The sequence below is a fragment of the Hymenobacter defluvii genome (assembly GCF_017589435.1).
GTDB classification, from domain to species: domain Bacteria; phylum Bacteroidota; class Bacteroidia; order Cytophagales; family Hymenobacteraceae; genus Hymenobacter; species Hymenobacter profundi.
Genome location: NZ_JAGETX010000013.1, coordinates 1 through 57,671 on the forward strand (window position 1 = coordinate 1; position 57,671 = coordinate 57,671).

The 57,671-nt window shown below is 55.1% G+C and carries 46 protein-coding genes and 2 tRNA genes (1 of these 48 running past the window's edge); 30 read left to right on the forward strand and 18 right to left on the reverse strand.

The genetic code is table 11. The annotated features are described in order from the left end of the window. Positions 1-99 precede the first annotated feature (99 nt). The 8 genes from J4D97_RS17640 to J4D97_RS17675 all read left to right on the forward strand — a co-directional run bounded on the left by J4D97_RS17640 (position 100) and on the right by J4D97_RS17675 (position 9,184). Positions 100-1,287 (forward strand): glycosyltransferase family 4 protein, encoded by a 1,188-nt coding sequence (locus tag J4D97_RS17640; RefSeq protein WP_208308729.1) that lies wholly within the window; start codon positions 100-102, stop codon positions 1,285-1,287. A gap of 9 nt (positions 1,288-1,296) precedes the next feature. Next, entirely contained in the window at positions 1,297-2,580 is a 1,284-nt protein-coding gene (locus tag J4D97_RS17645; protein WP_208308730.1) for a glycosyltransferase family 4 protein, read from the forward strand. A 40-nt stretch (positions 2,581-2,620) separates the two neighbouring features. Next, positions 2,621-3,523, forward strand: a complete 903-nt coding sequence (locus J4D97_RS17650) for a glycosyltransferase family 2 protein (RefSeq protein ID WP_208308731.1) — start codon at positions 2,621-2,623, stop codon at positions 3,521-3,523. Positions 3,524-3,598: 75 nt separating this feature from the next. Then, entirely contained in the window at positions 3,599-4,498 is a 900-nt protein-coding gene (locus tag J4D97_RS17655; RefSeq protein ID WP_208308732.1) for a glycosyltransferase family 2 protein, read from the forward strand. Positions 4,499-4,591: 93 nt separating this feature from the next. Further along, positions 4,592-5,626: an acyltransferase family protein gene (locus J4D97_RS17660; protein ID WP_208308733.1), complete on the forward strand. Its 1,035-nt coding sequence runs from the start codon at positions 4,592-4,594 to the stop codon at positions 5,624-5,626. Positions 5,627-5,688: 62 nt separating this feature from the next. Continuing rightward, entirely contained in the window at positions 5,689-6,927 is a 1,239-nt protein-coding gene (locus tag J4D97_RS17665; protein WP_208308734.1) for a glycosyltransferase, read from the forward strand. A gap of 41 nt (positions 6,928-6,968) precedes the next feature. After that, entirely contained in the window at positions 6,969-8,120 is a 1,152-nt protein-coding gene (locus J4D97_RS17670) for a glycosyltransferase family 4 protein (RefSeq protein ID WP_208308735.1), read from the forward strand. Further along, positions 8,117-9,184: a glycosyltransferase family 4 protein gene (locus tag J4D97_RS17675; RefSeq protein ID WP_208308736.1), complete on the forward strand. Its 1,068-nt coding sequence runs from the start codon at positions 8,117-8,119 to the stop codon at positions 9,182-9,184. Before J4D97_RS17670 ends, J4D97_RS17675 begins: the two co-directional genes overlap by 4 nt. Here J4D97_RS17675 and J4D97_RS17680 read toward each other — a convergent pair. Next, positions 9,136-10,506, reverse strand: coding sequence for a hypothetical protein (locus J4D97_RS17680; protein ID WP_208308737.1), 1,371 nt, complete (start codon positions 10,504-10,506; stop codon positions 9,136-9,138). The genes J4D97_RS17675 and J4D97_RS17680 overlap by 49 nt on opposite strands. A 10-nt stretch (positions 10,507-10,516) precedes the next feature. Beyond that, complete coding sequence (locus tag J4D97_RS17685; RefSeq protein WP_347879364.1) at positions 10,517-11,779, reverse strand: tol-pal system protein YbgF; 1,263 nt, start codon at positions 11,777-11,779, stop codon at positions 10,517-10,519. A gap of 93 nt (positions 11,780-11,872) precedes the next feature. On the opposite strand from J4D97_RS17685, the gene J4D97_RS17690 reads away from it, so the two are divergent. The 5 genes from J4D97_RS17690 to obgE all read left to right on the forward strand — a co-directional run bounded on the left by J4D97_RS17690 (position 11,873) and on the right by obgE (position 17,812). Continuing rightward, positions 11,873-12,787: a M20/M25/M40 family metallo-hydrolase gene (locus tag J4D97_RS17690; RefSeq protein WP_208308738.1), complete on the forward strand. Its 915-nt coding sequence runs from the start codon at positions 11,873-11,875 to the stop codon at positions 12,785-12,787. A gap of 118 nt (positions 12,788-12,905) precedes the next feature. Then, complete coding sequence (locus tag J4D97_RS17695; protein WP_243900387.1) at positions 12,906-15,143, forward strand: sodium-translocating pyrophosphatase; 2,238 nt, start codon at positions 12,906-12,908, stop codon at positions 15,141-15,143. A gap of 207 nt (positions 15,144-15,350) precedes the next feature. After that, positions 15,351-15,890: a hypoxanthine phosphoribosyltransferase gene (gene hpt, locus J4D97_RS17700; protein WP_208308739.1), complete on the forward strand. Its 540-nt coding sequence runs from the start codon at positions 15,351-15,353 to the stop codon at positions 15,888-15,890. A gap of 87 nt (positions 15,891-15,977) precedes the next feature. Further along, positions 15,978-16,598 carry an adenylate kinase gene (locus J4D97_RS17705; RefSeq protein WP_208308740.1) on the forward strand — a complete coding sequence of 207 codons (621 nt, stop codon included), beginning with the start codon at positions 15,978-15,980 and terminating at the stop codon, positions 16,596-16,598. A gap of 215 nt (positions 16,599-16,813) precedes the next feature. Further along, on the forward strand, positions 16,814-17,812 hold the full coding sequence (obgE, locus tag J4D97_RS17710) for a GTPase ObgE (protein ID WP_208308741.1): 999 nt from the start codon (positions 16,814-16,816) through the stop codon (positions 17,810-17,812). Between the two features lie 23 nt (positions 17,813-17,835). Here obgE and J4D97_RS17715 read toward each other — a convergent pair whose 3' ends face one another. Beyond that, positions 17,836-18,156 carry a hypothetical protein gene (locus tag J4D97_RS17715; RefSeq protein WP_208308742.1) on the reverse strand — a complete coding sequence of 107 codons (321 nt, stop codon included), beginning with the start codon at positions 18,154-18,156 and terminating at the stop codon, positions 17,836-17,838. A gap of 179 nt (positions 18,157-18,335) precedes the next feature. Here J4D97_RS17715 and J4D97_RS17720 point away from each other — a divergent pair, with 179 nt between their 5' ends. The 8 genes from J4D97_RS17720 to J4D97_RS17755 all read left to right on the forward strand — a co-directional run bounded on the left by J4D97_RS17720 (position 18,336) and on the right by J4D97_RS17755 (position 26,223). Then, a complete protein-coding gene (locus J4D97_RS17720; protein ID WP_208308743.1) occupies positions 18,336-18,875 on the forward strand; it encodes a nucleotide exchange factor GrpE in 540 nt (179 codons plus the stop codon). A gap of 109 nt (positions 18,876-18,984) precedes the next feature. After that, positions 18,985-20,124: a molecular chaperone DnaJ gene (gene dnaJ, locus J4D97_RS17725; protein WP_185282736.1), complete on the forward strand. Its 1,140-nt coding sequence runs from the start codon at positions 18,985-18,987 to the stop codon at positions 20,122-20,124. A gap of 158 nt (positions 20,125-20,282) precedes the next feature. Next, a complete protein-coding gene (locus J4D97_RS17730) occupies positions 20,283-20,789 on the forward strand; it encodes an RNA polymerase sigma factor (RefSeq protein ID WP_208308744.1) in 507 nt (168 codons plus the stop codon). 89 nt (positions 20,790-20,878) lie between these two features. Next, positions 20,879-21,415, forward strand: coding sequence for a hypothetical protein (locus J4D97_RS17735; RefSeq protein ID WP_208308745.1), 537 nt, complete (start codon positions 20,879-20,881; stop codon positions 21,413-21,415). A 43-nt stretch (positions 21,416-21,458) separates the two neighbouring features. Beyond that, positions 21,459-22,406, forward strand: coding sequence for an ABC transporter ATP-binding protein (locus tag J4D97_RS17740; RefSeq protein ID WP_208308746.1), 948 nt, complete (start codon positions 21,459-21,461; stop codon positions 22,404-22,406). 15 nt (positions 22,407-22,421) lie between these two features. After that, positions 22,422-23,804: an ABC transporter permease gene (locus J4D97_RS17745; protein ID WP_208308747.1), complete on the forward strand. Its 1,383-nt coding sequence runs from the start codon at positions 22,422-22,424 to the stop codon at positions 23,802-23,804. A 124-nt stretch (positions 23,805-23,928) separates the two neighbouring features. Further along, the gene (locus tag J4D97_RS17750; RefSeq protein WP_208308748.1) at positions 23,929-24,798 is read left to right on the forward strand and encodes a ChaN family lipoprotein; all 870 of its coding nucleotides are present in this window, start codon (positions 23,929-23,931) and stop codon (positions 24,796-24,798) included. 72 nt (positions 24,799-24,870) lie between these two features. After that, the gene (locus J4D97_RS17755; RefSeq protein ID WP_208308749.1) at positions 24,871-26,223 is read left to right on the forward strand and encodes a DUF2254 domain-containing protein; all 1,353 of its coding nucleotides are present in this window, start codon (positions 24,871-24,873) and stop codon (positions 26,221-26,223) included. 67 nt (positions 26,224-26,290) lie between these two features. On the opposite strand, the gene J4D97_RS17760 is transcribed toward J4D97_RS17755, so the two are convergent. Further along, the gene (locus J4D97_RS17760; RefSeq protein ID WP_185282743.1) at positions 26,291-26,644 is read right to left on the reverse strand and encodes a HesB/IscA family protein; all 354 of its coding nucleotides are present in this window, start codon (positions 26,642-26,644) and stop codon (positions 26,291-26,293) included. 204 nt (positions 26,645-26,848) lie between these two features. On the opposite strand from J4D97_RS17760, the gene J4D97_RS17765 reads away from it, so the two are divergent. Continuing rightward, positions 26,849-27,385, forward strand: a complete 537-nt coding sequence (locus tag J4D97_RS17765; protein ID WP_185282744.1) for a hypothetical protein — start codon at positions 26,849-26,851, stop codon at positions 27,383-27,385. A 129-nt stretch (positions 27,386-27,514) separates the two neighbouring features. On the opposite strand, the gene J4D97_RS17770 is transcribed toward J4D97_RS17765, so the two are convergent. The 5 genes from J4D97_RS17770 to J4D97_RS17790 all read right to left on the reverse strand — a co-directional run bounded on the left by J4D97_RS17770 (position 27,515) and on the right by J4D97_RS17790 (position 34,882). After that, the gene (locus J4D97_RS17770) at positions 27,515-28,324 is read right to left on the reverse strand and encodes a helical backbone metal receptor (protein ID WP_208308750.1); all 810 of its coding nucleotides are present in this window, start codon (positions 28,322-28,324) and stop codon (positions 27,515-27,517) included. A 69-nt stretch (positions 28,325-28,393) separates the two neighbouring features. Next, positions 28,394-29,464: a M42 family metallopeptidase gene (locus tag J4D97_RS17775; protein WP_208308751.1), complete on the reverse strand. Its 1,071-nt coding sequence runs from the start codon at positions 29,462-29,464 to the stop codon at positions 28,394-28,396. A 116-nt stretch (positions 29,465-29,580) separates the two neighbouring features. Then, the gene (locus tag J4D97_RS17780) at positions 29,581-31,146 is read right to left on the reverse strand and encodes an acyl-CoA carboxylase subunit beta (protein ID WP_208308752.1); all 1,566 of its coding nucleotides are present in this window, start codon (positions 31,144-31,146) and stop codon (positions 29,581-29,583) included. Between the two features lie 180 nt (positions 31,147-31,326). Then, on the reverse strand, positions 31,327-33,933 hold the full coding sequence (locus J4D97_RS17785; RefSeq protein WP_208308753.1) for an ATP-dependent Clp protease ATP-binding subunit: 2,607 nt from the start codon (positions 33,931-33,933) through the stop codon (positions 31,327-31,329). 124 nt (positions 33,934-34,057) lie between these two features. After that, entirely contained in the window at positions 34,058-34,882 is an 825-nt protein-coding gene (locus J4D97_RS17790) for a WbqC family protein (RefSeq protein ID WP_208308754.1), read from the reverse strand. On the opposite strand from J4D97_RS17790, the gene J4D97_RS17795 reads away from it, so the two are divergent. Together J4D97_RS17795 and J4D97_RS17800 are read left to right on the forward strand one after the other, a co-directional pair. Next, positions 34,829-35,656, forward strand: coding sequence for a hypothetical protein (locus J4D97_RS17795; RefSeq protein ID WP_208308755.1), 828 nt, complete (start codon positions 34,829-34,831; stop codon positions 35,654-35,656). The two genes, J4D97_RS17790 and J4D97_RS17795, sit on opposite strands and share 54 nt — an antisense overlap. A gap of 3 nt (positions 35,657-35,659) precedes the next feature. After that, on the forward strand, positions 35,660-36,565 hold the full coding sequence (locus J4D97_RS17800; RefSeq protein ID WP_243900388.1) for a lysophospholipid acyltransferase family protein: 906 nt from the start codon (positions 35,660-35,662) through the stop codon (positions 36,563-36,565). A gap of 49 nt (positions 36,566-36,614) precedes the next feature. Here J4D97_RS17800 and J4D97_RS17805 read toward each other — a convergent pair whose 3' ends face one another. Then, positions 36,615-37,244 (reverse strand): L-threonylcarbamoyladenylate synthase, encoded by a 630-nt coding sequence (locus tag J4D97_RS17805; RefSeq protein ID WP_185282750.1) that lies wholly within the window; start codon positions 37,242-37,244, stop codon positions 36,615-36,617. 300 nt (positions 37,245-37,544) lie between these two features. Here J4D97_RS17805 and mltG point away from each other — a divergent pair, with 300 nt between their 5' ends. From mltG to J4D97_RS17830, 5 genes are all read left to right on the forward strand, one after another. Then, positions 37,545-38,636: an endolytic transglycosylase MltG gene (gene mltG, locus J4D97_RS17810; protein ID WP_208308756.1), complete on the forward strand. Its 1,092-nt coding sequence runs from the start codon at positions 37,545-37,547 to the stop codon at positions 38,634-38,636. A 63-nt stretch (positions 38,637-38,699) separates the two neighbouring features. Further along, on the forward strand, positions 38,700-39,194 hold the full coding sequence (locus tag J4D97_RS17815) for an acyl-CoA thioesterase (protein ID WP_208308757.1): 495 nt from the start codon (positions 38,700-38,702) through the stop codon (positions 39,192-39,194). 83 nt (positions 39,195-39,277) lie between these two features. Continuing rightward, on the forward strand, positions 39,278-40,288 hold the full coding sequence (locus tag J4D97_RS17820) for a YihY/virulence factor BrkB family protein (protein WP_208308758.1): 1,011 nt from the start codon (positions 39,278-39,280) through the stop codon (positions 40,286-40,288). 135 nt (positions 40,289-40,423) lie between these two features. Continuing rightward, positions 40,424-40,510 (forward strand) — tRNA-Ser (locus J4D97_RS17825). A gap of 52 nt (positions 40,511-40,562) precedes the next feature. After that, positions 40,563-40,647 (forward strand) — tRNA-Ser (locus tag J4D97_RS17830). Positions 40,648-40,716: 69 nt separating this feature from the next. On the opposite strand, the gene J4D97_RS17835 is transcribed toward J4D97_RS17830, so the two are convergent. The 5 genes from J4D97_RS17835 to J4D97_RS17855 all read right to left on the reverse strand — a co-directional run bounded on the left by J4D97_RS17835 (position 40,717) and on the right by J4D97_RS17855 (position 50,629). After that, positions 40,717-41,154 (reverse strand): hypothetical protein, encoded by a 438-nt coding sequence (locus J4D97_RS17835; RefSeq protein ID WP_208308759.1) that lies wholly within the window; start codon positions 41,152-41,154, stop codon positions 40,717-40,719. Between the two features lie 175 nt (positions 41,155-41,329). Then, positions 41,330-43,963, reverse strand: coding sequence for an MGH1-like glycoside hydrolase domain-containing protein (locus J4D97_RS17840; RefSeq protein ID WP_208308760.1), 2,634 nt, complete (start codon positions 43,961-43,963; stop codon positions 41,330-41,332). A gap of 108 nt (positions 43,964-44,071) precedes the next feature. Then, entirely contained in the window at positions 44,072-45,283 is a 1,212-nt protein-coding gene (locus J4D97_RS17845) for an efflux RND transporter periplasmic adaptor subunit (RefSeq protein ID WP_208308761.1), read from the reverse strand. 174 nt (positions 45,284-45,457) lie between these two features. Next, positions 45,458-49,939, reverse strand: a complete 4,482-nt coding sequence (locus J4D97_RS17850) for a CusA/CzcA family heavy metal efflux RND transporter (RefSeq protein ID WP_208308762.1) — start codon at positions 49,937-49,939, stop codon at positions 45,458-45,460. 282 nt (positions 49,940-50,221) lie between these two features. After that, positions 50,222-50,629: a hypothetical protein gene (locus tag J4D97_RS17855; protein ID WP_208308763.1), complete on the reverse strand. Its 408-nt coding sequence runs from the start codon at positions 50,627-50,629 to the stop codon at positions 50,222-50,224. A 190-nt stretch (positions 50,630-50,819) separates the two neighbouring features. On the opposite strand from J4D97_RS17855, the gene J4D97_RS17860 reads away from it, so the two are divergent. Then, entirely contained in the window at positions 50,820-52,088 is a 1,269-nt protein-coding gene (locus J4D97_RS17860; protein ID WP_208308764.1) for a zinc dependent phospholipase C family protein, read from the forward strand. Between the two features lie 285 nt (positions 52,089-52,373). Here the strand turns inward: J4D97_RS17860 and J4D97_RS17865 are convergent, their stop codons facing one another. The 3 genes from J4D97_RS17865 to J4D97_RS17875 all read right to left on the reverse strand — a co-directional run. Further along, positions 52,374-53,783: a TolC family protein gene (locus J4D97_RS17865; protein ID WP_208308765.1), complete on the reverse strand. Its 1,410-nt coding sequence runs from the start codon at positions 53,781-53,783 to the stop codon at positions 52,374-52,376. 122 nt (positions 53,784-53,905) lie between these two features. Further along, positions 53,906-57,031, reverse strand: coding sequence for an efflux RND transporter permease subunit (locus J4D97_RS17870; RefSeq protein ID WP_208308766.1), 3,126 nt, complete (start codon positions 57,029-57,031; stop codon positions 53,906-53,908). A 243-nt stretch (positions 57,032-57,274) separates the two neighbouring features. Continuing rightward, a protein-coding gene (locus tag J4D97_RS17875) for an efflux RND transporter periplasmic adaptor subunit (protein WP_185282762.1) crosses the window boundary here: on the reverse strand, positions 57,275-57,671 show its end. Its footprint extends 731 nt past the window's final position; only the last 397 of its 1,128 coding nucleotides appear in the window; its start codon lies beyond the right edge, outside the window; its stop codon occupies positions 57,275-57,277.

Sequence of the window (57,671 nt, forward strand, 5' to 3'; positions counted from 1 at the left end):
TGGTGGCACTGTGGCGTAAAATGAAGGCGCTTATTAGAAGATCTTAAATCAGGACGCAAGATATAGTACTTTTGAGGACGCTATAGCTTTTGCGACACAATGAATATTCTGATTTCTACCTGGTCGTTGCAAGTTGGAGGCGGAGAAATATTTGCTATGAACTTGGCCGCTGAGTTGGCAGCGAGGGGGCATTCTGTTTTTCTCTTCAACCAGCGCGCTCACCTGATTGATAGGGATTTGGTACAGAGGCTAGTACCAACCTCCGTGCGGGTTCTATCAATGGCAGATAACCCACTGCGCAACTTCTTTGCTCACAAAATCAACGCTCTGCAACAGCGTCTCACCGGCAAGGCTAACTATTTCGATCGACAACAGCAGCAGTATTTAAAGCGGTGCCTGCGCCAGCACGGTATTGAGGTAGTGAGCAGCCATGCCACCTACTCCGATGGCATGTGTGCCCCTGTGATGCAGCAAGTACCCGTTCCATTCATTATAACGGAACACGGTGAGTATACTATTTTTCTGCTGGAAGGACACTACGGTTTCGAAAGCATTCTGCAGCAGGCGACTTCCCTCATTACCGTCTCGAACTACTGTCAGGAAAAGCTACGGAATGTCTTCACGGACTTACCACCCCTGCGCACGATTTATAATGGCGTAGTCACTAATCAGACATACCAAAAAGCGGAAATGCGCAAAGCGCTGGGTATTGGCGAATTAGATTTCGTGTTTGGTATGGCCGCGCGCGGTGTGGCGCTAAAAGGTTGGGAGCAGGCCATTGAGGCATTCTTGCAAACGCGAGCCGCTATGGAACGCCCCAGCCACTTCGTGCTGGTGGGTGGCAGTCCGTACATGGACGAGTTGCGGGGCCGCTTTGGAAAGGAAGCCGGGTTGCACTTCACGGGGCGTGTGCCCAACCCAGATTTTTACATGGCCGGCTCAGACGTAGGGCTGCTGCCATCATACTTTCCGTCGGAGGCGCTGCCTCTGTCGGTTATTGAATATATGACGTATGGCTTACCGACCATTGCTACCGGCATTGGCGGCATTCCAGAACTGATTGCCCGTCCCCAACAAGAAGCGGGCCTGCTAGTGACGATAGATACGCAGACTGGTATGCCAAGTGTGGGTGAACTGGCTACCGCCATGCAGCGCTATATTCAGGATCAACCGCTTTACATAAGCCACGCCGTGCAAGCCCGGCAACTCAGCGCCTCTTTTACCATGAAAGCCTGCGCCGACCAGTATGAAGAGGTCTTCCAGGTAGCTCTTGCGCAAAGTCGGTAGCTTTGTGCCATGAACATACTGGTTACTACCTTCTGCCTGGAGAAAGCCGGCTCGCACGTTCTAGCGTTGGCGTTAGCCTCAGAATTGGCGAAGAAGCATAACGTCTATTTTTTCAACCAAAACGAGCAGTTGGTGGACAAGGACATGGTAGTACAGTACCTAAGCCCTGCCGTACAACTGGTATCGATAGACCAATACCCGGTATTTAATGCAATAGCTTGGAAGCTTAATGCATTGTGTCAGAAGCTAGGCTTTCGGTTCCAAGCGCATGAGTATGCCAAGACCCTATTGGGGCGCTACCTAATCCGTCGTCACCGCATCGCTGTGCTACACAGCCACGAGCCCATGGTAGCTAAGTCCCGCGTGACAAAGCTTTGCCAACTGACTGGTGTGCCAACCGTCGTGACCGACCATCAAGGCTATTCTATGCTGATTAAGGTAGGCGAATTTTCCTTTGTGCCCTATGCCAATCTGGCCAAAGCCGTGGTAGGCGTGTCGCAATACACAGCTGATTTATTTACTGGTGAGCTCCAGGAAAAACCTTCAGAAGAAGAGCGGCAGGCTGGGGAGAGAATACTGGCTACTGATTACCAAAATGAGTACGAAAACGCGAAGCAGCAAGCGCCGCAGCCTCGCATTCCCATTACAACGCGCGTAGAAGTTATTTACAACGGAGTGCCACGGTACACGCCGGTAGGGAAGGAGCCTACCCCCTTACCTATTCCGGCCGGCAGCTTTGTGTTTGGGTTGGTAGGGCGCGGCACCCAACAGAAAGGCTGGGGCGATGCGCTGGCTGCATACGTTCGTATCAAGGAGTTGTACCCCAACCGTAGATTTGCCTTCATTGCTATGGGCGACGGCGCCTACCTGCGCAGCTTGCGGGCCGATTACGAAGCAGCACACCCGGATATTTACTTCCTGGGCAATGTGCAGACACCGCATCCCTACATGCGGCAGTGTCACGTAGGGCTGTTTCCGTCATGGTTTTCGGAAGCTCAGCCAATTTCCATTATTGAGTTCTTCGAAAATGGTGTGCCCGTAGTGGCCAGCCCGCTGGGCGGAATTCCGGAGATGGTGCAACCCGCCGATAGCCCCGCCGCGGGGCGGCTGTTGCGCATGAACCCAGATGCCACCCCCCAACTGAATGATCTGATAGCTGCTATGAGCACCTACGTGACCGATGCGGCACTCTTAGCCAGCCATGCACAGGCAGCTCTTCAACTGCGTAATACGTATGACGTAGCCCACTGCGCCGCTCAATATGAGTCCCTTTTCAGGGAAATTGTAGCGTAGGTCTGACTTTTGCGCTACTGATTCCCATTCAAACGTATTTATGATTCAGGTTTCCGTTATCATCATCAACTACAATACGTTTCGACTGACGAGCGAGGCTATTACGTCTATTCAGCAGCATACTAAAGGTGTCTCGTACGAAATTATCGTGGTAGACAATGCTTCAACCGAGTGCGACCCTGGTCTGTTTGAGGAGCGGTTTCCCTCCATCATGCTAGTGCGTAATCCCGACAACTCCGGCTTTGCCAAGGGCAACAACTTGGGTATCAGTCACGCCACTGGCGAAACCATCCTGTTGTTTAACAGCGACGCGGCCTGCCTCAATGATGCTCTGCTGCTAACTTATCAGGAGCTAATGGCCGACACAAAGCTTGGCCTAACCACTGCCCGCCTGGAGTATCCTGATGGCCGGGTACAGCACTCTTGTGGCCGTTTTCCCTCTATTAGTTTGCAATTAGTAGAGCTATTACGGCTTCAAAAATTTATGTCAGCTGAGCAGCGCGGCACTATTTTGCAGGGCGCCTTCTTTACGTATGACAAGCCCCTATACCCGGATTGGGTGTGGGGGACTTACTACCACCTAAAGCGGGAAGTAGTGGAGAAAATGCCCGGCGGCCAACTGGCCGATGACTTTTTTATGTATGCGGAGGACTTGCAGTGGAGTTATACTGTGCGGAAGTTGGGATATACTATTAAGTACGTGCCGGATGCGCGGGTAATGCACCACTTTTCGCAGAGCACGAAAAAGGAAAAGAAGCTAAATCAGGGCAACATGATTCTGCAGAACGAAGACATCTTCCTGCAGCGCGAGTACGGGTGGGTTACTACCAAAGCGTACTACTTGGCCAAAATGGCCAATTTTGTGCTCATGCGCGGCAATGCCGAACAACGCCAGCACATGCTGCGCCAATACGGTAAGCTGCTTCGTGGCAAGTCACTCTAACTATCTTTGCTGAGCTGTTCACGTAGCTTAACCTGCGCAACTACTAGCTCTGGTCATCTTACTTGCCGTCTTTCTGTGACTATTTCCGAGTCCTCGTCGCCTTTTTTTACCATTGTTGTGCCCTGCTATAACCGGGCGGATATTGTGCTAAGTACGGTGCGTTCCATCCTGAAGCAGGAATATCAAGACTTTGAACTGATTCTAGTGGACGACGGTAGCCGCGATAATACGCGTGAGGTAGTGGCTGCCATCACCGATCCTCGCGTTCGATACTTCTACAAGGAAAACGGCGAACGGGGCGCTGCCCGCAATTATGGCGCACAGCAAGCTCGCGGACGGTACATCAACTTTTTTGACTCCGATGATGAGATGTACCCAAATCACTTGCGGGTGGTGAAGGAGTTTCTAGATCAGTACGGGCTGGTAGAAGTCGTACATACGGGCTATGAGCGACTGGATGAGCAAGACCGCGTGATTAGTGAAGTATATGAGTTCGCTAGCAGCACCAATGAGGCCCTGCTACATGATAACCCGCTGGCTTGCAACACAGTATTCGTGCGCTGTGATATTGCGCAGGATAATCCTTTTGAAGAAGACCGCCGCCTTTCTTCGGCTGAGGACTGGGAGCTGTGGCTCCGTTTAGCCAGTAAGTATACCTTTCACCCCATTCGCCAGAAAACCTTTTGTTTGCGTGAGCATAGTGGCCGTAGTCTCAATACCATTGCGCCAGAGACCGTGCGGGTACGGGATGAGCTATTTGCGCGGTTGGTAAGCCGAAACCCGGATTTTATCCGTCGGTTTCCCAATCGGTTGGCCCGCTTTGTGGCCGACAGATACACATTTATCACGCTTACGATGGCTTTAAGCAAACAGCATCGGCTGAAAACGATACGGTATTTATGGAAGGCGGTGCAACAAGACCCGACCGTGCTATGGCGGCGACGATTTTTAGCTTCCGTCAAGCATTTGGTGTAGGAATGTTGTATCAGCTACATTTTAAAAAAATAACTTGGCTAATATACTAGTTATAAAAAAGACTCTGCTCTTTATAATTATAACATACTAGAGATGAATAAAGTAACCATTAACACTACTGGTAAGAGCGAGAAAAAATATATTCAAGGTCTTGATTTCTTACGAGCTATAGCGGCTCTTAGTGTATGCCTGTTCCACTTCTCAGGGGCAGCGCTACCTAAAGTTATCAATGTATATATGAAGCCTACCTTTTCTTATGGTTGGTTAGGAGTTGATATATTCTTCGTTATTTCTGGATTTATAATTCCTTATAGTTTGCTGGGAAAACAATATTCTGTTAGAGACTTCGGGTCTTATATTATAAAAAGGATTATTAGAATTAATCCTCCTGCTTATATAGCTATGTTTTTAGTTTTATTGCAATGGCTTTTAATAGATTGCTTTATTAATCATAATAGAGTATATACTGGGGAGATAACTTTGATGCAGATTTTTCATAATCTACTTTTTACCGTACCGTTCACTGAGTATAAATGGATTGTAGGTATCTTCTGGACTTTAGCCATAGAGTTTCAGTTTTATATTTTTATCGGTTTACTGTTCGGATTCTTATTCGAAAGTAAACGTCTTTGGAAATTTGTAATTGGCTATTTAGTAGTAAGCTTATTTCAATTCTTACCATTTACCGACTTTCGTAACTTCTTTCATTTCAGCTCTTTGTTTGCAATGGGTGGAATAACTCTACTTCACCACCAAAGGCACGTAAGTAAGAAGGAATATGGTTTAATAATGCTGCTCTTTACTGGAGTGTCTTATTGGCAACTAGATGTGGCAATCACTCTGACAGGTGTGCTGACTTCTTTGTCTATTATTTTTGTTTCTATGGAGAATAGATTGTTTTCATTTATAGGTAAAATGTCTTATTCATTTTACTTGATTCACGTGCTGGTAGGTACTACGCTTGAATTTATTTTTATTAAAATTATATCTCCTGATACAGAGGTAAGAAAGGCTGCTATTACGTTACTATGCATCATGGGGGCTTTGCTAGGTTCGTATATATTTTATATATTTATAGAAAAGCCATTTATTGAATTAGCCAAGCGATACGGTAAATCTAAGATTTGAGGTTAATTTTAATGAAGAGAAAATTTTTCGCCTGAGCAGCTAGCTCATTCAGTAAATTCAAAATGCGTAAGAAACTTCTCATGGTCATTCCCAACCTAGGACTAGGCGGAGCACAGCGAGTCTTCCACGACCATAGTGTGGAACTGAGCAAGTATTACGGCATTACGGAAGCGGTTTTCAACCTTGATCTTGAAAACCTGTATCCATCCGGAAATCCATTGGAAAGTTTGGCCGTAGTAGGCGGGGGCGGGCCGGTGCGTAAAGTAGCCAATTTTTTCAAGCGAGTCAGCCAGCTCAAGCAGCTTAAGAAGCGACTGAAAACCGATATTTGCATCAGCCACTTGGAAGGAGCTGATTACGTGAATCTGCTTAGTAAAGGCCAAGAGAAGATAATTCTGCTGATTCATGGCTCCAAATCACACGATCGGAATATAAGTGGGCCCACTGGCTGGCTGCGCAAAAGCGTGCTAATGCCGCTTCTCTACAAGCGCGCCGACCGAATTGTGTGCGTTAGCCGAGACATTATTCCAGAAATGGTAGAGGACTATGGCGTGGAGCGAAGCAAGCTGAGCGCCATAAACAATTCATTTGAGGTAGAAAGCGTGTGGGAAAAGGCTCAAGAACCTCTACCGCCGTCCATGCAGTCAGTCTATGACGCTGCTCCTGTGCTAGTGACATCCGGCCGGCTGGCTACCCAGAAAAATCAGCAGCCGCTCCTCGATATATTCGCGGGCCTACTGCATAAGCAGATTGCCAAGCTAGTATTTATCGGCGACGGAGAGTTACGTAATCAGTTAGTAGCGCATGCCCGTCATCTAGGCTTACGGGTATATGAAGCATGGGCCGATGAGCCGCTGACGACAGAGTCTGACGTGTATTTTGTGGGGTTGCAGCACAATCCTTTTCAATTCATTCGGCCAGCTACTGCGTTTGTGTTTCCCTCAGCGTGGGAGGGGTTTCCGCTGGCACTAGGTGAGGCTATGACTTGTGGTGTGCCTGTGGTGAGTACTGATTGCCCTACCGGACCTAGGGAAATGCTGGCACCACAATCCGAAATCCCCACTCATCCTATCAAGACGGCAGAATGGGCTGCATATGGTGTTTTAATGCCTATGCTGACAGATGCTGCTACAGCTGCTACCGACCAACAAACTTGGATACAAACGTTGCAGGCATTGCTGCAAGATGAGAGTCGACGCAAGCAGTTAGGAGAGGCTGCACGTCGGCGTTCTGACGATTTTACACATGCGGTTACTTTTCAGCGCTGGAGAAAGTTGATTGATGAAGTACTAGCCGAATAGTATTGAAATACACATATCATGACTTGCAAACGACGCGTACTGTGAAAAAAACTCTGGTTCTCGTTGTAGATAACTCCCATGCCATTACTGGTGCACTGAACGCCATACGACACGCCACGGGGCCGCTGCGGGAGCAGTTCATTTTCGCATATGTTGTACCTGTTGCTAGCACTGGCCGACAAGTATTGGAGCAAGATGGGTATAAGGTATACGAACTTCCTTTTGTAGAAATTAGTAGACGCGCAGGTGATTTACTCCGGTATGTACCTATGCTATTTGTGAATGGCTGGCGGCTCTACCGATTAGCAAAGCGCGAGCAGGCAACCATTATTCATCTCAATGATTTCTATAATTTGACGGGATATATAGCGAAGGCACTAAGCTTTGGTGATATACAACTAGTCACGCATGTGCGGTTTTTGCCTCAGAGTCTTCCTCAAATGCTTGCTCGCCTATGGCGCTGGTTGGCAGAGCGTTTTGCCGATCGTGTGGTGTGTGTGTCACAGGCAGTACAAGCCTATTTTGGTGCGATAGAAAAGGTGCAGGTTGTCTTCGACCCGATACCTAAAACAGAGAAGCATCCAATAGCGGTAGTGCCAATTTTGCGTCAGTCAGCTACCGTTGAGTTGCTATATTTAAGCAATTACATTCCGGGCAAAGGGCAGAATTTTGCGTTGGCTGCTTTCCAGCAAGCCTATGCGCAGCACCCACAGCTTCGACTCACCTTTGCGGGTGGCGACATGGGAATGTCAAAGAACCGAGAGTTTCGGGAGCAGTTGGAAACACAGGTGCGAAAGGCTGGCTTGGGGAAAGTAGTAACGTTTGGCGGTTTCGTGACGGATGTGGAAACTGCCATCAAGCAGGCCGATATTGTACTTAATTTTTCTGAGTCGGAGTCGTTCTCCCTAACTTGCCTAGACGCGCTGTACTACGGCACCCCGCTCATTGCTTCCGACTGCGGCGGCCCCGCCGAACTATTTGAAGACGAGCGCTCTGGCCTGCTGGTGCCTAACCGCAATGTGGGCGCTATGGCCGCCGCCATCGCCACGCTGGCCGTCGATGCGGAAAAAAGACGGCAGTTTTCGGCGGCCGGCCGGGTATTCGTCCGGCAGAAATTCAATCCGCAGTCCACTTACCTGCGCTTGGGTAATCTATATAAAGAATTGGTGGCCAGCCGTAGCTCACGCACATGAAGATTTTGTTTATTGCTCCTTACCCGTTGGGACAGGCCCCCTCACAACGCTTTCGCTTCGAGCAGTATCTGGACACGCTGACGCAGTACGGGCACCAGTGGCATCTGGCCCCCTTCTTGTCGATGGCTACCTGGCAAATCTTGTACAAGCCTGGGCACACGACAGCTAAGGCTATGGGCATCGTAGCTGGTTTTCTGCGGAGGGCAGGGTTGATGCTCACGATACCGCGCTACGACTATGTGTTTATTCATAGAGAGGCGTCGCCTATTGGCCCGCCAGTATTTGAATGGCTGATAACGAAGGTATTTAGGAAAGGAATTATCTACGATTTCGATGATTCTATCTGGCTGCCCAATACTTCAGAGGCCAATAAACTGGTAGCGGGCATCAAGTGGCATCATAAAGTAGGTAGTATTTGCCGATGGGCCTATAAAGTGAGTTGCGGCAACACTTACCTGCGCACTTACGCCCAACAGTTTAACGAGCAAGCCATCGTTAACCCAACCACCATCGACACCGAGCACTTGCACAACCAAGTACGCGACCAACAGGCCCCTGGCAAGCTCGTTATTGGCTGGACGGGCACGCACTCTACCCTAAAATACCTGCATCAGGTAGTGCCCGTGCTGGCTCGGTTAGAGCAGGAATTCGACTTTGAGTTTCGGGTGATTTCCAATCAGCCGCCCGCTCTACCCTTGCAGTCTTTAGTATATCAACCTTGGCGAAAAGAAACCGAAATAACCGATTTGCTGGCCTTTCATGTCGGGCTGATGCCATTAGAGGACGACCCTTGGGCGCAGGGTAAATGCGCTTTTAAAGCCCTGCAATATATGGCCTTAGGCGAGCCAGCATTGGTTTCGCCCGTGGGCATGAACACGGAGGTGGTAGCCGACGGTGTGAACGGCAATATATGTTCTAGCCCAGCTGAATGGGAGTCAGCGTTGCGCCAACTGCTGCTTAACGCCAATTTGCGTGCCCGTATGGGTAAGGCTGCTCGGCGTACAATAGAGGAACGTTACTCTGTGACAGCCAATTGCCGCAACTTTCTGGAATTGTTTAGTTGAGGTGTGTTGAAGCGTACTCTACGCTTTGTACTCGCCATAAATTGCATGATGTAAAGTGCCGCCAAGTAGAAAGGCATTAGCGGAATTTTGTAGCGCACCAAAGTGCCGAAGTTGCCGCTGTTAGTGCCTACTCCAATAGCTAATACCACCGAAAAGATAAAGCAGAACGTAAGAATGGGCTGCGATGCAATAAGCCGAAAGCTTTTCAGCACACCCGTCTTATAGAAAAGGCTGATCGTAAGGTAGAGAAATAGTGCTGCTTCCATGGCAGACAATAGCATAACTGGGTTCCGGGCTTCAAATAAAAAAGGTCGAAACAAGCTAACGATAATAGCCTGCGGCGCCACCTTCACCATAGAACCCAACGAGCCATCAAACGAGCCGATATTATAAGCGGAGCCGTTGGCTACCTGTGAGGTAAGGTACTCTGAGTTGATCTTAGTGCGTTCTCCAATCTTATCAACGTCATATTTGTCATCACCGGCTGTAAGGCGAGTGGCACCTAGATAGCCAGCTCCCAGCCCCATGAGCAGGAAAAAGGGCTTGAGCAGCATCCGGGCCGCTGCCGATTTAATGCGTCTGTTATTTTCGTTGAATACCCAAAGAAGAGCTGGGGGCAAAAAGGAAAGCAGGATGTAAACTTTCACTGAAACCAACAGATACGCACCAATTAACCCTATAATAGTCGAAAATAAAACGTTGCGTTTGAGAATAGTAGCATGGTAGAAACCGTAAAAAGTCCACCCAAGCGCCCCAATACATACGGAATCTTTCATCAGGCCAGAACCCCAGAAAAATACAGAGGGTAGGAAGAATACGGCAATAGCTAACTTTTTATATGCTAACGGATAAATGTGGATAAACGTCAGATACATAGCCCACATACCACTGAAGCTCAGCGCAGCGAAAAGCAGACCGATAATTGTATAGGTATTAAAACAGAAGAGACTGAAGAAAGAAGCAATTCTCACCACAAAATACTCTGTATCAGCATGGTACCAATACAAGCGGCCCACATACTGCGCTACTTCTGGGTTATAACCTTCCGTGGAACCAAAAATAAGCTGTAGCCCCGCCGATGGCGAGTTCATAAAGGCTTCGTATACTACTTTGGTGTGGCCGTAGTAGTTAAACGTATCACCCCCACCATAATAGAACTGGTAAATTAACCCCAGCGCAATAGCTCCTAAAAACTTCAACGACAGTGCCGGAATGAAATACTTTTTCGTGAGCGCATTGGTATACTTCTTACGCACCGAAAAAGCAATACCGTAGAAAATAGCTAAGTAAATAGGCGTTAGCAACAGGTCCTTTAGCTCCATACCAGCGGGATTATTTGTGCTTTTTTAAATATGCCTTCGCTTCGCGGTACTGATCCGATTTATGACCGGCTTTGTCCTCCACTACCGCGTAGTATTTTTTGGCGGCTACAACGTCCTTGGCCTTATCGGCCATACGAGCCAGGTTGATGTGGGAGTAGATGTAGAAGCCGCCCGAAGTTTCGCCGGTGCCTTCGGCGAATACAATGCAGCGCTGGTAGTAATCCTTGGCCTTGGCTAGGTCGTTGTACTTATTCTGCATCAGCCAGCCCAGAAAATAGGTTGCGTAGCGGCCGCTGATAAACTCGTAGCCAGGAAGGCCCCGATTGATTTTATCCAGAATCTCACGGCTCACCCGCTCGCTCTCCGTAAACTCGCCCTGATGGAAGCAGTTGAGGGCATAGAAGCGTTGAAAATAGCCGTTGTCGGGGTAGTTGGTGGCTAGGTAGCGAGAGAGGGGTAGGGCTTCTTTGGGGCTGTTTTCCTCATTGTAGAGAATCTTCATGAGAAAAAACTTGGCCTCTGTGCCGGTATAAAAACCGTTGTCGGCCACGCTGCGCAACTGTTTGAGTCCTAAGGCTCGGTCACCTTTTGGGAAGAAGAGTAGAACAGGGCGCAGAAGCTTGTATTCTTCCGAAATCCAGACGGCGTAGTAGTTAAATAAGGCCTGCCCGAACAAAAACTCTGGGCTGAGGCCGTTGGCTTCTTTGCTGATTTGCAGGTAGTCCAGCGCGTGCTTGCTGCTGAAAGTAGCCTTGCGCCAGTCCTTCCGCTCAGCGTGCAGGCGGGCATTGAAGCCATAGGCGGCAGAAAGGAAAAAGCAGGCTTCGTAGTTCTTATTATCCGCCTCATACATTTTCTCGCCTACCGTAATGGCCGAGTCCATGTAAGCAAAGAACAACTTATCATACTGCGTGCTCTGTACGTTGGTCGGCACAATTTTCCACCAAGTACTCAGGCCCATCAGGAAGTAGGGCATGGGGTGATTGGGGTAACGCCGCCGCAAGGACCGAAACTGCTTTTCAGCCTTGTCGTACTTGAAGTTGTACATATTCTGTATAGCACCCTCCAACTCCAACTGAATGTCGCGGTCCAGCAACAGCCAGCCTTTCGTATCGACCGCGCCGGGTAGCACGTCCACGTTTTCCACCTGAATATTGCGGATGGGAGCCGGTACGCGAGCAGTGTCGGGGCGTTGCGCTAAGGCCAGGGAGGGCAACAGGAGCAACAACAGAAGAAAATAACGTGGGTGGGTCATGGGCACGGATACGAACACAGACAATGGGTACGGTAAACCAGTCAGTCAGTATTCAACGAATAAGCTAAAGTATATCTTTTGCCCTAGTTTCGAATTAACAACCTACACTTCATGCAACTTCTACGAACTCTGTGCCACATACAGGCACCTTCCGGCCACGAAACACGGCTCACCGAATTTTTGCTCCAGTATATTGCCACAGAACAGAAAAACTGGCAAACCACTCCGCAGGTGTTGGCCGGTGAGCAATTTCAGGATTGCATCATCCTCGTGTTCGGGCAGCCTCGTACAGCTGTTTTCGCCCACTTAGACAGCATCGGCTTCACAGTGCGCTACGGCCGGCAACTGGTGCGCATTGGCGGCCCCGATGCCGAAGCCGGCTACCGCCTAGTAGGGGAAGACACGCAAGGACCTATCGACTGCACACTGACAGTTGATGAGGAAACCGGCGCACTAGGCTATGAGTTCACCCGCGACATTGAACGGGGTACGGAACTCACATTCTTCTGCGACTTCCGCGAAACCGATATCACCGTGCAAAGCTGCTACCTCGACAACCGCCTAGGCGTGTGGAACGCTTTGTGCCTTTGCGAAACGCTGGAGCACGGCATTGTAGTGTTCAGTTGCTGGGAGGAGCACGGAGGCGGCTCGGTGGCCTACCTCGCCAAATACATCTACGAAACCTACGGGGTACGCCAGGCCCTAATTTCGGATATTACGTGGGTGACGGAAGGTGTGCGGCCGGGCGAGGGAGTAGCTATTTCCCTACGCGACTCTCTGATTCCGCGCCGTGCCTATGTAGACCGCATCCGGCAGATTGCGGCGGCCTCGGGCATACCGCATCAGTTGGAGGTAGAAGGCGCCGGAGGCTCCGATGCCAAGGAGCTGCAACACGCCGACGCGCCCTGGGACTGGTGTTTTGTGGGTGCCCCCGAAGACAACGTACACTCGCCCGACGAGATAGTGGACAAACGCGATATTGAGAGCATGCTGGCGCTATACCAAACGCTGATGCGTGAGTTGTAGGGTAGGGGTAGGGAATAGCTGAGGGCTTGATTATTAATGGATAAAGGGTATTTTAACAACCCGTTTGGCTTCGGCCGGCGGGTTGTTCTTTTCTTCCCACCCTCTCACTCCACCCACTATGCTGTTCCTTTACCTGGTGCCCGGCCTCGGGCTGTTGGCGTTATTGTACACTTGGCTGCGTTCGGGCTGGGTTAGCCGGCAGGATGCTGGCGACGAGCGGATGCGCACCATTGCCGGCTACATCGCCGACGGCGCCATTGCCTTCCTGAAGGCTGAGTACCGCGTCCTGACGTTGTTCGGCCTGATTGCCTCCGCTTTTCTATTTTATCTGGGTAGCACCGGCGAGAAATCCAGCCCGGTGATTGTGCTGGCCTTTATCATTGGGGCTGTTTTCTCGGCGTTGGCGGGCTTCATTGGGATGAAGATTGCCACCAAGGCCAATGTGCGTACGGCCCAGGCGGCGCGCACTAGCTTGAGCAAGGCGTTGAACGTGTCGTTTTCGGGCGGCTCGGTGATGGGTATGGGCGTGGCTGGGCTGGCTGTGCTGGGGCTGGGGTCGTTGTTTATCGTGTTCTACCAGTTGTTTGTGGTGAACAAGGGCGGCGGCGCCAATGGCATCGAGATGGAAACCGCCTTGGAAGTTCTCACCGGCTTTTCGTTGGGGGCCGAGAGCATTGCGCTGTTTGCTAGGGTAGGGGGCGGTATCTACACTAAAGCTGCCGACGTAGGTGCCGACCTTGTGGGAAAGGTAGAAGCTGGCATTCCCGAAGACGACCCCCGCAACCCCGCTACCATTGCCGATAACGTAGGCGACAACGTAGGCGACGTAGCCGGCATGGGCGCCGACCTATTTGGTTCCTATGTAGCCACCATCCTGGCTACCATGGTATTGGGCCGTGAGGTAATAGCCACCAACGACCAGTTCGACGGCCTCTCACCCATTCTGCTACCCATGGTCATTGCCGGGATGGGCATTGTGGCGTCGCTGGTGGGTATTCTGCTGGTGCGGGTGAAAGAAGGCGGCAACGTGCAGGCGGCGCTCAATTTTGGCAACTACGCCTCGGTTATCGTGTCGGGCATCGCCTCATTCTTTATCATCCGGTGGATGCTGCCCGTGGGCACGCTTGTGATTGGCCGGCCGGGTGCGGCTCCCTTCACGTCGCTGGATGTCTTTTATGCCGTGTTGGTAGGGCTAGTGGTGGGCACACTCATGAGCATCATCACCGAGTACTACACCGCCATGGGCAAGCGGCCCGTCAACAGTATCGTGCAGCAGAGCAGCACCGGGCACGCTACCACCGTCATTGGCGGGCTGGCTGTGGGTATGGAGTCTACAGTGCTACCCATTATTGTGCTGGCCGCCGGTATTATCTTCTCCTATGAGTTTGCCGGACTCTACGGGGTAGCCATTGCCGCCGCGGGTATGATGGCCACCACCGCCATGCAGCTGGCAATTGACGCTTTCGGGCCGATTGCCGACAACGCCGGCGGCATTGTTGAAATGAGCGAGCTACCTAAGGAAGTGCGCGAATGCACCGACATTTTAGATGCTGTGGGCAACACCACTGCCGCCACCGGCAAAGGCTTCGCTATTGCCTCGGCTGCACTTACCTCGCTGGCGCTGTTTGCGGCGTTTATGGGCACAGCCAATATTTCGGTCATCGACATCAGCAACGCCCGCGTGCTGGCCGGCCTGTTCGTGGGTGCCATGATTCCGTTTATTTTCTCGGCGTTGGCTATATCGGCGGTAGGGCGGGCCGCTATGGCGATGGTGCAGGAAGTGCGGCGGCAGTTCCGCGAAATTCCGGGCATCATGGAAGGCACTGGCCGGCCCGAATACGAGAAATGTGTGGCCATTTCCACCTCGGCTGCTATTCGGGAAATGATGCTGCCGGGCGCTATTGCCCTTATTGTACCCGTCCTCATCGGTTTCACGCTGGGGCCGGAGGTATTGGGCGGCACGCTGGCTGGCGTCACGGTGAGCGGGGTGCTGATGGCCATGTTCCAGAGCAACGCCGGCGGCGCCTGGGACAACGCCAAGAAGTCTTTCGAAAAAGGTGTGTTGATTGACGGCGTGATGGTCTACAAAGGCTCCGAACAACACAAAGCGTCCGTGACGGGCGACACGGTAGGCGACCCATTCAAAGACACATCAGGCCCCAGCATGAACATCCTCATCAAGCTCATGAGCATCGTGTCGCTGGTGATTGCCCCACATATTGCCGCGCCCGGTGGTGCCACGCGCATTCTGACGCCGGCTCTCTCGGTGCCAAAAACTGAGTTGGGCGCTCAGCAAGGGGTGCGCTTTGCGAGTTATACTTCAGGTCAGGAAGTGTGGGAAGATGGTTTTAAGTGAAAAGCAGGTGTCATGTTGAGCGCAGTCGAAACATCTCTGCCATGAGTATTATCTGGCATGAGAACGAAGCAATAGATATGTTTCGACTTATGCTTCCGGTTCCGCTCAGCGGAGCAAGCGGTTTCAATTCAACGGCTAAAACTCAACACTCAACCATTCAACCCCTACCTTTGCTAGCGCATTTGCACAGGATTCAACTCTTTCTGGATGCCTACGTCCACTATTTCACTGCACAATAAGCAGTTTGCTCCGTATTTGTCGGCCGCTGAACTGGCTCAGGCCATTCAGCAGCTTGCCACCCGCCTCAACCAGGATTATGCCGGCAAGCAGCCTCTGTTTCTATCGGTGCTCAACGGCGCGTTCATGTTCACGGCCGACTTGCTGAAAAACGTGACCATCGACTGCGAGGTGACGTTTATTCGGGTAGCGTCTTACGCGGGTACCGCCAGTACGGGTAGCATTAAGGAAGTACTTGGACTGTATGAGGAACTGGCTGATCGGCACGTGGTTATCCTGGAAGATATTGTGGACACGGGCCACACCATGCGGATGCTGCTGGATACCATCGCGGCCAAAAAACCGGCGTCGTTGGAGGTAGCCACGTTGTTTCTCAAGCCCGAATGTTTGCAGCATGAGCTAGCGGTGCAATACGTAGGCCTGTCGATTCCCAATGACTTTATTGTGGGCTATGGGCTTGATTACGACGGGCTGGGCCGCAACTACCCCGACGTGTACAAAGCGGTGTAATTGCTGCATTAATCGGAGTTGCTGAAGGCAGATTGCCTATCTTGCCACTTTCTTTCACCTTCTGCACTATCTGCGAAACCATTACCCATGCTTAATCTCGTGCTCTTCGGCCCGCCCGGCGCCGGCAAAGGAACGCAAAGCCAAAAGCTAATTGCTCACTACAACCTGGTGCACCTCTCCACCGGCGACCTGCTCCGCGCCCAGATTGCGCAGGGTACGGTGCTGGGGCTACAGGCCAAAAAGCTGATGGACGAAGGCCTGCTGGTGCCCGATGAAGTGGTAATCGGTATGATCGACAGTGCTTTGAAAGAAAATGTGCAATCTGGTGGCTTCATTTTCGACGGCTTTCCTCGCACCGTACCACAGGCCGAAAGTCTCGATGCTCTACTGGCCCAGCATAGCACCCACGTGTCGTGCATGGTAGCGCTGGAAGTAGATGAGCAAGAGCTAGTGAAGCGCCTGCTGGAGCGCGGCAAAACCAGCGGCCGCCCCGACGACCAGAACGAGGAAAAAATCCGCAAGCGTGTGCAGGTGTACAACACCGAAACCGCGCAAGTAGCCGGTTATTACGCCAGTCAGCATAAATTTCATGCCCTCAACGGCATTGGCGCTATCGAAGATATCTTCCAGCAGATCTGCGCCGTGGTCGACCAGCACCAGCCTACCTCCGAAGGGAGCCAGCAGGCCACCGACGAAGTAAAAGCGTAACTTTGCGATTCTAAATTCGCAACCCTCTGTCATCCTGAGCGCAGCGAAGGACCTTATCACGTCAAAACGACCATCGTACCAACGACTCGTTCGCACGTGATAAGGTCCTTCGCTGCGCTCAGGATGACAGCCTTTTTTATACAGCACAATTAAGAATCAGGAAGGTGGGATGCAATAATTCCTACTTCTTAATTCTTAATTTTTAATTCAAAACCGTGGCTTCCAATAATTTCATCGACTACGTTAAAATCAACTGCCGCTCGGGTAGGGGCGGGGCGGGTTCGCACCACTTCTTCCGGGCCAAGGGCCTACCCAACGGCGGCCCCGATGGCGGCGATGGTGGCCGAGGCGGCCACATCATCTTGGAAGGTAGCTCCCAACTCTGGACGTTGCTGCACCTGCAATACCAGAAACACCTGATTGCCAAGCCAGGCGAAAACGGCGGCGAAAACCTACGCACCGGCGCCCAGGGCGACGATATCGTGATTCAGGTGCCACTAGGCACCGTGGCCCGCGACGCCGAAACCGGCGAGAAGCGCCTGGAAATCACCGAGGATGGCCAGCGCCTGATCCTAACGCCCGGCGGCCGCGGCGGCCTTGGCAACGACCACTTCAAATCGGCCACCAACCAGGCACCTACCTACGCGCAGCCCGGCGAGCCCGGCATCGACGAGTGGATTATCCTGGAACTGAAGCTGCTGGCCGACGTGGGCCTGGTAGGCCTACCCAACGCTGGCAAGAGCACTTTGCTTTCGGTAGTGTCGGCGGCCCGCCCGAAAATTGCCGATTACGCCTTTACTACCCTCGTGCCCAACCTGGGTGTAGTAGCCTACCGCGACTATCAATCCTTCGTGATGGCCGATATTCCGGGCATTATTGAGGGCGCCGCCGAGGGTAAAGGTCTGGGTACGCGCTTCCTGCGCCACATCGAGCGCAACGCTACCTTGCTGTTCATGATCAGCTGCGACAGCCCCGACATTGCTGCCGAGTATCAGGTGCTGCTGGGAGAGCTAGAGCAGTTTAACCCCGAACTACTAGAGAAAAAGCGCCTGCTGGCCATCACCAAATCCGACATGCTGGATGAGGAATTAGAAAAGGAAATCCAGCAGACGCTACCTACGGATTTGCCCACGGTGTTCATTTCCAGCCTGACGAATAAGAATATTCAGAAGCTGAAGGATATGATTTGGCAGGCGCTGCACGAGAAGAACTAATTCCTCAACGCAACCAAAGATCCTCAGTATAGTGCATCCACTATTGCCTGAGGATCTTGCTGCTGATAGTACTCAAAGTGCAGCGCTACATTAAAGTCAAGTACCGGTGTACTTAGAAACACTGGTTCTTGCCACTGTTGCGCGAGTACTGCCACTGCTTTTCCATCTACAGAAGCTACCCAAGTCGCCTTACCACCTGCAATTGTGGCTAGATAAGACAACTGCCGCACAATGTACAGCAGCGAAACCAACGAGGTATTGTCTGGCACTACAAATCGAAAATCGTATGGAGCGTCGACATCGTCGCTCATAGCAACGCTGTCCCGGGTGAGATGGACGTTCATGTGTGTAATATACCTAGGACGTAGCTGCTTTAAGAATATCTAATTATCTCTGTTCTATAACTCAAGAGAGATTGTGCCAAACTGACAGCCAAAACCGCTTTGGCAAACTCCTTGCGCCCGAGTGCTTGCCAATTGGCTAAAACTGAGTGAAAAACCCCTTCCGACGACTATTTCATCCAATGACTGACGATAAGCAACAACCCCAGGACGACAACTTGACGGCTGACCAAGCTACCACTGCTGGCGAAACGGCAGAAACAGCTCCGGTTGATGAAGCACCGAAAACCGATGCGGAGCTGGCGGAACTGAAAGACAAATACCTGCGCTTAGCGGCTGAGTTTGATAACTACAAGCGTCGCACGGCCAAGGAGCGCCAGGAGCTGTTTAAGACGGCTAGTCAGGAGCTAATGGTGGCTTTGCTACCCGTAATGGACGATTTTGAGCGGGCTAATACCTACACCAAAGACTCGACGGACGTTACCGCTGTTCGCGAGAGCATCGACATTATTTATAACAAATTGGTGAAGACCCTGCAACAAAAGGGACTGACACCTATGGAAACCAAAGGCGGTGCGTTCGACCCCGATCTGCACGAGGCCATCACCCAGATTCCGGCCCCCAGCGAGGAGTTGAAAGGCAAGGTAGTGGACGAGGTAGAGAAGGGCTACTACTTAGGCGACAAGGTGTTGCGCCACGCCAAGGTAGTACTGGGTCAATAATTGCTGAGCATCTGCAACCGCCACAAACGAGCACTGAAACCTTCTGCCCGTTTGTGGCTGTTGCGGCAACAAGCCGGCGGCGCAAACCGCACCGGTCGACTAACGAAATATGGCAACCAAGCGAGATTACTACGAAATACTGGGCGTCGTGAAAACGGCGTCGGGGGACGAGATTAAGAAGGCCTACCGCAAAGTAGCCATCAAGTATCACCCCGATAAAAACCCCGACGACCCATCGGCTGAAGACAAGTTCAAGGAGGCTGCCGAGGCCTACGAGGTGCTGTCGGACCAGGATAAGCGTGCCCGCTACGACCGGTTTGGACACCAGGGGGTAGGCGGCGCCAGTGGCGGCGGCCCCAACATGGAGGACATCTTCTCCCAGTTCGGCGACATTTTCGGCGGTGGTGGCTTCGAGGGCTTCTTCGGAGGCGGCCAGCGCGGCGGTGGTCGACGCGTGAAGAAGGGCTCCAACCTGCGCATCAAGCTGAAGCTGGATCTGGAGGAAGTAGCCAACGGTGTGGAGAAAAAGATCAAGGTGAAGCGCTATACCGCTTGCAACACCTGCTCGGGTACCGGCGCCAAAAACGGCACCGACCTGCGCGAGTGCGCTACCTGCCACGGCGAAGGCCAAGTGAAGCGGGTAGTGAATACCATGCTGGGCCAGATGGTGAGTGCTTCTACCTGCCCTACCTGCCACGGCGAGGGAAAGGTAGTAACCAGCAAGTGCGACGTGTGCCACGGCGAAGGCCGCCAGTTGCAGGAAGAGATTATTCCGATCAACATTCCGGCGGGTGTAGCTGAGGGGATGCAACTCTCGATGGGTGGCAAAGGCAACTTCCCCGAGCGCGGCGGTGTGCCTGGCGACCTGCTGATTCAGATTGAAGAGGAGCCGCACGAGCTGCTGAAGCGCGATGGCAACAACATCATGTTTGAGCAATACATTTCCTTCGTAGATGCGGCTCTGGGTGCCAACCTGGAGGTGCCTACCATTGAAGGCAAAGTGAAGATCAAGGTAGAGCCAGGCACGCAGCCGGGCAAAATCCTGCGCCTGCGTGGCAAAGGCATCAAAGACATCAACGGCTACGGCCGCGGCGACCAGCTGATTCATCTGAATGTGTGGACGCCTAAGAACGTGAACGGCGAGGAACGCGAGCTACTCGAAAAACTGCGCAACGCGCAGAATTTCACGCCGAACCCTGGTAAAAACGAGAAAGGCTTCTTCGAGAAAGTAAAGGAGTACTTCCAGTAAAATCACGGAGTAGCACTAATTCTACGGATGCCCGTCTTCTACATAGTAGGAGGCGGGCATTTGTATTTTCTAGCTGTGCATACTTCCTGCAAAATCTTTTTCGCGGAAAGCTGTAATGATTAAGGAGACGTGGCGATAAATAAAGTAAATCGTCTGCTATGCTCGCCGCGCCACCCGACTTCCTGGCTTTATTGAACGAGTACCAGCCGCTGCTACGGCGGGTGTGCCGCATGTACTGCGCCACTGCCGACGACCAGCAGGACTTGTACCAGGAAATAGTAGGGCAACTGTGGCGGGCGTGGCCGCGCTACCAGCCCCGTCCCGACGTGAAACTTAGCACGTGGCTGTACCGGGTGGCACTGAACGTCGCCATCAGCGACTTGCGCCAGCGCCGTCGCCGTCCTACCTCTGCTCATCTCGTTGCAGAGCAACTGCCCGACGTGCCCCTACCTCCCGCCGACGGCCCCGATGCTGATGATCTGCACCAATTGTACCGCGCCATCGACCGCCTTTCTGATGTCGATAAGGCCTTTGTGCTGCTCTATTTAGAAGAGCGCACTTACGAGGAAATGGCTGATATCCTGGGCATCACCCAGAACAACGTGCGCGTGAAAATGCACCGCGTGCAGGAAAAACTTCGTCAACTTCTAACGCAACCCGCCTGATGGAACTCGATGAGCTACGCCGGCGCTGGCAACAGTCCGCTCCTAATACTTCCACATCTTATAACGCACAAACTTTAGAACAACTGCTCATGGAAACCAAGCAAAATTCGATTGGCCGGCTGCGGCGCAATGCCCGGTGGGAATTAGGCTTCACCTTGATGCTGCTGGTGGGTAGCACCATCGGGTTTTTTTATGTGAAAAGTCTTGAGACGCGCACTATGCTAATATGGCTTATTCTGATCAGTCTGGTGAGTTTAGGTTCCTACCACCGCCACATGCTCAGCGGCATTCGAGGGCTGAGCGAGGTAGGGGCTACGATACACGCGCACGTGGCCCAGCAGGTAGCAGGCATTCGGCAGATACTAGAAGCTTCCTACCGCTCCAGTGTGTGGGTGGTGTTTAGCACCTTCGGCATCGTCCTCTTCTTTGCGTTGTATAAGGCTCTAACTCAGTATTCCGGCCGATTGTTACTGATCCAACTCGTTGGGGTAGGGCTAGGTTGTGTAATAGCCGTGGTGGTTAGCCGCTTCACCCGGCGCGTTGCCCGCCAGATGCTGCAAGATCTGTACGGCCGCCATCTCGACCGTCTGGAAGCTACCCTGCGAGAGTTAAACCATAGTGAATAGTAAACCTCCTATATTACGGCGTCAACCTTTCTTCTTCCTAGCTGTGCAACCTATACTTGAAGCACTAAACGTACGCAAGACCTACGCTCAGCATACAGCACTAGATGGCGTGAGCTTGGCCATCCCAGATGGTAGCATCTTTGGTTTGCTCGGCCCCAACGGCGCCGGCAAAACCTCGCTTATTCGCATCATTACGCAGATTACGGCCGCCGACGAGGGCGAAATCCGGTTTCGGGGGCAGAAGCTGAACCCCGAGCACATTGCTCAGATTGGCTACTTACCCGAGGAGCGCGGCCTCTACAAGAAGATGAAGGTAGGCGAGCAACTGCTCTACCTGGCCCGCTTGCGCGGCCTGAGCAGGGCCGATGCCACGCAGCGCATCAAGAACTGGCTGACGCGCTTCGATATCAAGCCCTGGGCGGAGAAAAACGTGGAAGACCTGAGCAAGGGAATGCAGCAGAAGGTGCAGTTTATTGCCACGGTACTGCACGAACCGTCCCTAATCATCCTCGACGAGCCGTTCTCTGGTTTCGACCCCATCAACGCCAACCTCATCAAGGATGAAATTCTGGAGTTGCGCCAGCGCGGGGCCACCATCATTTTCTCTACCCACCGCATGGAGTCGGTGGAGGAAATGTGCGACAGCATTGCCCTGATCAACCGCTCGCGCAAGGTGCTGGATGGCACCGTTTCCGACATCCGCGACGCCTTCAAGACTCAAACCTACGTAGTAGAGGGCAAGGGCCGATTGATGGTGTTGCACCCCGATTTTGAGGTGCTGGAGCACAAAGAGCGCGAAAACGGCTTCTTCCAGGACCGCATCCGGCTGCATGCCGGCACTACGCCCAACGACTTGCTGCGCTACCTTATCGGCAATGTGGAGGTGCACGCTTTCCGGGAGCAGATTCCGAGCATCAACGAAATCTTTATTCGGCGCGTGCGCGAAACCATGCCCGAAACGCTGGTGGAGTTGGAAGAGAGCCGCAACTAACTTACTGTTATTAGAATGGAATCGAAATTTTGGTTGGTCGCACAGCGCGAATACTTGACCCGCGTCCGGAAGAAAAGCTTCCTGATCCTGACCCTGCTGGTGCCGGTGCTATTTGTGGGCTTTGGCTTTTTGATAGCCAAAGTAGCCATGGCAGATAACGACGATATTGATGTGGTGCGGGTGCTGGACCAGAGCCCGGACCGGTTGGGCAGCCGCCTGAAATCAACGGAGCGAATGCAATTTATTCCGGTGCAAGGGCCATTGGAACAAGCCAAGAGCGAATACCGCAAATCGGATGATGGCGGGCTGCTCTACCTACCGGTCACCATCACGCCGGAGCAAAATGCTGGTATTCAATTGTATGCGAAAGGCAACGTGAGCCTGCGCAAACAAAAGGCCGTAGAAGACGCGCTGGATAAAATACTGGCTGAGGAAAAGCTGCGCGGGGCTGGCTTATCACAAGAAAAGCTGGATGCGCTACGGTCTTCCGTAGATGTAGCCAGTATCAATCTGGATGAAGAAGGCAAGGAAAAAAGTAGCAACGCGCTGGCTACCTCGGGTATTTCCTACGCGTTGGCCCTACTGATTTACATGTTCATCTTCATCTATGGCGTGCAGATTATGCGCGGGGTAGGGGAGGAGAAATCGAGCCGGATTATGGAAGTGATGCTATCGTCGGTGAAGCCGTTTCAGCTGATGATGGGCAAAATTGTGGGCATTGCAGCCGTAGGGCTCACGCAGTTTTTGCTGTGGGGGCTGCTCTCGTGGGGCGCATCGGTGGTAGTAGGGTCGGTGGTGCTGGACAAGTTTGCGGCGCCCAAAACGGAGGTAGCTGGCACTAGCTCGCAGACTACTGCGGATAGCACAGTATCAGCTGGTACTTCAGCCACAACGCAACCCAACGACAGCCAAGATGCCATGCAGCAGGCAACGACAGCGCGTACGGGTGTTTTCAAGGTGCTAGCCGATCTACCCATTGGCACCATTCTGTTTGGCTTCATAGCCTATTTTCTAGGTGGCTACTTGCTGTATGGGGCGTTATTCGGTGCTATCGGCGCAGCCGTAGACGACCAGACGGACACCCAGCAATTCATGTTTCCCATCACCATGCCCTTGATCTTGAGCTACATCATTGGCGTATCCGTGATTCTGCGCAACCCCGATGGACCGGTGGCCTTCTGGATGTCGATGATTCCGTTTACCTCGCCCATTGCCATGGTCATTCGCCTACCCTTTGGGGTGCCGGCGTGGCAGCTAGCCTTGTCGCTGGTGCTGCTAGCCATTGGGTTTGTAGGTACCGTGTGGGTAGGGGCGCGCATCTACCGGGTAGGCGTGCTGATGTACGGCAAAAAAGTAACCTACCGCGAATTATCAAAGTGGATGTTTTATAAGGGGTAGCAGAACACTGCGCTTTCTGCGTTTCCCTCCGCGTCCTCTGCGGGCTAAAATCGTAGCAACGACTTAGCCCGCAGAGGACGCAGTGTTTTCGCGGAGGACGCAGTGGAGGACGTATCTTTGAGTTATGCGCGTCTTACTCTTCTTACTATTACTTGTTGCTCCGGCTGTACACGCCCAGGACAAACCCGCCTATCGCCTGTTCACGGCTGCCGGCAAGCCTGCCGACTACGACAAAATGCTGGCCCAGCTGGCCCAGGCCGATGTGGTGCTGTTTGGCGAGCAGCACAACGACCCTATTGCGCACTGGCTGGAATTGCAGGTAGCCCGCGACCTAGCCCAGCGCAAGAAAAGTCAGCTGGTGCTCGGCTTCGAAATGTTTGAGCGCGACGTGCAGCCCTTAGTAGAGCAGTATAACACCGGCGAGCTAACCGACCAGGCCTTCGAGGCTGATAGCCGCCCCTGGCCCAATTATGCTACCGACTACAAACCGCTACTGCAATTGGCCCGGCAGCAAAAGCTGCGCGTGGTTGGCACCAACGTGCCACGTCGCTACGCCTCGCAGGTAGCCAAGGGCAGCCTCTCGATCCTCGATACCCTACCCTCTGCCGAGAAGCAATGGCTGGCGCCCCTACCCATCACCGTCGATTTTGAGTTGCCGGGCTACAAGAACATGCAGGCTATGTTTGGGAGCGATGCGGCTCACGCTGCTGGTGTGCAGAACATCATTCAGGCGCAGGCACTCAAAGATGCCACCATGGCCCATTTTATTGGTCAAAGCAGGCAGCCAGGCCAAACGCTACTGCACTTCAATGGCAGCTACCACTCCGATAACCACGACGGTATTGTGTGGTACTTGCGCCAAGCCGCGCCGCAGCTAAAGATCCTGACTATCTCCACCGTATCGCAGGAGCAACTGCAAAAACTGGACAAGGATAACCTGAAAAAAGCGGACTACGTGGTAGTAGTACCCACCGATATGACAAAGACCTATTGAATAGGTAAGGGTAGAAGACCGTAGCCAAAATATACGCACAACTCAACGGTATAAAATGCAGTTAACTTCTGCATGAATAAGTTAAAGCAATGGTGGTCTGATATCAATTCGAGCCTGTGGTTTGTGCCTACCCTGATGGTGGTCGTAGCCATGCTACTGGCCTATGGGCTGGTGATGATTGACGATGGCATCAGCCACGATTGGGTGTCGGAGTACCCCTTGCTATTTGGGGCAGGCGCCGATGGAGCCCGCGGGATGCTCTCGGCTATTGCCAGCTCCATGATTACGGTGGCGGGTCTCATTTTCTCCCTCACGCTGTCTACCCTGGCGCAGGTATCGAGCCAGTACACGCCGCGGCTGCTGCGCAACTTCATGCGCGACCGGGCCAATCAGGTGGTGATGGGCTTTTTCGTAGGCATCTTCGTGTATTGCCTGATGGTGCTGCGCACTATTCGTGGGGGCGACGAGGGCAAGTTCATTCCGTCGTTGGCGGTGGCATTTGGGTTGTTTCTGGCCTTGGTGAGCATTGGTATGCTGATTTTCTTTATTCACCACATTGCCTCATCCGTACAAGCAGCCAACATTATTGCCGGGGCTTCGGAAGAAACGTATAAGTCGATGCAGAAGCTGTTTCCTACCGCGCTGGGGGAGGCCGCCGATGCGGAAGAAAAGGCTGATCTGGCTACCACCGACGGATTGCACTGGTATCCTATCTTGGCGCGCACTACCGGCTACGTACAGGGCATCAACAACGAGTCCATTCTGGAGTTTGCCAAGAAGCAGGATGGCGTCATCCGTATGGAGCATACCATCGGTAGCTTTGTGGCCATGGGCGACCCTCTAGTATCGGTGGCCTTATACCAGGGTGATGAGCAGCCGCTAGCCGAAACGGAGGAAACAATCGAACACCTAAACGATCAGTTCAGCATTGGCCACCAGCGCACGCTGGACCAGGATGCCGGTTTCGGCATTCGCCAGATTGTTGATATTGCGTTGAAAGCACTGTCGCCGGGTATCAACGATACCACCACGGCCATCATGTGCATCGACCACTTAGGGGGGCTCATCAGCTACCTGGCCAACCGCCAGTTGGGCTCCCCGCTGCGTACGGCCGGCGACCGGGTGCGCGTTATCGCCAACAGCCCGGATTTCGACAAATACGTATCCACCGCCTTCGACCAGATTCGTAGCAGCGGCGCCGACAATGTGGCTGTGCACCTGCGTACGCTCACCGCATTTGAAACCATTATACGGCGTACGTCCTCGTTCAAGCGCCGGCAAATAATACGCCGGCAGTGCGAACGAACCCTGCAAACGGCCGAGCAAAACCTCACTGACACGCATGAGCTGCAACGGGTGCGTACGCGGCAGGCCGAAGCCTTGCGGCTGCTGAATACGCCGCTATTAGATAAGCTGCCAGCCTAGGCCAGCAACGCAAAAGCCCCTTGCCACTACACGTGACAAGGGGCCGCGAAGAATAGGAAGCAAAAGGCTACGCCGAGAACGACGAGCCGCAGCCGCAGGTGCTCTTGGCCTGAGGGTTGTTGAACACGAAGCCACGAGCGTTCAGGCCATCTTGGAAGTCGACTTCCATGCCCATCACGTACATGGCGTGCTTTTTATCCATGATGAGCAATACGCCATCCAAGTCGAAGGTTTCGTCGGCGTCTTTGGCTTTATCAAAGCCCAGCAGGTAGCTCAGGCCCGAGCAGCCGCCGCCCTGTACGCCCACGCGCAGGCCGTATTCGGTGGGCACGCTTTTATCGCGGAGAATGGTACGAACCTCTTCCAGAGCGCGAGGAGTGAGGCTGATGGGAGCAAGCTTGGTCGAAACAGCAGTAGCCATAAGACAGAGGTAAATAATGTAGAAGGCAAAGATACAAACCGCCGCGCAGAGTACTATTTGCGCGCAGTTCATCAAGTTATAGTATAACACGTTACTATCCCCTACGGTTCACCGTATATCTTTGCGGCCCACTACGGCCACACCGCTCTTTCATCCTTCCTTTCTCTTTTTACGCAGAGGCGCTTTCCGGCGCTTTTCCCTTGTATGGACACTACCGCTTACATTTTTGATTTGCTGAAGATCATTCTGCCTGCCTTGCTGGTGGCGGGTTCTATTTTTTATCTTGTTCAGCAGTATTTCGAAAAAGAACAACAGCGCCGCCTGATTGAGCTACGCCTGCAAAGCAGCAAAGAGGTATTGCCCGTGCGCTTGCAAGCCTACGAGCGGATCGTGCTGTTCCTGGAGCGCATCACGCCCAGCAACCTGCTAGTGCGCTTGAGCAGCGCCGGCCAATCGGCGCCCGACTACCACCGCCTATTGCTCCAGGAAGTTCGGGCCGAGTACGAGCACAACCTTTCCCAACAGCTTTACATGAGCTCCGAAGCCTGGCAACAAGTGAAGCAAGCCAAGGAAAACGTGCTCACCATGATTAACAAGGCCTATCATTCCCTACCCCAACCTCAGCAATTGCGCGGCACAGAGCTGGCCAAGCGCGTCCTCGAAACCGTCATTGCCGACGAGGTAGACCCTACTACCCAGGCCCTGAACGTAGTGAAGCAAGAGGCGATAGGGTTGTTTTAGAAGTTTTAGAACGTCATGCTGAGCTTGTCGAAGCATCTCGCGTGCTGACGACACATACTATCTAGGTCAGCACGCGAGATGCTTCGACAAGCTCAGCATGACGTTCTTTCTTATGCATATTTTTTCATATTAGGCGCTTGCAGCTAGTTGCCGAAAATATGCCGCCGAGTGCCGCAACCGGCTGCCGTACCAGCTAAACAGCTCCCCATCAACGAGCCGCACAGTAGCCGTTGGGCATAGTTCCCGAAACTCTTTTAGGTGTTTCTCCTGGAAAGGGTAGGGCTCGGAAGAAAGCAAAATCTGCTGAGGCTGCGCGGCGGCTAGTTGCGCTGGCGTAATCTCAGGGTAGCGCTGCTGATCGGCAAATACATTCTCGAAGCCGGCACGGTGCAACATGTCGTTGATAAACGTATCGGCAGCGGCCACCATATAAGGTTTGCGCCAAATAAAATAAGCAGTAGGTAGCGGTGGCTGCGCGGCAGATAACGTGGCAAAGGAATTCTCAATTTCGATGGCCAGCACGTTGGCACGGACGGCAGTGCCCGTAAGCAGGCCTACTTGCCGAATCATTACAAGCGCGTCGGGCAGTGTGGCAATGTCACTGATCCATACAGGGTAGGATGCCGCTAATTGTTCTATACCTTCCTGGTAGTTCTCTTCTTTGTTACCCAGAATTAAATCGGGTTGTAGGGTCGCAATCTTCTCAAAATCGAAGTTCTTAGTGCCCCCGATAACCACAGCCGACTGTCGCGCGTCGGCCGGATGGATGCAAAACTTCGTGACGCCCACCACTCGCTCACTTAGTCCCAAGTCAAACAACAATTCCGTCTGCGAAGGCACCAGTGACACAATGCGTTGCGGCGGAAAAGGTACCACCACGCGCCGACCTAGCTGATCGGTGACTGTGAGGGGTAGGGAGGATATAGAAGGAAGCTGCATAAGCAAGACGGGCTGCTGCTCTACGTTTGTGTAGAACAGCAGCCCATTAAAAAATAAGAAAACGTGGGTTTATTTGAAGTACCGGAAATCGTGGCCGTCCTCAATGCGCAGCACGGTTTCGTAGATCAGCTTAATCACGTTTTCTACGTCGTCTTTGTGCACGGTTTCTACTGTGGTGTGCATGTACTTGAGAGGTAGGGAGATAAGCGCTGCGGCCACGCCCATGCCGGCGTAAGCAAAGGCATCGGTATCAGTGCCAGTGGCGCGGGTAGCGGCCGCCCGCTGGAACGGTATTTCTGCCTGCTGCGCTGTCTCAATGATGAGGTCACGCAGGTTGTTTTGCACGGCCGGACCATAGGTAACCACCGGCCCACGGCCGCAGAATAAGTCGCCGGACGTCTTTTTTTCGTACATCGGCGACTGCGTGTCGTGGGTCACATCGGTGATGATGGCCACATCGGGTTGCAAGCGGTGGGCAATCATTTCAGCCCCACGCAGCCCAATTTCCTCCTGCACCGAATTCACCACGTACAGGCCGAAGGGTAGGGTTTTGCCTTCTTCCTTCAGGCGACGCGCTACCTCGGCAATCATGAAACCGCCCACGCGGTTGTCGAGCGCCCGGCCCACGTAGTACTTGTCGTTCATCACCATGAACTCGTCTTCGAAGGTGACGACGGAGCCCACATGAATGCCCATCGCTTCCACTTCTTCCTTGCTCGACGCACCGCAATCGAGGTACACGGTTTCCATGGTAGGAGCCTTGTCTTGGTCCACCTTGCGCACGTGGATGGCCGGCCAGCCGAACACGGCCTTCACAATGCCCTTGGCCGTGTGGATGTTCACGCGTTTGCTGGGCGCTACTAGCGGGTCGGAACCGCCGTTTTTACGCAGGTATAAGAAGCCCGATTCGGTGATGAAGTTGACGAAGTAGCTGATTTCGTCGGCGTGGGCCTCAATGACTACTTTGTACTTGGCTTCGGGGTTGATAATGCCCACCACCGTGCCGTAGGTGTCGATTAGGTAGTCATCCACGTAAGGTCGTACGTAGTCAAGCCATAATTTCTGGCCTTCCTTTTCGAAACCGGTAGGGGAGGCATTGTTGAGGTATTTCTGAAGAAAATCGAAAGATTCGGGACGCATATAAGAAGAATATTTTTCGCACAGAGAGTAACGTTCGCGAGAAGCACCTACGAAGTCTGCGTGTAAAAAGCTCTATGCAATTCGTTTTTACATCGCTTGCGACTTCGTACAAAAACTTACAGTGGGATATTACCGTGTTTTTTCCGGGGTAATTGATCGACTTTGTTTTCCAACATCTTAAACGCTCGTATCAGTTTCTGACGGGTTTGCGAGGGTAGGATAACCTCATCTACGAAGCCACGGTGAGCGGCGCGGTAGGGCGTGGCAAATTTTTGTTGGTAGTCGTCTACCTTTTCCTGGAGCTTGGCTTCGGGGTCTTCGGCCTCCGCGATTTCACGCTTAAAGATAATTTCGGCGGCTCCCTTGGCGCCCATCACCGCAATTTCGGCAGTAGGCCAAGCATAGTTTAAATCGGCACCAATGTGCTTGCTGTTCATCACATCGTAGGCACCGCCATAGGCTTTGCGCGTAATGACCGTCACGCGGGGCACGGTGGCTTCGCAGAAAGCATACAGCAACTTAGCGCCGTTGGTGATGATGCCGCGCCACTCTTGGTCGGTGCCGGGTAGGAAACCGGGTACGTCTTCCAGCACCAGCAGCGGAATATTAAACGCGTCGCAGAACCGCACAAACCGCGCGGCTTTGGTACTGGCGTTGATGTCGAGCACGCCCGCCAGTACGGCCGGTTGGTTGCCCACAATGCCGATGCTGCGGCCGGCCAGTCGGGCAAAGCCCACCACAATGTTCTCAGCAAAATTCTGATGCACTTCCAGAAAGGAATTGGCATCTACGATGCCTTCTACCACCTCCCGAATGTCGTAGGGCTGGTTTGGATTATCGGGGATGAGTGTATCCAGGGCCGGGCGCTGCTCGTTGGCCGGGGTGTAGGGTAGGACAGGTGCAGTCTCCTCACAGTTTTGCGGCATGTAGCTCAGCAGTTGCTTGAGTTGCTGAATGCAGGCTACCTCGTTGGGCGCCGTGAAGTGCGTGACGCCGCTCTTGATGGAGTGCGTGCTGGCGCCGCCCAATTCTTCGCTGGTCACGGTCTCATGGGTCACGGTTTTCACCACGTTGGGGCCGGTCACGAACATATAGCTTGTGTCCTCCACCATCAGAATAAAGTCCGTAATGGCCGGCGAGTACACCGCACCTCCCGCGCACGGTCCCATCACGGCCGAAAGCTGGGGCACTACCCCCGAGGCTAGGGTATTCTTATAGAAGATGTCAGCATAGCCGCCCAGACTCACTACCCCTTCCTGAATACGCGCCCCGCCCGAGTCGTTCAGCCCGATAACAGGTGCGCCGTTCTTCATGGCCAAGTCCATAATCTTCACGATTTTCTCGGCGTGGGTCTCGCTCAACGAGCCGCCGAACACCGTGAAATCCTGGGAGAAAACGTACACGAGTCGGCCGTTTACGGTGCCGTAGCCGGTTACTACACCGTCGCCGAGGTAGTACTCCTTATCTAGCCCAAAATCCTTGGAGCGGTGCATCACAAACTTCCCGATTTCCTCAAACGAGCCTTCGTCGAGCAGTAAGTCCAGCCGTTCGCGGGCTGTGAGCTTTCCTTTTTTGTGCTGGGCATCGATGCGGGCCTGACCGCCACCGAGTAGGGCTTCGGCATTCTTGGCTTCGAGTATTTCTAGCTTGGTGCGGTGGGCATTGGCGTGTGGGTCGGTCATGCGGGTGGGGTAGGGGGTGAACTTCAAAGGTAAGGCAGGAAACAAAAAAAGCCGCACCAGAATTTGGGGCGGCTTTATGCTTGTGGTAAATCTTGTGTAATTGATTGATAAACACAGAGAAAATAAAAAGACAGGCCGCTTCCTCACGGAAACGGCCTGTCTTTTTGTACACCATATGACTTACTTGTCTTTCTTCTTATCCGAAGCGTCGTCCGGGGCCGGAGTTTCTTCCGGGCGCTCGTCGCTTGGCAAGTCAGGAGCTTCGCCGCTCTTGCTGACGGAGAAGGTCAGCTCTTCAGCACCTTCCGTATAGTCAGCCGTGATAACGTCACCGTGGGCGATTTGCGCCTTCAGGATTTCCTCCGCAATCGGGTCTTCGATGTACTTCTGGATGGCCCGGTTCAGCGGACGAGCACCGTACTTCGGATCATATCCTTTGTCGGCTACAAAATCCTTGGCAGCCTCAGTCAATTCTACACGGTAGCCCAACGACTGGATACGCGACAGCAGCTTCGACAGCGAAATGTCGATGATCTGGTGGATGTCTTTCTTCTCTAGCGAGTTGAAGACAATCACGTCGTCCAAACGGTTGAGGAACTCTGGTGAGAACGTTTTACGCAAGGCGTTGGTGATAGTGCCTTTCGTAATCTCGTCTAGGTTCTCGGTGCGGGCTTTCGTGCCGAAACCGATGCCTACCCCGAAGTCCGCCAGATCACGTGCCCCGATGTTCGAGGTCATAATGATGATGGTGTTCCGGAAGTCCACCTTGCGGCCCAAACCGTCAGTCAGGATACCGTCGTCCAGTACCTGCAATAACAGGTTGTATACGTCGGGGTGCGCCTTCTCAATCTCGTCGAGTAGGACAACCGAGTACGGCTTGCGGCGGATTTTCTCCGTCAACTGACCGCCCTCTTCGTAACCTACGTAGCCGGGAGGCGCGCCTACCAGGCGCGATACGCTGAATTTCTCCATGTATTCCGACATGTCGATGCGCACCAGCGACTCTTCTTTGTCGAAGAGGTAGTTCGCTAGCACCTTCGCCAGTTCGGTCTTACCTACCCCGGTTGGGCCGAGGAACACGAACGAGCCAATTGGCTTCTTCGGATCTTTCAAGCCTACACGGGTACGCTGGATGGCTTTCACAAGCTGAGCAATGGCCTTGTCCTGACCAATTACCTTACCCTTCAGCTCCTCACCCATGTTGAGCAGCTTAGCGCTTTCGTTCTGAGCTACGCGGGATACGGGGATGCCGGTCATCATGGCGATAACCTCAGCCACGTTCTCCTCTTTCACAGTGTAACGCTTCTTCTTGGTCTCCTCTTCCCAGTCCTTTTTGGCCTGCTCGAGTTGGTCAATCAGCTTCTTTTCCGTGTCGCGGAGCTTGGCGGCTTCCTCGTATTTCTGTGACTTCACCACGCGGTTCTTCTCGCCTTTGATGTTCTCAATCTGCTCTTCGAGCTTGAGAATATCCTCAGGCACCACGATGTTGTTGATATGCACGCGGGCACCGGCTTCGTCCAGAATATCAATGGCCTTGTCAGGTAGGAAACGGTCCGACATGTAGCGGTCCGACAGCTTCACGCACTGCTCAATAGCCTTATCAGTATACACCACGTGGTGGTGGTCCTGATACTTGTCCTTGATGTTGTGCAGGATTTCGATGGTTTCCTCGGGTGTGGTAGGATCTACCATTACCATCTGGAAACGACGAGCCAAGGCACCATCCTTCTCGATGTACTGACGGTACTCGTCCAAGGTAGTAGCGCCGATGCATTGAATTTCGCCGCGGGCCAAAGCCGGCTTGAACATATTGCTGGCATCCAATGAGCCCGAAGCCCCACCGGCACCCACAATCGTGTGCAACTCGTCAATGAACAGAATCACATCGGGTGACTTTTCCAGCTCGTTCATCACGGCCTTCATGCGCTCCTCAAACTGTCCGCGGTACTTGGTACCCGCTACCAGCGACGCCAGATCCAGCGTTACCACGCGCTTGTTGAACAGCACGCGCGACACTTTCTTCTGGATGATGCGCAGAGCCAAGCCCTCCGCAATGGCCGTTTTGCCAACACCAGGCTCACCAATCAGGATCGGGTTGTTCTTCTTGCGGCGCGACAGGATTTGGGCTACGCGCTCAATCTCCTTCTCGCGGCCCACAATCGGGTCGAGCTTGTCTTCTTCAGCGAGCTTGGTCAGGTCGCGGCCAAAGTTGTCGAGCACAGGCGTACGCGACTTCTCGTTGCCTTTCTTGGGGGCGGCCCCAGAGCCACCACGGCCCTGGCCACCGCCAAACAGACGGTCGTTGTCGTCGTCATCGGCTTCGGGGCCGTTGGTGGGGTTGTTGCTCGCGGCACCGTGATAGTCCAGCGAGTCACGTACAGATTCGTAGTTCACGTTGAATTTGCTGAGAATCTGGGACGAGATGTTGTCCTCATCGCGCAAAATCGACAGCAGCAAATGTTCAGTGCCGATGATTTCGCTCTTGAAGATTTTCGCCTCCAGATAGGTGATTTTTAGGACTTTTTCAGTCTGTTTCGTCAGCGGGATAGAGCCAGTAATGCTCGTGCCCTGCGTAGCCGTATTACGGGTAGCTTGTTCCAGGGCATACTTTAGCTCTTCCACCGAGACACCCAATTTCTTGAGCAGCCCAATGGCAGTGCCTTCCCCTTCGCGAATCATGCCCAGCAATAGATGTTCGGTTCCGATATAGTCGTGACCGAGCCGGATGGCTTCTTCCCGGCTCAGGGAAATCACTTCCTTGACTCGGTTTGAGAATTTAGCTTCCATGCAGATAAGTAATAAAGAAAAACGGAACCCCGCAAGCCCACGAGTGAGATCAGGGCACGGATTAGGCCGATTGTACCTGAAAACAGATAAGCTCGGGCGAAGGTTCTACTAGCCGTATTTGACCTTACGTAAGAAAGGCGCCGGCGGCTGGACCTTGCATAAACAACAGGTCCAGGATACTTAGATTGGGTACAAATTGTACGCCAAAGGTCTGGGGGTAGGCAGGGCCCGACGTCCTGTCAGGTTGGTCTGCCACAGCGGCTTTGGGCGTCAGCCAGTCACGACGGTCAAGCAAGGCGCTGTCCGATGTAACCGGATGAGAAGAAATGTATTCTTGCGTGAGTTCTACGTGAAGTCGCAAGCGCAAGGAGCGCAGGTAAAAACGCAGTAGCTGTGTGTTTAGGTCAAAAAGTAGGGTAGGGCGCTGGTAGTAGATGTCATGCAGATAATCGGCGTAATACTCAAAATACGGTGTGCCGCCATATGCAGTTTGCAGCGTGCGCCAGTGCTGGTGCACCCAGTTCTGCCGATAGTCGATTTCAATGGCCGAGGTGGCAATTTTCTCACTTCGGTTGCCGTCTACCACTGGCACTGTAAGCGGTTTCACCCCTTGGGCCGTCAGGATCAGGCAGCGGTTGCGGTAGGTCTGTTTGCGGTAGTGGTCATGGGCCTCCAGCAGCAGCGTGTCCTGCCCTACCAGCTCGGCAAAGAAGGCAATGGGCGGGTTGTACTGCGACTCGAAAATGACCACGGGCGAACTGGCTAACTTGTTGAGTAGGGTAGGGCACGAAGCCGCAGACTTTTGTTGTTCAACAATCCAACCAGCCCCGAACCGGCTACCTTTACCCGCCAAACTGACACGATGCGTATTCTCCTCAGCTTCTTTTTTGTCCTTTTGACGGCCACTGTGCAGGCCGCCACGCCCCAACTGCTGCTCGATGTAGCGCATTTTCGCAACGAAGACCGCACCGTGAAAGGCTCGGTGGTGGAGCTGTACGCCACCGTGTCGGGTACAGGGCTGACCTACCTGCGCCGGGCGCCCAAAACGTTTCAGGCGGCGGCCGTGCTCACGCTGGAAATCCTGAAAGCCGACGGCCAGACCGCCTACCAGGAAACCGTGACGCTGAAACCGCCGGTACTCAGTGACACCACAGCCGCCATTAAAAGTCCTATCAGCTTCCAGAAGCGTGTGGCCCTACCCGACGGCCAGTACACGGTGCGCGCTCGCCTACGCGACCAGTACAAAGCAGGTAACGAAACTACAGTTGACCGTTCCCTCACGCTGAAATCAGATGGTAAAGGGGCTTTTCTGAGTGATATTGTGCTATTGGCGCGGCCAGCTGCGAAATCAAGCGCACAAGACAACTTTGCGCGGGGTGGGTTGCGGCTGTCGCGAGCGCCAGGCGGCTATTACGGGCGTGGCGCCAGCCAGATTTTCTTTTATGCCGAACTCTACCAAGCACCTGCCGGGCAGTCCCTTAAAGTGCGCTACCGCATTGCCTCCGATGAAGGTGGCGCTGCCGAAGCCGAGACTACGCTCGAGCAGGCTGCGCAAGGCAAGCCTACCACCATTGCCGGCGAGTTGCCTCTTGGGCCGCTTCCCAGCGGGCAATATATTTTCACTATTGAAATTCGCGACGCGAAAAACCAGCTGCTTACCACGCAGAGCACTGTACTGACTCGCGACATGGAAGACTACGCGCCCGCTGGCGCTACCAACTAACGCATGCCTCCCTCTACTCCCGTCAAACCCTACCCCTGGTACCTCCGTCCCGTCAACTGGCTGCTGATTGGGCTGTCCCGGCTGCCGCTGTCGGTGCTGTATTTTCTGTCCGATGGCATTTATCTGCTACTGGCCTACGGAGTGCGCTACCGCTGGCGCGTCATCACGGAGAATATTCGCAACTCGTTTCCCGAGAAAACGGAGGTGGAGGTGGCCGCCACCGGCCGGGCTTTCTATCGGCACTTCGCCCAAGTGATGGTGGAGATTCTAAAGCTACGTACCATTTCAGCGAAGGAGCTAGGTAGGCGGGTGCGCTTCACCAACCCTGAACTGATTGAGCCGTTGTTTGAGGCCGGCCGTACTGTCCTCACGCTGGGCTCGCACGCTGGCAATTGGGAGTGGATTTTGTCGGGCGCGGCGGTGCGGTTTCCGGGTAGGGCCGATGGGGTATACAAGCCACTCAATAGCCCATTTTTCGAGAGCTTTATGTATGAGTTGCGCACCCGCACCGGAGCCGTGCTAGTGCCCATGCGCAATACATTGCGCCACCTGCTGAGCACCCGCGGCGAAGGACGTGCACTTAGCCTGCTCACCGATCAGGCCGCTGGCCCGCGCGACAGTCCCTATTGGACTACCTTCCTGCACCAGGATACCAGCTTCTACACCAGCGCCGACCGCCTAGCCCCGCAACTACAAGCGCCGGTGTTCTACGTCAGTATCCAGCGCGCGCGACGCGGCTACTACGACATCACCATTACATTGCTTTACGACGGCTATGCGCCCATTGAAAAGGGTTCCTACCCTATTGCCGAGGACTTCGCTCGCCTGCTGGAGCGTGACATTCAGGCCGCACCCGAACAATATCTCTGGTCGCACCGCCGCTGGAAACACAAGCGGAATGTTGAGTAGAAGCGCTGACTGAGAGACGCTCTCTCAGTCAGCGCTTCACTATTTCACCTTACAAATACTGCTCGATATCTCCCGCGCCCTGGCGGATGATGTCGAAGTCCTCATTGGTGCAGTCGACTACGGTGCTGGCGACGTTGTTGCCGAAGCCGCCGTCAATCACGAGGTCTACCAGGGAGCGGTATTTCTCGAAGAGCAGATCGGGGTCGGTGGTGTATTCCAACACCTCATCATCGTCGCGGATGGAGGTGGAGACGATGGGGTTGCCCAACTCGCGCACCAGGCTGGTGCAAATCTGATTGTCGGGCACGCGGATACCCACGGTTTTGCGCTTTACGCCCCCGTAGCGCGGAGCCTGCGGGCTAGCTTCAAAGATGAAGGTGAACGGGCCGGGTAGGGCCTTCTTCAGCACCTTATACATGGGCGTAGTAATGCCGTGGGCGTAGTCGGTGATGTGCGACAAATCGGCACAGATAAATGACAAATTGGCTTTGTCTGGGTGAATGCCTTTAATGCGACAGAGCTTTTCCACGGCTTTAGCGTTGTGAATATCGCAGCCCAAACCATAGATAGTATCCGTGGGATAAATAATGACCCCGCCCTTGCGCAGCACTTCTACGGCTTGCAGCAGACGGTTTTGGGGTGGATTATCGGGGTGAATGCGAAGCAACGTAGCAGCCATAGGAAAGCAGGAGGATTGAGTGAAAACTGATGCTACCACCAAACGGTGGGGTAGGAGAAAGGTAGCAGGCAGAACAGAAAAACAACGTTGCCTGTCTGCTATTTCGGCCACAGCGGGTCGAAATGTATCCTCTTAATACATGGTAGTCGCTCCGAAAGTTTTGGGGGCTTGCTACCCACAGCCAGAAGTTAGCGCGGCAGAACTCGTACTTTTGGGGTGGATACTCCTGGTGTGCCCGTTTGGGATGCCCCGGCGAAGAGTATCGGCCAGTATCTTCCTTCTCAACCCGTTGCCTGCCGCATGGCTACCCCATCTCAACCTACCCCTAATATTATCGAGCGCCGCGATAAGGCCCTCAAGCGTCGTAAGCGCATTGGCACCGTGGTGGCGCTGGCGGGCGTGCTGTTCGTAAGCTTCTCGTACTATTTCTATCAAGTGTTCTACACCGCCAACGTGGACACCAACGGCCGGCCTACCTACGTGCTCATCCGGCGCGGTGAGCCGTATAAGGCTGTGTTGGACAGCATCTACGCCTCTGGCGCCATCGTAGACAAGCTCTCGTTTGCCTTCGTAGCCAAACTAATGAAGTATCCCGAGCTGGTGAAGCCCGGTCGCTACGAACTGAAAGACGGCTACACCAACCGCCAGTTGGTATCTGACTTGCGAGCCGGGCGGCAGTCGCCCCTGAAACTCACATTCCAGAATATCCGGCTGCGCAAGGACTTGGCGCTCAAGCTCAGCCACACCATTGACAGCCGGCCGGGGCAGTTCGACTCCTTGCTGAGCAGCCCCAGCTATACCAAGAGTCTGGGGTTCGATACCACCACTATTCTCACGATGTTCATTCCGAATACCTACGAGCTGTATTGGAATTCTTCGGCCGACAACCTCATGCAACGCATGAAAAAGGAGTACGAGAAGTTTTGGACGCCCGCCCGCGACGCCAAGCGCCAGAAGCTGGGCCTCACGCGCGCCCAGGTGAGCACGCTGGCCAGCATTGTGGAGGCTGAGCAGCAGCAGCACGCCGACGAGCGTCCCCGCGTGGCAGGTGTCTACCTCAACCGCCTCCAGCGCGGCATGAAGCTGCAAGCCGACCCTACCGTAGTGTACGCCAACGGCGACTTCGGCATCAAGCGCGTGCTCAACGTGCATTTGCAAAAGGATTCGCCCTACAATACGTATAAATACAACGGCCTACCCCCCGGTCCCATCAACCTGCCTAGCATTGCCAGCATCGACGCCGTGCTGAATCCTGAGGACCACAACTACCTCTATTTCTGTGCGAAAGAGGATTTCAGTGGCTACCACGCCTTTGCCACCAACGAGGCAGAACACTTGGTAAACGCCCGCCGTTACCAGGCCGCCCTGACGAGGAGCGGAATTATGAAATAAAAGACTGTCATGCTGAGCGAAGCATGACGGTCTGTTTTGATTACTCAGTTACTACTCACTCCCATGTACTCTCACGACACCCACATTCGCGTGCGCTACGCCGAGACGGACCAGATGGGCTACGTCTACCACGGCAACTACGCGGCCTATTTTGAGGTAGCGCGCACTGAGGCATTCCGGCAGCTAGGCATCAGCTACAAGACTATGGAGGCCGAAGGGGTAGGGATGCCCGTAGGCGAACTGCGCACCCGCTTCCGCCGCCCCGCCCGCTACGACGACCTGCTGACCGTGCGGATGTTGCTGCGTCAGCCCGCCGAGGGTACGCGCATTCTGTTTGAGTACGAAATCTACAACGAGGCGCAGGAACTGCTTACCGAAGGTCACACGCTGATGGTATTCGTGAATATGAGCACCGGTCGACCCGTGCCCATTCCGGCTGCCATTCAGCAAAAACTGCTTCCCTATTTCACCGAGGAGGAAACGGCCGGCCCGCTCACGCCACCCAAAACGCCCGCCTCGGAAGCGCCCGCTCCAGCCGCTTTCCTGAAAAAGGAGTAGAAGGAGGGTAGGAGCCACGGAATTCGTTGGGCTGATCCGGGGTTACGCACAAACTCACTACTCATCATTTCACCACCTACCGCATGCGTCTACCCGTTCGCCGCTACCGCCTCTCCGACATTCGTCAGCGCCGCAGCTACCGCCGCCTGATGGTGTGGCTGAAGCGCCTGCGCTTCGCGGGGGGTAGGGCGTCGGTGTACGATGTGATGGACCGCATGATTCAGGAGTCGAAGCTGGACAGTATCACCAAGCGCGCCAGCTACATGGCGTTCAACCTGACCATTGCCATCTTCCCCACCATCATCTTCCTGTTCACGCTGATACCGTACATCCCGGTACCCAACCTGAACGTGGACATCCTGCAATTCATCGGCGACCTGATGCCGAAGGAGATGTACGCCGCCACGGCCAGCACCATCAACGACATCATCACGATTCAACATGGCGGCTTGCTGTCGTTTGGTTTTGCTACCGCGCTGGTACTCAGTTCCAACGGCATCATGGCCCTGCTCGATGCATTCGAGAAAAAGTACCCGTCGTTTAAGCGACGCACCTACGTGCGCAAGCGCGTCATTGCCACGTTGCTGACGGTTGTGTTGTCGGTGCTACTGCTGGTGGCCATCACGGGTATTTTCTTCGGTACCTATATCATCGACTGGTTGGTGTTTCATGAGGTAGTATCCGAAACCTTTACAGATCAGCTGATTACCATTGTGAAGTATGGCTCCGTCACGGGCCTTTCGCTGATGATAACCTGCCTGATTTACTACTATGTGCCGCCCGTGCACAACAAATGGCCGTTTGTGTCGGCGGGGGCGGTAGTGGCTACGGTGCTGATCTTTATCGTGTCCTTTCTATTTATTCTCTACGTCAAGATCTTCGACAGCTACAACCATTTTTACGGCTCCATCGGCACACTTATCGGTCTGATGGTGTGGCTGGATTTCGTATGCATGACCCTGATTCTGGGCTTTGAGGTGAACGTGAGCATTGATGCCGTGACCGGGCGACTGCGACACGGCAAGGAGGCTACCCCACCCCGCCGTCGGCTGCATTTTCCCGGTCGGTCAGATAAGGTAGTAGCGGCGGGCTAAATTATTCAGCCTCAAGAAGGAACGTTAGAGACAAGCAGCGTCACAGAAAAAAGATTAAAAAAAACGCTTGTAGCGCTTGCGTACCCTACCTCGGCCTGCTACTTTTGTCGACCCAAACCCACTCGTTTGGACCTTAGAGAGGTGGCAGAGTGGTCGAATGCGACGGATTCGAAATCCGTTATACCTGCAAGGGTATCGGGGGTTCGAATCCCCCCCTCTCTGCAAAGGCCTTTCATTGCTGCGGAAAGTGCCTTTTTATAGCAGCAAGTAGTTTAGAGGAGTGGCAGAGTGGTCGATTGCGGCGGTCTTGAAAACCGTTGAGGGTTAAACCTCCGGGGGTTCGAATCCCTCCTCCTCTGCAAAGCAAAAGCCCCGTTTCCAGCTGGAAACGGGGCTTTTGCTTTTATGAAATGCGCGCAATCGTAGCGTTACGACAGCAGCCGGGCTTGATGTGCAATGCCAATTAGCTTGGGCGCATTCTTGAGGGTAGCTAGTACCAGTTCTTTGGTGGCTTGCTTTACCTCATCCTTGCTGATATCGTGGGCTTCTTCCCGCACAAGGTTGGTGATGGTTTGGAAGGAATGGGTAAGCACGCGTCGGCGGGGGCGTTCTGCTTTCAACTCCGTGAAAGCGACGGCAATGTGCGCCTGAATTTTCTTGCGGCGCGTATGAAACACCGACTCTTGCGCCACTTGCGGCTGAATGGCCTGAAGCAGCGTCACCAGCGGAACAAGCTTGGTAGCGGTGGCGCCTACGGCCCGATCCAAACGACGCATTGGCGCGTGTTGGGGTAGACCTTCTAGCTGGGCGGGTAATGGGGTAGGGGATGCTAGTTGCTCAGGAGGTAGCGAATCAGAAGACGCCATTGAATAGAAGGATAGAGTTTGTAGAAATCGAATATAGCACTGCCCGCACAGGATAGATACCAGCGTATGCACAACAAAGTAGATTGCGACCTACTACGCGGTGCATGCTAAGACAAGAAGTAATGGAAAAGCCCCGTTTCTGCGTAAGAAACGGGGCTTTTTATGGTGCGATTGATCAGAAGGTAGTGCCGGAGGCGGGTAGGCTGAGCAGCTTGGCAATTAGCCCGGTCCAGCCGGTTTGGTGGGTGGCGCCCAGGCCGTGGCCGTCGTCGCCGTGGAAGTACTCGTGGAAGAGAATGTGGTTGCGGAAGTGCGGGTCGGTTTGCAGCAACGGGGTGTTGCCGAAAGCCGGGCGGCGACCCTGCGCATCCTGGCGGAGCAGGCCCGTGAGGCGGTCGGAGAGAGCTAGCGCTACGTCGCGCAGATTGTAAAGCTGCCCCGAGCCGGTAGGATACTCAATGGTAAAGGAGTCACCGTAATACGCATGGAACCGTTGCAACGACTCAATAATGAGGAAGTTGATAGGAAACCAGATGGGGCCGCGCCAGTTGGAGTTACCCCCAAACATGCTGGACTCGGCCTCGCCGGGAATGTAGCCTACCTCGAAATCGTCTTCCTCGGTGCTGAACACATACGGATGCTCCAAGTGGTAGCGCGATAAGGCCCGAATGCCGTGGGGGGCCAGAAACTCGCTTTCGTCCAGCATACGGCGCAGCACGTGGCCCAACCGCTCGCGCCGCAGCAACGACAGCTTGTGCCGCGCGCCCCTACCCGGCTCCTGCCACCGCGACACCAGCTTGGCCAGGTGCGGCCGGTTTTCGAGCAGCCAGATGGCGCGGGCCGTAAACTCCGGCACGGTATCAAGCAACTCCTGGTCGATGACCTCCACGGCAAACAGCGGAATCAGCCCCACAATGGAGCGTACTTTCAGGATGGTGCGCTCGTCGTCGGGGGTGCGTAGTACGTCGTAGTAGAACTGGTCTTCGTCGTCCCACAGGTCGAAGCGGCCGTCACCGCCACGGGTCATGGCGTCGGCAATGTAGAGGAAGTGCTCGAAGAACTTGCCGGCAATTTCCTGGTACACGGTGTTGGTGCCGGCCAGCTCCAGGGCTATGCGCATCAGGTTGAGGGCAAACATGGCCATCCAGCTGGTGCCGTCGCTCTGCTCGATGTGGCCGCCGGTGGGTAGGGGCGCCGAGCGGTCGAACACACCAATGTTATCCAGCCCCAAGAAGCCGCCCTCAAAGATGTTCCGCTCACTTTTGTCCTTGCGGTTCACCCACCATGTGAAGTTCAGCGTGAGCTTGTGAAAGACAGCTTCCAAGAACTGCAGGTCGCCGTGGCCGCGCAGCTTTTTGTCCATCTGGTACACGCGCCAGGTGGCCCAGGCATGCACGGGCGGGTTCACGTCGGAGAGGTTCCACTCGTAGGCGGGCAACTGGCCGTTGGGGTGCAGGTACCAGTCTTTGGTAAGTAGGCGTAGCTGCTGCTTAGCAAACTCGGCGTCTACCATCGCCAGCGGAATGCAGTGGAACGCCGAGTCCCAGGCCGCGTACCAGGGATACTCCCACTTGTCGGGCATGGAGATGATATCGGCGTTGTAGAGATGGCGCCAGTTGGCGTTGCGGCCCTTGCGGCGGCGCACCGACGACTTGGGACCCTTCGGCTCTCCATCGAGCCACTTCGTCACGTCGTAATAATAAAACTGCTTGCTCCAGAGCATGCCAGCAAAGGCCTGCCGCTGAATATTGCGCGAATCTTCGTCAGTCACACTTTCCTGTACGCAGTCGTAGAACTCGTCGGCTTCCTGCTGGCGCTGAGCAAACACGGTGTCAAACTCCGCAAAAGGCGCTTCGTGGGTGGGCTGGCTGAGGCGTACGCGGATGGTTTGAGAAGTGCCAGCCTCTAGGCTGAGCCGGTAGTGGGCCGCAACCTTGGTGCCCACCTTGGCCGGATTGACAGCGCTGGGGTCGCCCTCCACCACGTAGTCGTTGATGCCGTCTTTGAAGTAGCGCGTTGCCCGGGGCGGCTCCTGCAGACGGATGTAGTTGGTGTCGTTGTCACAGAACAGCAGGTCGGGCTGCCGGTCGCAATAGAGGTGGTAGCGGCCCAGCGCCTCGTGGTCGGCTTGCACGACGCCGGGGGCGGGGGTGCGCATTTGGGGGCGGGTAGGGTTGCCCTCGCCCCAAGCCCAGGTATTGCGAAACCACAGCTGCGGCAGCACATGCAGGCAGGCCTTGCGCGGTCCCCGGTTATGGATGGTCAGCTGAATCAGTACATCATCCGGCCCGGCCTTGGCGTATTCAATGAACACATCGAAGTAGCGGCCGTCGTCAAAAATACCCGTGTCCAGCAACTCGTACTCGGGCTGTTGGCGCGTGCGGCGCTTGTTTTTGCGCAGCAGCTTCTGGTACGGAAACGTCCGTTGCGGATACTTGTAGAGCATCCGCATGTAGGAGTGGGTAGGGGTGCTGTCGAGGTAGTAATACAGCTCCTTCACGTCCTCGCCGTGGTTGCCCTCGCCATTGGTCAGGCCAAACAGGCGCTCCTTCAGAATCTCGTCGTTCTCGTTCCATAAGCCCACGCCAAAGCACAGATGCTGCTTGTCGTCGCTGATGCCGCCGAGGCCTTCCTCGCCCCAGCGATAGGCGTAGCTGCGGGCCATGTCGTGGGTGATGTAGTCCCAGGCATTGCCATCGGGGCTGTAATCTTCGCGTACCGTACCCCACTGGCGCTCGGTGAGGTAGGGGCCGAATTTCTTCCACGGAATAGTGGCAGATTCGGCCAAGCGTTGTTGTTCGTGCGTCATGCAGGGAAAGCTCGTGGGTAGGGCCAACGGTTAAGTCCGGCCCAATAGACTGTCTACCGTTACTGTCAGAAACGAATCAGGTTGCGGAAGGCTGCAAAATAACGCGCCCTACTCGTCGTCGCCCTGGCCTTTGGTGAGTTCAGCTTGCAGGAAATAGGCGCCGCGGCGGACCAGCTGGGTGGTGTCGGGTAGCTTATCGAGTAGCGTGACGGCCACAGCGCCATGTTGAGGCTGGCCCGCTCGCAGCCGTAGCCGCCGGAAGGTGCTCCCCGCGCTGTCGGTGGCCGTGCGCACGAAGGCGTAGCTCACCTCGCCATCCTGAATAATAGCGTCTTCGGGAAGGGTGCGTTGGCGCCGCCCACCCGTTTGGATGCGCGCTGACACGTATTGGCCGGGTAGCAGGTCGTCGCGCTCGGGCTCTAGGTGGGCGTGCACGCTCACGGTGCGGTCGTTGTCGTCGAAAGCCTTACCTACCAGAAAGATACGGGCGGTCATGTTGTCGGGCGAGCTGCTGTTGGGAACGTTGAACAAAATGCGCTGGCCTACCTTCACGCGGGCAATATCCTTCTCGAACACCTTCAGCTCCAGGTGCAAATCGGAGCGGTCTACTACCTCCACCAGCACATCCTGCGGCCCCACATATTGGCCGGGGTTGATGTTGACGGCGCGCACAAACCCACCCACCGGCGCCGTAAGCGGCACGGTAGGGGCGATATGGCCGCCATCGAGCCGCGCTACCGACAGGCCCAGCATCCGCACTTGGGCGGCCAGAGCGCGCAGAGCGGCTTGCTCGGTTTGGTAGTCGGCTTGGGCTTGTTGCAGCTTGCGCTTGGCACCTACGTCCTCGGCATCAAGCACCTGTTGGCGGTCTAGCTCCTGCTGCAAAAAGCGCAGGCGGGCGCGGCTTTGCAGGTAGTTTTGTTGCAGTTGGAGGTAGTCGGGATGGCGCAGTACGGCCACAGTGCCACCGCGTTTGATAAACTGGCCCGGTAACACGTTCACTGTTTGCACGTAGCCACCCATCACCGCCGAAATAGACGCCATGTTCTGGGGTGGCACGTCGATGAGGCCGTTGGCCAGCACATCGGTAGTCATTTCCTGGTGGTCAAATGTTCCGATTTCGATACCTGCGGCCTGCGCTTGGGTAGGGGAGAGGGTCAGCTGATTGGGTGAGGTAGGCTTCTCCACGGCCGCGGCTTCGGAAGCTTCTTTTGTTTCGGCGGGGGTGGAGTTGCAGGCTGTTACGAACCAGGCGAATAGTATGAGGAGCAAGCGGGCGGACCCCACCCCCCGGCCCCACACTCGCTTGATGCGCGACATCCTCCGGGAGAGGGGGAGCCTGACGGTAACAAAGAATTGTTCATCCCTAATGGAACATTCCCTCTCAGCTCCCCCTCTCCCGGAGGGGAGGGGGTTGGGGGGTGGGGTCACGGGCGTTGCGTTACACAGTGAGAAAAGCATATATCGAAGTCGTTGAAATCAAAAAAAGAAAACCTATTCCTCCGTGCCCGTGAGGGCCTGGATCTGGAATAGCAATTGGTTGTAGCGGCTCACCTGGTCGAGGTAGGCCTGCTGGATTTGCCAGGCGGGCTCCGTGTTTACCACGTAGGTCACGTATTCCACGTCGCCGGCGCGGAAGATTTTTTCGGCCGTGCTTAGTACCAGGCGGGCCTGGGGTAGGGCTACGGTTTCGTAATAGGTGAGAGAGGCGCGGGCGCGGGCCAGCTGCTGCCGCAGGGTGTGCAACTGGCTGTTGAGCTGCACGGTATAGTAGTTGAGCTGATTGGTGGCGTACTGCTCGCCCAGCCGGGCCGCCGCAATGCGCGCCTTTTGCACCCCGCCCAGCAACGGCACCGCTACGCCCGCCTGCGCCACCTGGTAGCCACCTACCCGGCTGATACTCTGGTTGAAATAGCCCACCCGCAAATCAGGCAGGCGGCGCAGTTTCTCCACCTTGGTTTGTTGTGCGCTGATAGTCACCTCCTGCCGCAGCAGCCCCAGGGTAGGGTTGGCGTCGGGTGAAAGCGCGGCCGTATCGGCGGGGCTGATGCTGGCTACCACATTGGCCATCGTATCCACATCGACAGGGGTAGGGTAGCCCAGCAGCACGCCCAATTGCTGGCGCTGCACCTGCACATCGGTGAGCAGGGTGAGTAGCTGATTTTGCAATTCCAGCATCCGGGCCTCGGCGGCTACCTGCTCCAGGCGGTTGGTTTCGCCTACCTGGTAACGAATGCGCGCGGCGTAGGCAGCGCGGCGGTAGAGGCTATCCTGGCGGCGCAACAATTGTACGCGGTTGTAGGCAATCAGCAGGTTGTAGTAGTCGGTACGGATGACGCGGGTAAGCTCGCGGCGCTGGGTGCGGGCGCGTTGCTCGGCGGCGCCAGTTTGGTTTTCGAGCAGGCGCTTTTGGGCCGCGTAGAGGGTAGGGAAGGCCGTCTGCTGAATAATATTGAAGCTCTGATCAGTGGAAGCATCCGAAATCTGCCCGCGCTGGTAGTCCAGCACCGTGCGCGGCACATCGTAGCCCGAGCGGTTCAGGGCCTGCTGGCGGCGCACGTCCAGCGCCGCCGACTGCACCAACAGGCTCTGCCCCAGCCCCGCCTGCAACGCCTGCCCCACCGAGAGCGGCCCAGTGGGCGGCGCGAGGGTAGGTTGCCCAGCCGTGCTGCCCAACGTGTTTTGGGCTGTGGCCGCTTGGGGTAGGAGGAGGCTCGATAGTACGGCCAGCAATAGGAACAACGGACTCACCCCACCCCCCAACCCCCTCCCCTCCGGGAGAGGGGGAGCCAGACGGGCATGTTGAACGAAATCGTTAGGCTCCCCCTCTCCCGGAGGGGAGGGGGCTGGGGGGTGGGGTATGGCCGTCGGGCTAGGCTCGCCATCCTTAGTAAAATAGGTATAAAGCACAGGCAGAACCACCAGCGTGAGCAGCGTAGCTGAAATCAAACCACCAATGACCACCGTGGCCAACGGCTTCTGCACCTCCGCGCCGGCTGAGGTAGATAGGGCCATGGGTAGGAAGCCCAGCGAGGCCACCGCGGCCGTGAGCAGCACCGGCCGGAAACGCTCGGAGGTAGCCCGCAAGGCCCGTTCGCGTACGTCGCGCACGCCTTCGGCCGCTAGTTCATTTAGGCTGGCTACTAGTACAATGCCATTCAATACAGCCACGCCAAACAGCGCAATAAACCCTACCCCCGCCGAGATACTAAACGGCATACCACGCATCCACAGTGCCAGTACGCCGCCAATGGCCGCCAGCGGAATTCCCGTGAAAATGAGGGCCGCCTGCTTCACAGAGCTGAAGGATAGATAGAGCAAGGTGAATATGAGCAGCAGCGATACAGGCACTGCAATGGTAAGGCGGGCTTTGGCGCGCTGCAAATTCTCGAACTCGCCGCCGTACACCACCGTGTAGCCGGTAGGCAGCTTCACGCCTTGCGTCAGCTTTTGTTGAATTTCCTCTACCAGGCTCTGAATGTCGCGGTTGCGCACGTTCACGCCGATGTTGATACGGCGCTGGGCGTCGTCGCGGGAGATTTGGGTGGGGGCGTTGCGGTATTGCACCTGGGCCACCTCTTCCAAAGGTATTTTCTGGCCGTCGGGCAAATCCACGTAGAGGCGGCGCAGGTCGGCGAGGCTGGTGCGACGGGCCGAGTCGAGGCGCACGACCAGGTCGTAGCGGCGTTCCTTTTCATAGACCTGCCCGGCCACATCGCCCGCGAAGGAGGCGCGCAGCAGTGTGTTCAGGTCTTCCACGCGCAGGCCGTAGCGGGCCATCTTGGCGCGATTGTAGGTCACGCGCATTTGGGGTAGGCCCACAATCTGCTCCACTTTCAAGTCGCCTACCCCCGCCAGGGGCCGAATGAGGACAGCAGCCTGGTTGGCCTTTTCGTACAAAACCTCCAGGTCGTCGCCATAAATCTTGATGCTGATATCCGACTTCACGCCTGAAATCAGCTCATTGAAGCGCATCTGAATGGGCTGCTGAAACTCCAGGTTGATGCCCGGAATGCCAGCCAGCGCCTCTTGCATCTTGCCCGCTAGCTCCTCCCGCGAGTGGGCCGAGGTCCACTCGTCCTGTGCTTTCAGAATCACCATCTGGTCGGAATCTTCCAGCGACATGGGGTCGGTAGGAATTTCTGACGTGCCGATTTTGCCCACAATCTGCTGGATTTCGGGAAACTCACGCAGCAGCACTTTCTGCACTTTGGTGGTCGTTTTGATGCTCTGGTCGAGCGACGAGCTGGGGGCCAGGGTCACGTTCACGGCAAAGTCGCCCTCGTCGAGCTGCGGAATAAACTCGCCGCCCATTTGCAGGAAGATAACCACGGCACCAGCCAGCAACGCCACCGCCGCCCCCACAATGATGGGGCGAATACGCAGCGCCCCCCGAATGATGGGGTCGTAGCCGCGGTGCAGGGTCCGCATGATGCGGTCGGCCAGCGTGCCTTCCTCCTTGATATCCTTGCGCAAGGCCCAGGCCGCCACGGCCGGCACATAGGTAAGGCACAGAATCATGGCCCCAATGATGGCAAAGCTCACGGTAAGGGCCATCGGGCGGAACATCTTGCCTTCTACCCCAGTCAGCGACAGGATGGGGAAGTACACAATCAGAATGATGAGCTGCCCGAACAAGGCCGAGCGCATCAGGCGCGTAGCAGCCGACTGCGCTACCTGGTCCATCGTCTCGTTTGCGGCCCGCTTGCGCTCGTGCACCAAGTGGAAAATCATGGCTTCCACGATAATCACGGCCCCATCCACAATCAGCCCGAAGTCCAGTGCGCCCAGGCTCATCAGATTGGCCGACACGCCAAATACCTTCATCATGGCTAGAGCAAACAGCATGCACAAAGGAATCATGGCGGCTACCACCAAGCCAGCGCGCAGGTTGCCCAGCAGCACCAGCAACACAATGACCACAATGACGCCGCCTTCCAGCAGGTTTTTGCTGACCGTGTGAATGGCTTTGTCGATGAGCTTGGTGCGGTCGAGGAAGGGGAGCACGCGCACGCCGGGGGGGAGGGCTTTCTCAATCTGTGCCACCCGCGTTTTTACATTTTTGATGGTGGCTTCGGAGCTGGCGCCCTTCAGCATCAACACAATACCGCCCACGGCCTCGCCCTGACCGTTGCGCGTCATAGCGCCGTAGCGCACGGCGTGGCCAAACTGCACGGTGGTCACGTCGCCCACCAGCAGGGGCACGCTGCCTACCTGCTTCACCACAATCTGCCGGATGTCGTCCAGGGATTCTACCCTACCCTCGCCCCGAATGAAGTAGGCGTTGGGGCCGCGCTCCAGGTAGCTGCCGCCGGTGTTGCTGTTGCCGGTTTGCAGGGCCTGCATCAACTCGGGCAGGCTCACGCCGGCCGAGGCTAGGCGCTCGGGGTTCACGCTCACCTCGTATTGACGCACGTAGCCGCCAAAGCTGCTCACGTCTACCACGCCCGGCGTGCCGGCGAGCTGGCGCTTCACAATCCAGTCTTGCATATCGCGCAGGGCCGAGAGAGAATATTGGTCCTTGTACTTGGGGTCGACTTCCAGGGAATACTGGAAAATCTCGCCTAGGCCGGTGGTGATGGGCGCCATAGTGGGCGTACCCAGCCCCGCGCCCAAGTCGGCCTGGGCCGTGGTGAGCTTCTCGGCCACCAGCTGGCGCGTGAGGTAGGTGTCGACGTCTTCTTCAAACACCACCGTAATCACCGACAGCCCAAAGCGCGAGATGGAGCGGATTTCGCGCACGTTGGGAATGGTGCGTAGCTGCAATTCCAGCGGAATGGTGAGCAGCTGCTCCACCTCCTGGGCCGCCAGCGCCGGCGATTGGGTGATAACCTGTACTTGGTTGTTGGTGACGTCGGGAATGGCATCCAGCGGCAAGGTAGTGGCCGCATAGCCGCCCCAGGCCACTAAGGCGAGGAGCATCAGGGCTACAAGTAGCTTGTTCCGGATGCTCAGGGCAATGATGTTGGAGAGCATGAGCAGGTAGACAAAGCAGCGCTTCGCCAAGATATACGTACTACCCCGGCACGCTTACCGCATACGGCAGGCGCGGCCACAAGTAGCCAGGTTGGTTTGGTGAAAGAAAGGGGGTAGGGGATGTAGGGGCGGCTTGCCGCCGCCCGTAGGGTAGGGCCTGAACTATCGGTCCGTCAGAAACTGCCTAATAGCCAGTATCTACTTATTTGCGTCGACAGTGTGCCGAACAGAAAAACGGCACCTAACGGCCCTGCGGGCGGCTGCAAGCCGCTCCTACCTAATTTACGCCCGGGGTGGCTGCAACAGTGCCCGGCTGAAGCTAAACGTGTAGGATGTGCCCTGGCTGACGCGGTGGGCCGGGGCGGGCCAATGCATACGCAAAGGTACTACCACTGGCCGGGCGGGTAGCACGTAGGCCGCCATCACACAGTCGTGGTGGCTGTGCAGGGGCAGCTTCTGGTGCTCAATATTGTGCTGGGCCGTGTGAGCGTGCAGGTAATGCGTGGTGTTGGGGCTGTAATGCAACACCATAAACTCGCTCAGCGACAACCCGCCGCCCGCCGCAGTGCGGTGGTACTGGTAGTGATCCAGCAGCTCGGGCAGCTTGGTCAACTCCGACAGGTCGTTCTGCGGAATCAGGCTGCCCATAAGCATCAGCAACGCCAGAAAGAAAGCCAGCACGGGTTTCATGCAGGCAAAGGTACGGTACAAAGTGTGTTTCCGCAGAAAGTGAGTTTGTCCGATGTGCGTGAGAGTAGGGGCTGCTGATAAGTAGGCTAGGAAGCTGGGTTTTAAATTGAGTGGGCGCTGCCAACTTCAGTGCAACTTTTGCGTACGCAAAATCTGCCCTATAGCTAATTGCTCTTGGGAAACTGCTACTATGCCGAAATTCCTCTTGCTGAGCAGTGCATTGCTGCTTTTATTGCTGTGCAGGCCGCAGTCGGCTACTGCGTATTCAGTACTCACACACCAGGCCAACGTCGATTCGGCTTGGCGGCGGTGCTTGGTGCCCTTGCTGGCCAAGCGCTACCCCGGCGCTACCCCCGAGGAGTGGAAATCGGCCAAGGCCTACGCCTATGGCGGGTCCATTATTCAGGATATGGGCTACTACCCGTTCGGCTCTGAGCTGTTTACCAACCTGGCGCACTACGTCCGTAGCGGCGACTTCGTGCAAAACATGCTCAACGAAGCCCACGACCGAAACGAGTACGCTTTTGCTCTGGGTGCGCTGGCCCATTACGTGGCCGATATCAAAGGTCACTCCGAAGGCACCAACCGCGCCATGCCCTCGGTATATCCTAAGTTAGCGGCCGAGTTTGGCAACTACATCACCTACGAGCAGGCGCCCATTCAACACACACAGCTGGAGTTTGCCTTCGATGTGGTGCAGCTGGCTGCCGGCCGCTACCGCTCCGATAAATACCACGATTTTATTGGGTTTCAGGTAGATAAAGACCTGCTGGAACGGGCTTTTCAGAAAACCTACGGTCTGGAACTGGGCCAGATTGTGTTCAACGTGGATCTGAGCGTGAGTGCCTACCGTTTCTCCGTGATGCAGCTGATTCCGACAGCCTCGCGGGCGGCCTGGCACGCCGAGCGTAAGAACATCAAGAAGCTGGACAAGCGCGCCCGTCGTCGCGACTACGTGTACCACGTGAGTGAGCGTAAATACCGGCGCGAGTTTGGCACCGCCGATTTCGATAAACCGGGTTTTGGGGCTAAAGTCTTGTCGAAGGTCATTCAGGTGCTACCCAAAATTGGTCCGCTACGGCCGTTTGCCTTCAAGCTGCCTACCCCCGAAGCCCAGAAGCTTTTCAAGGAAAGCTTTCAGGAAGTGATGGAGGATTACTGCAAGGTGCTGGCCCGCACGAAAACCCTGGCCGCCGGAGAAGCCCCCGAACTCCCCAACTACGACTTCGACACCGGCCACGCCACCAAGCTAGGCGAGTACCCGCTGGCCGATGAAACCTACGGCGAGCTAATCCGGAAGCTACACGACAAGAAGTTTGAAGGCATGACCCCCGAATTGCGCCAAAGCATCCTGGCATTCTTCTCCAACACCCCACCCCAAAAGCCTGCCGACGACGACGAAAAGGAGAAAATCGAAAAGACCAAAGCTGCTTTGGCTGATCTGCGAGCGATGAAGTAGAGGGTATGGGGGTAGGAGGGTGTGAGGGTAGGAAGAGTATGGAGGTAAAGAGGTAATGTCATCCTGAGCTTGCGAAGGACCTTATCACGCAAGAACGAGTCGTTGCTACGTCTGTTGTTCTCACGTAATAAGATCCTTCGCAAGCTCAGGATGACACTACTTCTATATCTCAGCTTTCCTATGAACGAGTCGTTGTTACGTCTGTCGTTCTTGTGTGAGAAGGTCCTTCGCTGCGCTCAGGATGACATTACTTCTATATTTCCATACCCTTCCTACCCTCACACCCTATTGCTCCTGCACTAAGCCACTACTCAAACGGCGAAGAGCAGTTTCGGCTTGTTTGGCGTCGTAGCGTATGTCGAGGAGGCGTACTTCGGCGGCGAGCTGGGTATTTTGGGCCACGCGTAGGTCCAGGGGCGTGAGTAGGCCCAGGCGGTAGCGCTCCAGGGCAATGGCTACGTTTTGGCGGGCTAGTTTGATGTTGTCTTCCTCTAACTGTAACAACTGCAAGCGGTTCTGATAGCGCACAAAAGCCTGCTCCAACTCGGCGTCGAGCTGAAGTTGCGCCTGATCCAACTGGAGCTTGGTTTGCAACTCCGTCACGCGAGCGTTCTGCTCTAGGCGCGTACGGTTGAAACCGTCAAAAATTGGGATAGAGGCCTGCACGCCGTAGCTCGGCCCGTACACGCGGCTGACGTTGGAGCCCAGAAAGCTACCGTCGGGCGTGTTAATGAAGATGGCGTTGTTGATGTTGCGCGAAAGGCCATAACTGCCCGTGAGGGCTAGGGTAGGGTAGCGGCTGGCCCGAATCAGGCGACGCTCGTAGGTGGCTACGTCGGTATTCAGTCGGGCCTGTTGCAAGCGCGGGTTGCGCTGGCGCACGGCCTGAGCAATGGCATCGTGGTTGAGGCCGCGCGTTATCACAATAGAATCCGTGGGTTGAAAATCAACGTTGGGCGCCCGGCTGAGTAGATTGTTCAGGTTGATCTTAGATGTAGCCAGTAATTCCTGCTGCTGAATGAGCAAAGAGCGGTCGGCGTTGAAATCTACCTGCGCCGTGAGCAGATTCACCTTGGCCGTGAGGCCCACATCTACCTGCGCCTGGGTCAAATCAATACGCGCCTGCCCAATGTCCAGCGCCTCTTCCAGCGACTTGATCTTGCCCGATTCCCGCACCACAGCGTAGTAAGCGTCGGTGATGTCGGCAACGGTTTGCTCCACCGTGTTGCGCGTCACTTCGCGCTGAAACTGCTCTAGTGTGCGCAGGCGGTCCAGGGCAATGAACATCCCGAGGCCATCAAAAATCGTCCAGTTCAGGTTAGCGTTGGCGGCCAGCGCGTTGGCTTTGCCGCCGCGTACCACGCGTGGGTCGTTGTCGTTGAGCTGCTGGCGGGAGTTGTTGATGTTGAACGTGCGCAGGGCATTGCCGCTTACCACCGGCAGCTGGCCCGCATTGCCGCGCGTTACGTTGTTGCTGGCAATTTCCTCGTCGCGCCGCGATATCAAGATGCCGTAGTTGCTTTGCAAACCCATGCGTAGGGCTTCTTCCAGGGAAAGCGGCGGGGCGGGTACTACGGTAGCTGGTTTTGCAGTCTGCGGTTTGGCTTCCGGTTTGGGCAGTTGCTGCGCCACCGCTGCGCCAGTCAACAGGAAACAGGAGGTAAGGGAAAAGCAGAAACGGGTAACAGAAAACATGCGGGGCAGACTAGGCAAAAGGGAGGGAAAGAAGATCAGCAGCACGTCATTCCAAGTATTCTGAAAATCAAGCAGAATAGTCGAAATGACGTTTTTTAAACTCTTATCATGCACTACCAAATCTACGCCGGTTGCAACTCGCGCTGCTCCGTGGGAAGTGGCTGTTCTTCCGAAGTGTCGGCTCCTGAAACGGGCTTGTGCTTTTTCGCCGTGGCGAAGTAGGAGTACATCACCGGCACCACATACAGCGTGAGAATGGTAGCAAACAGCAAACCGCCTACTACCCCAATGCCCATGGCCCGACGGCTGAACGCGCCCGCGCCCGTAGCCACGGCAATGGGTAGGATACCCAGCACTGCGCAAAGCGATGTCATCAGAATAGGGCGGAAGCGGGCGGTAGCACCTTCAATAAGGCCCGTCATGTAGTCGAGGCCGTGCTCCACGCGCTGGTTGGCAAACTCCACAATCAAGATACCGTTTTTCGTGACCAGTCCTACCAGCATGATAATGCCGATCTGCGAGAACAGGTTGAGGGTCTGGTTGAAATACCACAAGCTCAGCAACGCGCCCGCCAACGCCAGCGGCACCGTAATCATAATAATACCGGGGTCGCGGAAGCTCTCAAACTGCGCGGCCAGAATCAGGTAAATCAGCACCAGCGCCAGCCCGAAGGCAAATAGCAGCGACGAGGAGCTTTCCTCAAAATCGCGGGAAGCGCCCGACAGAGCTGTACTGAAGGAGTCGTCCAGCGTTTTGTCGGCAATGCGGCGCATGGCGGCAATGCCGTCGCCCAGGGTTTGGTTGGGGCTGAGGGCCGCCGATATCGTGGCGGCATTGTAGCGGTTGAAACGGTAGAGCTGGGGCGGCGTGCTCTGCTCTTCCAGCCGAATTACGTTGTCGAGCTGGATGAGCTTGCCCTCGCGGTTTTTCACGTAGAGCGTGCGCACGTCCAGCGGCTGGTTGCGGTCTTCACGGGTCACCTGCCCAATAATCTGGTACTGCTTGCTGTCTTTGATGAAGTAGCCGTAGCGCGCTCCGCTAAGACCGGCCTGCAACGTCTGCGAAATATCCTGCACCGACACGCCCAGGCTCTGCGCCTTCTCGCGGTCAATAATTACGCGCAGTTCCGGCTTGCTGAACTTCAAATCCACATCTACGAAGCTGAAGGTAGGGTCCTGCCGGGCGGCTTCCAGAAACTTCGGAACAGCCCCGCGCAGTTTCTCAAAATCCTGAGTTTGCAGCACAAACCGCACCGGCAGGCCGCCGCCGCTGTTGCCAATACTTTGGTCCTGCGACACGGAGGTGCGGCCCAGTGTCAACTGCTTTACGCTGTTCGTCAGTTTATCCGCTAGCTGCTGCTGGGTCGCGGTCCGGTTCTCGGCGTTGATCAGCTGAATACGAGCGATGCCCGTGTTCACGACGCCCGCGCCGCCGCCACCGCCGGGGGCAGTCACCGTCAGTACGTTATCCAGGTTTTCGGCGCCCACCGAGTCCACAATGATTTTGGTGAGCTGATCCATATACGTGGTCATGTACTCAAACGACGCCCCTTCTGGCCCGGTGGCGTTGATGCTGATGCGGTTGCGGTCTTCAAGCGGCGCCAACTCGGAGGGTAGGGCACCCATAAAAAACCAGATGCCTACCCCCGTGCCTGCCACAATCAGCCAAGCCCAGTAGCGGTTGCGCAAAAAAGCTTCCAGGCTGTGGCGGTAGCCGGTGGTCAGGCGCTCAAAGAAAGGCTCCGTTTTGCGATAAAACCAGTTGTGACTTTCCTGCCGCTTCAAAATCTGCGAGCACATCATGGGCGTGAGTGTCAGCGACACAAAGGCTGATATCAGTACCGAGCCCGCTAGCACAATCCCAAACTCACGAAACAAGCGACCCGTGATGCCTTCCAGGAAAATAACGGGTAGGAACACCGCCGCCAGCACCACCGTGGTCGAAACCACGGCCATCAGAATCTCCTCCGAGCCCTTAATGGCAGCCTCCCGCGGCTCGTCGCCGGCCTCAATGCGGGAGTAGATATTCTCCAATACCACAATGGCATCGTCTACTACCAAGCTAATAGCCAATACGATAGCCAGTAGGGTGAGGACGTTGATAGAGAAATTCAGCAGGTACATGACGAAGAAAATGCCTACCAGCGACACCGGAATAGCTACTACCGGAATGATGGTAGAGCGCCAGTCGCGCAGGAACAGGAAAATCACCACGACCACCAGCACAAAGGCCTCAATAATGGTGTGCTCTACCTCGCCAATAGAAGCCCGGATAAAAACTGAGTTGTCGAAGCCAGTGCTCAGATTCAAGTCTTCGGGTAGGTCTTTTTTGTACTGCTCGATGCGCTTATTGAACTCGTTGGCAATTTCAATCTGGTTGGAGCCCGGCTGTGGCACGGCGTTGATGCCCACCATCGGGAAGCCGTTGCGTGCCAGCGACGACTGGTCGTTTTCGGGGTACAGCTCGGCCGTACCCACATCTGAAAGCCGCACCAACGCAGCCGGGTCGTTGCGCAGAATCAGGTTATTAAAATCTTTTACGGAGTAGAGGCGACCCATCGTGCGGAGCGTCAATTGGGTGGCTTCGCCCTGCACGGCACCACCGGGTAGCTCCACATTCTCGCGGCGCAAAGCGGCCTGCACATCTACCGGCGAAACGCCTAGCGCAGCCATCTTCACGGGGTCCAGCCACAGGCGCATAGAATATTTCCGCTCGCCCCACACCCGCACCTCACTCACGCCAGGAATAGTTTGCAGACGTTCGCGCAGCACGTTGTTGGCATAGTCGGTCAGCTCCAAGAGGCTCCGCTTGTTGCTGCTGAGGTACACCAGCACAATGGGTTGCGAGTCGGCGTTGGCCTTGCTCACGGTGGGCGGGTCTACGTCGTCGGGTAGGCGCCGCTGGGCCGCCGATACCTTGTCGCGCACGTCGTTGGCGGCGGCTTCCAGGTTGGCATCCAGGTCAAACTCCACACTGATTTGCGAGCGGCCGTCGCGGGAGGTAGACGTCAGGTTACGGATACCTGCAATACCGTTGATGCCCTCCTCCAGCGGTTCCGTAATCTGTGACTGAATCACGTCGGCCGACGCGCCGGTGTAAGTGGTCGATACCGAGATAAACGGCGGATCGACGCTCGGGTATTCCCGAATGCTGAGGTAGCGAAACCCAATGACGCCGAAAATCACGATGAGCAAGCTCATCACAATGGCTAAAACCGGGCGGTTGATGCTGGTGGAAGAAAGACTCATGGGTGGAGGAAAGTAGGAAGGACGAGAACTCCCCTCTTCAGCTGAGAAGGAGACGCTTTAGTGAAAGCCGAAGCGAAGGTGGTTGGCTCGTTGCTGATGTTGTTTATAAAGCAGTATTAACTATACAATTATCTGTTTGGCGCTTGTCTATGCGACGTAACAACGTCAGCAACGAGCCAACCACCCCAGTTGCGGCTTTAGCCGCAACATCTCCTCCTGAGCTGAGGAGGGGAGTGGTCGTTCTTATTTCTGCACGGCCACTTTATCGCCGGCTTTTATTTGCAGTATACCCGTCCGAATCAGCGAATCGCCTACGGCCAAGCCGTCGGTGATTTCGATGAGCTTGGTGGAGCGGTTTCCGATTTTCACTTTGCGCGACTCCGCTTTCCCGTTCTTCACAACATATACTGTGTAGCCACTAGCATCTGGGATAACGGCTTCGGTCGGAATCTGCAAGGCCTCTGTGGTAGCGCCTAGTTCCAGATTAACCTTCACGAAGGCACCGGGCCGCAGCTCGTCCTTTGTGTTGGGGTAAAGCGCCCGTACCTGCAAGGTGCGCGAAACAGGGTCAATTTGGGGATTGATGGCGTAAACTTTTGCCCGGTACTTTTGGGTAGTGCCTTCGTCGGTTACCACTACC

Bases quoted from the DNA above. Each gene is read 5' to 3' on its own strand.
- J4D97_RS17715 (WP_208308742.1), bottom strand. From the start codon at position 18,156: ATGAACGTCCATCTCACCCGGGACAGCGTTGCTATGAGCGACGATGTC.
- J4D97_RS17820 (WP_208308758.1), top strand. From the start codon at position 39,278: ATGCGTCTACCCGTTCGCCGCTACCGCCTCTCCGACATTCGTCAGCGC.
- J4D97_RS17845 (WP_208308761.1), bottom strand. From the start codon at position 45,283: ATGTCGCGCATCAAGCGAGTGTGGGGCCGGGGGGTGGGGTCCGCCCGC.
- J4D97_RS17840 (WP_208308760.1), bottom strand. From the start codon at position 43,963: ATGACGCACGAACAACAACGCTTGGCCGAATCTGCCACTATTCCGTGG.
- J4D97_RS17730 (WP_208308744.1), top strand. From the start codon at position 20,283: ATGCTCGCCGCGCCACCCGACTTCCTGGCTTTATTGAACGAGTACCAG.
- J4D97_RS17750 (WP_208308748.1), top strand. From the start codon at position 23,929: ATGCGCGTCTTACTCTTCTTACTATTACTTGTTGCTCCGGCTGTACAC.
- dnaJ (WP_185282736.1), top strand. From the start codon at position 18,985: ATGGCAACCAAGCGAGATTACTACGAAATACTGGGCGTCGTGAAAACG.
- J4D97_RS17650 (WP_208308731.1), top strand. From the start codon at position 2,621: ATGATTCAGGTTTCCGTTATCATCATCAACTACAATACGTTTCGACTG.
- J4D97_RS17755 (WP_208308749.1), top strand. From the start codon at position 24,871: ATGAATAAGTTAAAGCAATGGTGGTCTGATATCAATTCGAGCCTGTGG.
- J4D97_RS17765 (WP_185282744.1), top strand. From the start codon at position 26,849: ATGGACACTACCGCTTACATTTTTGATTTGCTGAAGATCATTCTGCCT.
- J4D97_RS17800 (WP_243900388.1), top strand. From the start codon at position 35,660: ATGCCTCCCTCTACTCCCGTCAAACCCTACCCCTGGTACCTCCGTCCC.
- J4D97_RS17770 (WP_208308750.1), bottom strand. From the start codon at position 28,324: ATGCAGCTTCCTTCTATATCCTCCCTACCCCTCACAGTCACCGATCAG.
- J4D97_RS17735 (WP_208308745.1), top strand. From the start codon at position 20,879: ATGGAAACCAAGCAAAATTCGATTGGCCGGCTGCGGCGCAATGCCCGG.
- J4D97_RS17745 (WP_208308747.1), top strand. From the start codon at position 22,422: ATGGAATCGAAATTTTGGTTGGTCGCACAGCGCGAATACTTGACCCGC.
- J4D97_RS17790 (WP_208308754.1), bottom strand. From the start codon at position 34,882: ATGCGCTACATCGAGCAGCAGTTGGGGCGTGGCGGCCTGCACAGTGGC.
- J4D97_RS17860 (WP_208308764.1), top strand. From the start codon at position 50,820: ATGCCGAAATTCCTCTTGCTGAGCAGTGCATTGCTGCTTTTATTGCTG.
- J4D97_RS17865 (WP_208308765.1), bottom strand. From the start codon at position 53,783: ATGTTTTCTGTTACCCGTTTCTGCTTTTCCCTTACCTCCTGTTTCCTG.
- J4D97_RS17675 (WP_208308736.1), top strand. From the start codon at position 8,117: ATGAAGATTTTGTTTATTGCTCCTTACCCGTTGGGACAGGCCCCCTCA.
- J4D97_RS17665 (WP_208308734.1), top strand. From the start codon at position 5,689: ATGCGTAAGAAACTTCTCATGGTCATTCCCAACCTAGGACTAGGCGGA.
- J4D97_RS17870 (WP_208308766.1), bottom strand. From the start codon at position 57,031: ATGAGTCTTTCTTCCACCAGCATCAACCGCCCGGTTTTAGCCATTGTG.
- J4D97_RS17760 (WP_185282743.1), bottom strand. From the start codon at position 26,644: ATGGCTACTGCTGTTTCGACCAAGCTTGCTCCCATCAGCCTCACTCCT.
- J4D97_RS17780 (WP_208308752.1), bottom strand. From the start codon at position 31,146: ATGACCGACCCACACGCCAATGCCCACCGCACCAAGCTAGAAATACTC.
- J4D97_RS17805 (WP_185282750.1), bottom strand. From the start codon at position 37,244: ATGGCTGCTACGTTGCTTCGCATTCACCCCGATAATCCACCCCAAAAC.
- J4D97_RS17705 (WP_208308740.1), top strand. From the start codon at position 15,978: ATGCTTAATCTCGTGCTCTTCGGCCCGCCCGGCGCCGGCAAAGGAACG.
- J4D97_RS17680 (WP_208308737.1), bottom strand. From the start codon at position 10,506: ATGGAGCTAAAGGACCTGTTGCTAACGCCTATTTACTTAGCTATTTTC.
- J4D97_RS17660 (WP_208308733.1), top strand. From the start codon at position 4,592: ATGAATAAAGTAACCATTAACACTACTGGTAAGAGCGAGAAAAAATAT.
- J4D97_RS17720 (WP_208308743.1), top strand. From the start codon at position 18,336: ATGACTGACGATAAGCAACAACCCCAGGACGACAACTTGACGGCTGAC.
- J4D97_RS17695 (WP_243900387.1), top strand. From the start codon at position 12,906: ATGCTGTTCCTTTACCTGGTGCCCGGCCTCGGGCTGTTGGCGTTATTG.
- J4D97_RS17835 (WP_208308759.1), bottom strand. From the start codon at position 41,154: ATGGCGTCTTCTGATTCGCTACCTCCTGAGCAACTAGCATCCCCTACC.
- J4D97_RS17775 (WP_208308751.1), bottom strand. From the start codon at position 29,464: ATGCGTCCCGAATCTTTCGATTTTCTTCAGAAATACCTCAACAATGCC.
- mltG (WP_208308756.1), top strand. From the start codon at position 37,545: ATGGCTACCCCATCTCAACCTACCCCTAATATTATCGAGCGCCGCGAT.
- J4D97_RS17815 (WP_208308757.1), top strand. From the start codon at position 38,700: ATGTACTCTCACGACACCCACATTCGCGTGCGCTACGCCGAGACGGAC.
- J4D97_RS17855 (WP_208308763.1), bottom strand. From the start codon at position 50,629: ATGAAACCCGTGCTGGCTTTCTTTCTGGCGTTGCTGATGCTTATGGGC.
- J4D97_RS17690 (WP_208308738.1), top strand. From the start codon at position 11,873: ATGCAACTTCTACGAACTCTGTGCCACATACAGGCACCTTCCGGCCAC.
- hpt (WP_208308739.1), top strand. From the start codon at position 15,351: ATGCCTACGTCCACTATTTCACTGCACAATAAGCAGTTTGCTCCGTAT.
- J4D97_RS17850 (WP_208308762.1), bottom strand. From the start codon at position 49,939: ATGCTCTCCAACATCATTGCCCTGAGCATCCGGAACAAGCTACTTGTA.
- J4D97_RS17645 (WP_208308730.1), top strand. From the start codon at position 1,297: ATGAACATACTGGTTACTACCTTCTGCCTGGAGAAAGCCGGCTCGCAC.
- J4D97_RS17785 (WP_208308753.1), bottom strand. From the start codon at position 33,933: ATGGAAGCTAAATTCTCAAACCGAGTCAAGGAAGTGATTTCCCTGAGC.
- J4D97_RS17640 (WP_208308729.1), top strand. From the start codon at position 100: ATGAATATTCTGATTTCTACCTGGTCGTTGCAAGTTGGAGGCGGAGAA.